The organism is Catalinimonas locisalis, assembly GCF_038039535.1.
Lineage (GTDB): Bacteria > Bacteroidota > Bacteroidia > Cytophagales > Cyclobacteriaceae > Catalinimonas.
Genome location: NZ_JBBPHP010000003.1, coordinates 288,357 through 346,027, shown reverse-complemented (window position 1 = coordinate 346,027; position 57,671 = coordinate 288,357). Strand labels below are relative to the sequence as shown.

Annotated in this window: 35 protein-coding genes and 1 pseudogene (2 of these 36 cut by a window edge); 23 read left to right on the top strand and 13 right to left on the bottom strand. The window is 37.7% G+C overall.

The genetic code is table 11. The annotated features are described in order from the left end of the window. The 3 genes from WJR50_RS07305 to WJR50_RS07295 form a co-directional block, all read left to right on the top strand. Positions 1-374, top strand: the final stretch of a protein-coding gene (locus WJR50_RS07305) for a glycosyltransferase family 2 protein (RefSeq protein WP_341292588.1). It extends 478 nt beyond the left edge of the window; the window shows 374 of its 852 coding nt (coding positions 479-852); the start codon falls outside the window, past its left edge; its stop codon occupies positions 372-374. A 42-nt stretch (positions 375-416) separates the two neighbouring features. Continuing rightward, positions 417-1,433: a sulfotransferase family protein gene (locus tag WJR50_RS07300; RefSeq protein WP_341292587.1), complete on the top strand. Its 1,017-nt coding sequence runs from the start codon at positions 417-419 to the stop codon at positions 1,431-1,433. Between the two features lie 231 nt (positions 1,434-1,664). Beyond that, on the top strand, positions 1,665-2,726 hold the full coding sequence (locus tag WJR50_RS07295; protein ID WP_341292586.1) for a glycosyltransferase family 4 protein: 1,062 nt from the start codon (positions 1,665-1,667) through the stop codon (positions 2,724-2,726). An 85-nt stretch (positions 2,727-2,811) separates the two neighbouring features. On the opposite strand, the gene WJR50_RS07290 is transcribed toward WJR50_RS07295, so the two are convergent. The 6 genes from WJR50_RS07290 to WJR50_RS07265 form a co-directional block, all read right to left on the bottom strand. Beyond that, positions 2,812-3,831 (bottom strand): sulfotransferase family protein, encoded by a 1,020-nt coding sequence (locus tag WJR50_RS07290; protein WP_341292585.1) that lies wholly within the window; start codon positions 3,829-3,831, stop codon positions 2,812-2,814. A 53-nt stretch (positions 3,832-3,884) separates the two neighbouring features. Next, positions 3,885-4,991: a hypothetical protein gene (locus WJR50_RS07285; protein ID WP_341292584.1), complete on the bottom strand. Its 1,107-nt coding sequence runs from the start codon at positions 4,989-4,991 to the stop codon at positions 3,885-3,887. A 449-nt stretch (positions 4,992-5,440) separates the two neighbouring features. Then, a complete protein-coding gene (locus tag WJR50_RS07280; RefSeq protein WP_341292583.1) occupies positions 5,441-5,665 on the bottom strand; it encodes a hypothetical protein in 225 nt (74 codons plus the stop codon). A 176-nt stretch (positions 5,666-5,841) separates the two neighbouring features. Continuing rightward, positions 5,842-6,636: a WecB/TagA/CpsF family glycosyltransferase gene (locus WJR50_RS07275; protein ID WP_341292582.1), complete on the bottom strand. Its 795-nt coding sequence runs from the start codon at positions 6,634-6,636 to the stop codon at positions 5,842-5,844. Between the two features lie 47 nt (positions 6,637-6,683). Further along, entirely contained in the window at positions 6,684-7,493 is an 810-nt protein-coding gene (locus WJR50_RS07270; RefSeq protein ID WP_341292581.1) for a nucleoside-diphosphate sugar epimerase/dehydratase, read from the bottom strand. A 972-nt stretch (positions 7,494-8,465) separates the two neighbouring features. Then, positions 8,466-8,846 carry a hypothetical protein gene (locus WJR50_RS07265; protein WP_341292580.1) on the bottom strand — a complete coding sequence of 127 codons (381 nt, stop codon included), beginning with the start codon at positions 8,844-8,846 and terminating at the stop codon, positions 8,466-8,468. A 366-nt stretch (positions 8,847-9,212) separates the two neighbouring features. On the opposite strand from WJR50_RS07265, the gene WJR50_RS07260 reads away from it, so the two are divergent. The 6 genes from WJR50_RS07260 to WJR50_RS07235 all read left to right on the top strand — a co-directional run bounded on the left by WJR50_RS07260 (position 9,213) and on the right by WJR50_RS07235 (position 31,391). Beyond that, complete coding sequence (locus WJR50_RS07260; protein WP_341292579.1) at positions 9,213-11,318, top strand: T9SS type B sorting domain-containing protein; 2,106 nt, start codon at positions 9,213-9,215, stop codon at positions 11,316-11,318. Between the two features lie 400 nt (positions 11,319-11,718). Then, the gene (locus WJR50_RS07255) at positions 11,719-13,062 is read left to right on the top strand and encodes a flippase (RefSeq protein ID WP_341292578.1); all 1,344 of its coding nucleotides are present in this window, start codon (positions 11,719-11,721) and stop codon (positions 13,060-13,062) included. A 48-nt stretch (positions 13,063-13,110) separates the two neighbouring features. Further along, entirely contained in the window at positions 13,111-13,965 is an 855-nt protein-coding gene (locus WJR50_RS07250) for a sulfotransferase family protein (RefSeq protein WP_341292577.1), read from the top strand. Between the two features lie 723 nt (positions 13,966-14,688). Further along, complete coding sequence (locus WJR50_RS07245; RefSeq protein WP_341292576.1) at positions 14,689-22,356, top strand: PKD domain-containing protein; 7,668 nt, start codon at positions 14,689-14,691, stop codon at positions 22,354-22,356. Positions 22,357-22,983: 627 nt separating this feature from the next. Beyond that, positions 22,984-26,265 (top strand): right-handed parallel beta-helix repeat-containing protein, encoded by a 3,282-nt coding sequence (locus WJR50_RS07240; RefSeq protein WP_341292575.1) that lies wholly within the window; start codon positions 22,984-22,986, stop codon positions 26,263-26,265. A 503-nt stretch (positions 26,266-26,768) separates the two neighbouring features. Beyond that, on the top strand, positions 26,769-31,391 hold the full coding sequence (locus WJR50_RS07235; RefSeq protein ID WP_341292574.1) for a right-handed parallel beta-helix repeat-containing protein: 4,623 nt from the start codon (positions 26,769-26,771) through the stop codon (positions 31,389-31,391). 159 nt (positions 31,392-31,550) lie between these two features. On the opposite strand, the gene WJR50_RS07230 is transcribed toward WJR50_RS07235, so the two are convergent. Together WJR50_RS07230 and WJR50_RS07225 are read right to left on the bottom strand one after the other, a co-directional pair. Continuing rightward, positions 31,551-32,528: a hypothetical protein gene (locus tag WJR50_RS07230; protein WP_341292573.1), complete on the bottom strand. Its 978-nt coding sequence runs from the start codon at positions 32,526-32,528 to the stop codon at positions 31,551-31,553. 65 nt (positions 32,529-32,593) lie between these two features. Continuing rightward, positions 32,594-33,523 carry a glycosyltransferase family 2 protein gene (locus tag WJR50_RS07225; protein WP_341292572.1) on the bottom strand — a complete coding sequence of 310 codons (930 nt, stop codon included), beginning with the start codon at positions 33,521-33,523 and terminating at the stop codon, positions 32,594-32,596. Between the two features lie 683 nt (positions 33,524-34,206). Between WJR50_RS07225 and WJR50_RS07220 the strand changes: the two genes are divergently transcribed. The 8 genes from WJR50_RS07220 to WJR50_RS07185 all read left to right on the top strand — a co-directional run bounded on the left by WJR50_RS07220 (position 34,207) and on the right by WJR50_RS07185 (position 44,791). Next, positions 34,207-36,564: a GumC family protein gene (locus WJR50_RS07220; RefSeq protein ID WP_341292571.1), complete on the top strand. Its 2,358-nt coding sequence runs from the start codon at positions 34,207-34,209 to the stop codon at positions 36,562-36,564. Beyond that, positions 36,561-37,949 carry a flippase gene (locus WJR50_RS07215; RefSeq protein ID WP_341292570.1) on the top strand — a complete coding sequence of 463 codons (1,389 nt, stop codon included), beginning with the start codon at positions 36,561-36,563 and terminating at the stop codon, positions 37,947-37,949. The genes WJR50_RS07220 and WJR50_RS07215 overlap by 4 nt, the downstream gene beginning before the upstream one ends. Positions 37,950-38,022: 73 nt before the next feature. Further along, on the top strand, positions 38,023-38,946 hold the full coding sequence (locus tag WJR50_RS07210) for a sulfotransferase domain-containing protein (protein WP_341292569.1): 924 nt from the start codon (positions 38,023-38,025) through the stop codon (positions 38,944-38,946). After that, positions 38,943-39,851 (top strand): glycosyltransferase family protein, encoded by a 909-nt coding sequence (locus WJR50_RS07205; protein WP_341292568.1) that lies wholly within the window; start codon positions 38,943-38,945, stop codon positions 39,849-39,851. Before WJR50_RS07210 ends, WJR50_RS07205 begins: the two co-directional genes overlap by 4 nt. Further along, on the top strand, positions 39,835-41,163 hold the full coding sequence (locus WJR50_RS07200; RefSeq protein WP_341292567.1) for an O-antigen ligase family protein: 1,329 nt from the start codon (positions 39,835-39,837) through the stop codon (positions 41,161-41,163). Before WJR50_RS07205 ends, WJR50_RS07200 begins: the two co-directional genes overlap by 17 nt. Beyond that, positions 41,123-42,406: a glycosyltransferase family 4 protein gene (locus WJR50_RS07195; RefSeq protein ID WP_341292566.1), complete on the top strand. Its 1,284-nt coding sequence runs from the start codon at positions 41,123-41,125 to the stop codon at positions 42,404-42,406. Before WJR50_RS07200 ends, WJR50_RS07195 begins: the two co-directional genes overlap by 41 nt. Next, positions 42,393-43,178, top strand: coding sequence for a glycosyltransferase family 2 protein (locus WJR50_RS07190; protein WP_341292565.1), 786 nt, complete (start codon positions 42,393-42,395; stop codon positions 43,176-43,178). Before WJR50_RS07195 ends, WJR50_RS07190 begins: the two co-directional genes overlap by 14 nt. A 350-nt stretch (positions 43,179-43,528) precedes the next feature. After that, complete coding sequence (locus tag WJR50_RS07185; protein WP_341292564.1) at positions 43,529-44,791, top strand: glycosyltransferase; 1,263 nt, start codon at positions 43,529-43,531, stop codon at positions 44,789-44,791. Here WJR50_RS07185 and WJR50_RS07180 read toward each other — a convergent pair. Together WJR50_RS07180 and WJR50_RS07175 are read right to left on the bottom strand one after the other, a co-directional pair. Beyond that, positions 44,783-46,024 carry a glycosyltransferase gene (locus WJR50_RS07180; RefSeq protein ID WP_341292563.1) on the bottom strand — a complete coding sequence of 414 codons (1,242 nt, stop codon included), beginning with the start codon at positions 46,022-46,024 and terminating at the stop codon, positions 44,783-44,785. The two genes, WJR50_RS07185 and WJR50_RS07180, sit on opposite strands and share 9 nt — an antisense overlap. Continuing rightward, positions 46,021-47,130, bottom strand: a complete 1,110-nt coding sequence (locus tag WJR50_RS07175) for a glycosyltransferase family 4 protein (protein ID WP_341292562.1) — start codon at positions 47,128-47,130, stop codon at positions 46,021-46,023. The genes WJR50_RS07180 and WJR50_RS07175 overlap by 4 nt, the downstream gene beginning before the upstream one ends. 868 nt (positions 47,131-47,998) lie before the next feature. Between WJR50_RS07175 and WJR50_RS07170 the strand changes: the two genes are divergently transcribed. Genes WJR50_RS07170 through WJR50_RS07160 form a run of 3 tightly spaced genes read left to right on the top strand, consistent with a single transcriptional unit; the run spans position 47,999 to position 51,270 of the window. Beyond that, positions 47,999-49,417 (top strand): exopolysaccharide biosynthesis polyprenyl glycosylphosphotransferase, encoded by a 1,419-nt coding sequence (locus WJR50_RS07170; protein WP_341292561.1) that lies wholly within the window; start codon positions 47,999-48,001, stop codon positions 49,415-49,417. Further along, on the top strand, positions 49,407-50,201 hold the full coding sequence (locus WJR50_RS07165; protein WP_341292560.1) for a WecB/TagA/CpsF family glycosyltransferase: 795 nt from the start codon (positions 49,407-49,409) through the stop codon (positions 50,199-50,201). Before WJR50_RS07170 ends, WJR50_RS07165 begins: the two co-directional genes overlap by 11 nt. 7 nt (positions 50,202-50,208) lie before the next feature. Beyond that, positions 50,209-51,270: an NAD-dependent epimerase/dehydratase family protein gene (locus WJR50_RS07160; protein ID WP_341292559.1), complete on the top strand. Its 1,062-nt coding sequence runs from the start codon at positions 50,209-50,211 to the stop codon at positions 51,268-51,270. A gap of 985 nt (positions 51,271-52,255) precedes the next feature. On the opposite strand, the gene WJR50_RS07155 is transcribed toward WJR50_RS07160, so the two are convergent. Continuing rightward, on the bottom strand, positions 52,256-53,029 hold the full coding sequence (locus WJR50_RS07155) for a polysaccharide biosynthesis/export family protein (RefSeq protein WP_341292558.1): 774 nt from the start codon (positions 53,027-53,029) through the stop codon (positions 52,256-52,258). Positions 53,030-53,408: 379 nt separating this feature from the next. Between WJR50_RS07155 and WJR50_RS07150 the strand changes: the two are divergent. Then, positions 53,409-54,173 (top strand): annotated as a pseudogene (locus tag WJR50_RS07150) (IS5 family transposase). Between the two features lie 170 nt (positions 54,174-54,343). Here the strand turns inward: WJR50_RS07150 and WJR50_RS07145 are convergent. Together WJR50_RS07145 and WJR50_RS07140 are read right to left on the bottom strand one after the other, a co-directional pair. After that, on the bottom strand, positions 54,344-55,354 hold the full coding sequence (locus WJR50_RS07145) for an SDR family oxidoreductase (RefSeq protein ID WP_341292557.1): 1,011 nt from the start codon (positions 55,352-55,354) through the stop codon (positions 54,344-54,346). 252 nt (positions 55,355-55,606) lie between these two features. After that, complete coding sequence (locus WJR50_RS07140) at positions 55,607-55,882, bottom strand: hypothetical protein (protein WP_341292556.1); 276 nt, start codon at positions 55,880-55,882, stop codon at positions 55,607-55,609. Between the two features lie 937 nt (positions 55,883-56,819). On the opposite strand from WJR50_RS07140, the gene WJR50_RS07135 reads away from it, so the two are divergent. Next, entirely contained in the window at positions 56,820-57,620 is an 801-nt protein-coding gene (locus WJR50_RS07135) for an RraA family protein (RefSeq protein WP_341292555.1), read from the top strand. Positions 57,621-57,660: 40 nt separating this feature from the next. Next, a protein-coding gene (locus WJR50_RS07130) for an alpha/beta hydrolase (protein WP_341292554.1) crosses the window boundary here: on the top strand, positions 57,661-57,671 show its 5' end (the start). The gene runs 883 nt beyond the window's last position; 11 of the gene's 894 nt are visible here — the first part of the coding sequence; it begins with the start codon at positions 57,661-57,663; its stop codon lies off the right edge, out of view.

Below are 57,671 nucleotides of genomic sequence, written 5' to 3'. Positions count from 1 at the left end.
AACAGATCTCTTTCTTTCACGGAAGAGGTTTGTGGATACCAAAAGAAGTATTTCTCAAAATTGGTTTGTTTGACCAAAAGCGATTTCCCCATTATCTAGCTGACTTTGATTTTGTTTACAATGCCTATAAAGAGGGTTTTGAGGTATTCTGCAACCTAGATGCAGTAATATATTCCTTTCCAGAGGCCTGCGGCAGCTATATGAATAAAGAGCAAAAGAGTTTAGGAAATTATTACAATCATTTATTTAGTATGAGCGGTGGAGGAAACTTAACAGATTTTACACGATTTACATTTAAGAATTGCCCCCCATATGCAATACCAACTCGCCTGGTTATGGGTTATTTGAGACGCATATTCGGTTATTGGGTATAAACAACTAGCAGCCTGCCCTAATTTTTTTAAATTTCTTTATATATGCTTAAGGTCAACAAGTCACCAGTTTTCATAGTGAGTTCAGGTAGATCTGGTACAACCCTACTGAGATCTTTTTTAAATGGAACTGAGAATATTTATGTTCCCCATGAATCTGATTTTCTAGTTAGAGGGTTTCCGTTTTACTCGAGAAAAGAAGCTTATACTGAAGATGATCTATGGATTATCACTCACCTTTTTATTAGGAGTTCACAAGACGAAGGTTGGGGAATGGATTGTAACTATATCTATAATTATCTTAGGGAAAATAGGCCTAGTACCTTCGCTCAGATTAATAATAGTATTTACTATAGCTATTTAGATCAAATTGGTAAATCAGATATTCCGTGGGGCGTAAAAGCTCCAGTACTGATTGCTCATCTTGATCGGATATTTTCCATTTTTCCAAATGCTAAAATAATTCACATAGTTCGTGATGGTCGAGATGTCTGCCTCTCATATCAAGACATTCATAAAAAGATAACAAAACGGAAGAGGTTTGGTCCAAATACTATATTAGCAAATGCACTATACTGGATTGATGGATTGAGGAGAATAGAAAAGAGTAATAATAATCAAGTGTATGAACTTCGTTACGAAGATTTAATAATGAAGACTGATGAGACATTAAAGAACATTTTTACCTTTTTGAATTTTTCATATAGCCCGGCTGCGGCCTCTGGTATGAAAAGAGAAAAAAGCGTTTTGGAAGAACATAGACTTGGTATCCATAAAAATATTAGTAAACCATTGCTCAAAAGTAATATTCTAAAGTACAAAGTAAGCATGCCTTCCTGGAAAAGATTTTTTTACGAACTTATTGCTTGCCCTTATTTGCAAAAGTATAGTTATGAAATTGAGTATGAAATTACGAAAAATACACTCTTCAATATTATTAGAGTACCTTTATATATAATCGCAAATAAATTTAACAGTTTTAGGTATAACCGAAGAGATATTAAGTTTTACCAAGAAGCAAAGCAAAGAGCGGCATTGTCATCAGTTTCTCGTGGTGAATGATTACTCAATTATGAAGTTAAAATGCAGGAAAAAACATAATAGTTATTCTCTTTAAAGTATAAAAATTTGAAAATACTACTTGCCGCTTATGAATGCGACCCTTTTCGTGGTAGTGAATATGGGAGAAGTTGGTCATGGTTAAGGGCATATGCTACCTCTGAGAATGAAGTGTGGTGTCTTACCTCTATAAGAGGGAAAAAGGGCATTAGTAAATTTCTCAGGGAAGAACCTATGAAAAATGTTCATTTTGTATTTATAAAACTTCCAATGTTTTTAGAAAAAAAGTATGGGCATGGAGCAATATGGGTATATGCTCATTACTGGCTTTGGTTACATTATGTTTTCTTAAAGGCAAAAGAGTTAATTAAAGAAATCAAATTTGATTTTGCACATCATGTATCATGGGGTAGTATTCAGCAGGGTACCACTTTATGGCGATTGGGAATACCTCTCGTTTTTGGACCCACTGGTGGTGGACAGTTTGCTCCGGATTTATTAAAGCCTTATTTTCTAGAAGGATGGAGAACAGAACAAAAACGAAAACTTATTAGTAATCTTCTTTTAATCTTTAATAGGAATACGAAGAAGACATTACAGAAATCCAGCCTGATTTTAGTGGACAATCAAGATACTAAAATTCTGGTGGATAAGTATGATGCCCAACAAGCAGTGCTTATCAATGACCCTAACCTTAGCAATAAGGATCTTCCTGAAACCTTTCCCCATCGAAGTCCTGGTGGTGCTCTGCGTTTAATTTGGGTAGGGAGGCTACTTTTCAGAAAAGGCTTGCCCCTAGTACTGGAGGCATTAGCCCAGGTATCTTCTGACATACCAATTATACTCTCTGTATATGGAGATGGCCCCGTAGGCAAATATTTACCTGAAATGATCAAGAAGCTTAGGCTTGAAGAAAGAGTAGTCTGGAAAGGACAGGTTCCACATAGTGAAGTCAAAGAAGCTTACTTGCAAAATGATGCTTTCATTTTTTGTCCTTTGCGGGAAACATTAGGTGAACAGTTCTTTGAGGCTATGGCCTATGGACTTCCTATCATTACCCTTGATTTGCACGGAGCAAAAACGGCAGTGCCCGACGAAGGAGGAAGAAAAGTACCTGTTCTGAACGAAAACGATATGGTTAATGAATTAGCCGATTCTATCGTTTTCTTTTATAAACATCCAGCAAAAAGAGAGGCTATGGGTAAGTTTAACTTCAGCTACATCAAGGAAATAGCAACAAATAATAAAGCTAAATTAGTCAGGGAGCAGTTGCAACTGACTGGGAATTTACTATGAGCATATGTATTTTTTCTTTTGACCATTTTACCTATATTGTAGAGTAACCTGCATTGTTTGCTGCCAAAAGTATTCGTTAGGTCTTTTAGTGATGACGGTTCATAGCCTCTTTAAAAATTCGTTTGTCTTTGTTCCTGTTTTTATAGTTATTGAAAATTTGAGCAGTATAATACATTGGGGTTCTAATAACATCCCAAATCATCCAACTTGAAAACTTAAACTCTATGTTATAACCGTACTTTTTCAAGAAAGGATTAGCTATTAATTCATAGAATAACCTATCTCTTTTGGACATTTGTTTTTTGTATTTATAGATATTTGTCCTCAAGAGAGGTTTTCCAATGTTTTGATGAATGGAGGTGTTATGTTTTTTTAAAAAAAACTTATCATTATCATTATCAACAGAAAGCAAAGAGAGATCAAAAGGGATATGCAAAAAATCCAAGAGCTGAGTTATTGTTTGCTCTGGGGCAGTCACCACGTCCTCGTAACGGAGCTCGAAGATCCGATTATGCTTTTTCTTATATGTTTTTATTCTGCGTAATCCATCTATCCAATAAAGAGCATTAGCAAGAATGCTATTAGGACCGAATTTCTCAGCACCTGACCTGATTTTATGAACATTCCTGAAAGAAATGCAAACATCGCGTCCATCACGGACCAAGTGTACAATTCGTGCGTTAGGAAATGTCTTCAGTATTCTATCAATATTCTCTATCAATACAGGAGTTTTTATAGCCCAAGTTTTCTCTTCAATCTCATTATGATACAGATAAAAGGAATATATAATATGATTTACCTGGGCAAATGAAGTTGGGTGATTTTGCTTTAGCACTTCCAACAAATCTTCCCGGTCTAATTCCCACCCATCCCCTAACGCAGATCTAATAAACAAATCTGTAGTCTGTGTGAGCGTTTGATCGTCAAAATTTTTCACATGTCCAAAATAAGGATAACCCCGGGCAATAAAGTCAGACTCAAACGGTATGTATATTTGCTTTGTTCGATTGAGAATAGACCTAAGTAAGGTAGTTCCTGACCTTCCAGAACTTACTATGAATAGTGGAGAATTAGGGATTTTTTTATCTGCTAGAAGTCGAGTCATAATAAGTTAGCTGTGAGTTTTATCTTTAGTGATTTCAAAAGGTAATGCAAAAACTAAGTAAAAATACTACTTCCACCTGTGGTTTCAGAACGAGAGACGATTTTAAGAAACCTTTTTGCTGTTGCCTCCGGCCCATAATTCTCAAGACTCCATTGCCTGCCATTTTCTGCTATCTCACATAATTTATTATTAGTTAAAGCTTTCAACTTCTCAGAAAAGTTTTCAAGTTGATTTGCATCTTCAATCCCCAGGTAATGGACACCATTTTGAGGCATAATAGGCATTATACAACCGTACTCCTTAAGGTCCAGGTGTATAGGTACTGTAGAGGAACAAAAACCTTCCCATAAACGCCAACTGTCAAACTGGTTGAGATAGACCAAGTATTTACTTTTAATTTGCAACATATTTAGTACTTTTCTTTTTAAGCGATGGCCCAATCTGTGAGGAGGACCATAGAAGCTTGATATTAGAGGTTTAGGCTGAAAATCGCCTCCAAAAACATAAGTGTACCTGCTGCTGTTGATGAGTTGAAAATACTTTTCGTCGTGTCGCCTACCAGTTTGTGCCCAGTAGGAATGAGGATCAACGTTGCCTGCAGAGTTTGTGATTATCTCTCTTATATCATAATATTTGCTTAACCTTGGATTAAGGTGGTCAATCATATATTTTCTAAGAGAATGATCTACGCGAAAGTTTTGCAGTATGTCAATGGTTTTTTCCAGATGTGTATAGGCGCTACTTGAATTGATCATACGCTTAGTAAGGCCGAAAGCCCAGGGCAGCACATTGTCAGGGTAGTAGAAATGTCTATTATAATGGGTACGGAGAATATAATTAAACCTCTTAAATGCCGGGTCTTGAGCAGGAGTAAATATACCATCGCTGGCATCGAGTAAAACATTAATTTTATCGTCCTGGAAAAAAAAACTGCTATTGCTACGAAAGTATAGAGTTGAATAAACATGAATATCTGCCTCAAAATTTTCTGGCGCTGATTTTATCAAATATTCATTACTGTCTAGGCAGAACCAATAGTCAATGTTTCCATAAAATTGTATTTGAAGGTCTTTTAAACCTTCAGCAAGTGCGACTGCCAAGTGTTGGTAATTTGCTTTTTCTGGTGTTTCGTAGGGGGTTAAAAAAAATTTAGTTTTCATTTGTTGTTTTGAGAAAGTGCTTTCACAAAAATTTAATGGTTTGACTTTCTTCCTAAGCAGTCATAAAACGATTTTTTTGGATTAAAATCCATATTAAAATAATCAAATATATTTTTTACTTCTTCAGTAGTATTCAGTTTGTCTACAGAAGTGTAATAAAACTTTACATTAGGGAATTCTTATCTAAATTTTTCCAATTGAGAAAAGGTTTCATTTTATATACCATCCAAACCATTCATCTTCAGCCTCTTCAAAATATTTTGGCTTTTTTATTAAAGAAATGTTTTTTAAGTATTTGCTGTTAAAAACCAACATACAAAATAGAAATATTCTGTATTTTAATTTGTTTACTTTACTCAATTTATTGGTTGGTTTTTTCATTAAAGCGGTAAAAAACCAGTCTCGTCCACAACGAGTAAGTGGGGAACAATTAATTCTATTGTAACTATCTATAATTTTTTTTTATCCCTTTCTATAAAAATCACTCCTATTTCTTCCTGGGGAATCAATGAGCATATATACCATCCAAACCCTTTTATAAAGGTATGATTTGTTTCTACATACACTGGAAAATTTCCCTTTGCATTATTTATAGCAGAAATTTTATCTTCGATCAAATTTTTCATTAAGATTTCATTCCCTATTAAAAATTCAATCATCGGTATCCCATTCATTTTAGGTTCAGGTTCATGAAATGACACTATTCCATCTACTTCTGATAATAGCTGAGCTAAATATTTAGAACCTGACCTGCCAGTACTTATAGAAAATACCTATTTTACCATTTGGATGCTTATTTACTTAAAATAAATGCATTAGAAGTATATTGCTAAAATGACTACAAATTTCATCAAATTGGCAACAATTCTTTTTTTCTAAGTTTTCTAAAATACAATCTACTTACAAGATACAAAAAGACAGCATTGGTATAAATATATCTTCTGGCCAGCCGCTTAGGTTCACGATACAAACGATAAGCCCATTCCAGACAATTTTTCTGTGCCCATTCAGGGGCTCTTTCCTCCAAGCCTGCATAGATGGTAAATGCTTGTCCAACGCCCAGCATGCAGGATTTAATTTTGTCTTTATGCCTATGCATCCAATTTTCCTGCTTAGGGCATCCCAGGCACACAAATACAAAATCAGGATTAACGTTATTAATTTTCTCTACTATTTGTTTATCTTCTTCTCTGGTTAACGGTCTATAAGGGGGAGCATAAGCACCGGCAATGTTAAGTTGAGGAAGTTCCTCTCTGGCTCTTTCTACCATCATATGTAGCATGAAATCTGAACCTCCATAAAAGTAAACGGATTTATTTTCCATGGCTGCCCTTTTCATAATTTCTGGCATAGTATCCGGCCCGGCCACTCTGTCCTGATGGGTGTTTTCAAAGATACCAATGTACTTGGTAAGAGGAAGACCATCCGGTAAAGCCAGATCAGCCTGATTGATCACTTCCTGAAAATAATGATCCTTGAAGGCCTCAACAATCATATGGACATTGGCAAAGCAGACAAATGAAGAGGACTTATGTTCAGCCAGATAAAATATGTGGTCTACCGCCTCCTGAAAAGAAAGGGTCGCAATATTACTATTGATTACTTTTTTATTAGAAATGGCTTGGTCTGTAGTAGTTTGAGTCATGGTAAGGTAGATAGTTTAAAGGTTTAAGCAATTGCTGGTCTGTAATTTTAAGTACTGCCTAAAGTCTGTAGCTTTACATGCGCTTTTCTTCTCTTCCACTGTATTTCCCTTCGGGGGCTACAGCTCAGGAGATTCAATGAAGGGTGGTGATCATAAGCCCATTGCCATCTAAAGTCTCTGCTGGGGTTATGCGCCAGTACATAATGAAAATATATATAGTGTTTATTTGCCATTTGGTATAAGGATGAAGCCAGGGGGTTAGCCCCATCCCCGCTAAAGTATATGGTATGTACCTTATCTCTCAGGCTCAAAGCAGCAATACTGTTTAAATCGCTCTTATTATAAGGCTCCTCTACTATACCGCAGTAGTAGTAGTAATCGCCGTATTGTTGTTTGAGATACTTACGCAACGCAGAAGCTTGTGCGTTATGGCCAACGATAAGGTATCGTTTGCGGGCTACGCTTTGTCTTCGGAGCAGCAAATAGGCAGTATACAAAGCATATTTAAGCAAAAGGGAACAGCCCCAGAATGTAAACATACAAGCAAGTTGGGAGCTAGTATAGCTAATAGAAGAGGTCAAAACAATACTAAGCATCAGACAGACTACAGTATGGCCAGCTACTGTTAGTAAGTGATAGTAGCTAATGCTACGAAGGTGCATATACTTCTTACCATCGTAACCGTGGAACAGGTAGGCAACGATTACCCAAAGGAGAAAACTGATGTAAAGGGTATTATTTATTTTTTGGGCATATACCAATAAAGCCATATTTGCTGCTGCTATATCCATGCTGGCAAGCAATAGTAGCAGGCTTCTGGAGTATGTAGACGTGCTAGGTAGAGTCAAGCTACTCATGTTCCAAGTGTGTTAATATGCTGAGGCTCTGACAGATTGAGCAGATTGTATTTCAAGTACAAAAGATAAAAATATTACTCTAGGTTTTGTAAGTAATTTGATAGTGTATGCATATTACTATGCATTTGGTGACACTAGAAAAAGTGTTTGCTCACTACATTTACGATGTAATTCATCTCCAAAATGGGGAAATATTTTACAAATAATAAATTAATCAATAAAAAAAACTGTAAACAAGCAAAAATTAGGCATATTCCATTGACAGATGAGTAGTTTTAACCTAAGTAATTATCAGCTAAGGGGTGACATAATTTACTAGTTTACATTTTTTTTTTTTTTGGAATTATTTTTAAAGAAACTATTAATATATGATAGGAGTCATGTCAAAGCTATGTTGAGGGCTTTGCGCTCTGAAGGTATCAATAAATAACAGTCTTATCGGGACACTCATCTGTAATTTGAAAGCTTAATCCAAATGGTTTTTATTTTGTACTTAAATAAGATATGCAAAGAATATTATCAAAAAGACAGTATGTCATATTCGTAATTCTATACTGAAAGAGGTATTGAGTTTTAGGGGAAAGTTCAAAAATACACTCTATGCAAACACGATAAGTATTTCATTGTAAAACAAGGGTAAACTCATTATACGTACTAACAATTGTACTCAAATAATATAAGGGTTCATCATGTTATGTTGATTATAAGTTTTTCTATGCCCGTATTTCGTGAATCTATACTATGCTATCGCTATTCAATGGATAAGCATTTCTCTTATAGATACGATGAAAAAGCAATTTTAGTCTTTCCAATAGGAAAGTATACATAACAGTTTAGGTAGCATGATTCAATTTGAGTATATTTCACTATTTTTGCTAAGTATATTCACATTATACATACTATCCCTTTATAATTTTTCGTAGCAAGAAAATATTTTGTTGAAAAGTAAGTTCGCTTATGGATGGGATTACATTAGCTACTCTGGCAATGTGCATCTGTTACCTGCTGCTGTCGTTTGTGCTCTATATCAGTTGATGCCTGATACTGGAGCGGGCACGCCCCCGCATTTTTAAGCACTTCTGCATGCGCTATATTACTTTTTTCTACTTTGTGTTCTGGAGCAGGTATTTGAGAAGATAACAGATATTCGTCATGCTTTTTTGAAGTATCGAGCAGCATTACTCCGGCTATTTGCACAAAATCTGGTCCAATACTCAGTTGAGAAGTGGGCTTTGAAAATTTGTTTCTACGAGAGATAAGAGTACCTAATGTAAAAGGTCTTTCCTGCCCCGAATGCTCCAGGATGACAATGAGGGGTCGGCCTGCTAAAGACTTACGAAACTGGATAGGCAAAGCAAAAGGTGTAAGGGTGATATTGCTGCTCTGGAGAATGCCTTCCGTCTACTGTGAGAGAATGCAGTATGCGCTTAGCTCAAATCAGTCGCCAGGCATTTGATATTCAGCGGACTTTATTTATATTCAAATCTGGGGATTTGCGGAGCAATGCACTGTGCTGTTGTAGAAGGCAATCGGCTTATTGTCAGAAACTTAAGAAGAAAGTTGTATGTACATGGGCGCTTCCAAAGTTGATGACAGTCAATATGATAAGCGTAAGTGCTGACCTTTTTTACTGGCTGATGTTGACCAATATGTGTTGCATCATAAGTTACCAGATTTTTTTACTGAAGATATTAATCCTACTATCGCCTAAAACTAAAGGTGTTTACATTTAAATACGTACTATGTTTTACCATCCTAAGCCTACTGGCTGCACCTGTACTGGCCCAGGAGAATACTACTATAAGCTGTGCCGATGGGGTGGATAATGATGGCGACGGGCTCATTGACTGTGAGGATGATGACTGTCAGACGCTTCCCCATGATGGTTGTAGTACTTGTGGGGAAGGTATTACCTTTGCCGATGAAGTGCTGGAGTATAGTCCGGGGGGTAATCCTTTTAGTTCAAACCATTCTGCCGCGCTGGGGGTCAGTAACTGGACAGGCGCTTTTCCGAGTATGAATGAGTATGTTTCCCTGGGGGAGAGTGGAAATATCAAACTGGCTTTTACCAATAACCTGCTTACCAACTCCGGAGATGCCAGTGATGATCTGTGGATTTTTGAAGCCGGCTCTGCGGAATTAAGCCGGCTGGCGCTGAGGCCTGCCAATGCCTTTACCGAAGCGCAATTACAAATGTTGGGCATCACGGACAGTAATATGGATGGCTTTTATGATGTGGGAAATGTCCTGGGAACTGATGGGTTCGACATAGATATTGTTTTGCCGGGCTATGCCGCAGGGACCTTATTGTTTGATGCCATTTCCATTACTGATGGAAGAGGAGGGCTTCCTGACTCAAGTCCGGGGCCTGATATTGATGCTGTCTGCGCCATCTCCTCAGTAGACCTGGATTGCGCTGGTGTAGTGAACGGCACTTCGGTGCTGGACGATTGCGGAGAATGTCTGGCCCCTGATGATCCGGCTTTCAACCAAAGTTGTACCGACTGTGCGGGTGTAGTGAACGGTACTTCCGTACTGGATGACTGTGGAGAATGTCTGGCTCCTGATGACCCAGCGTTTAACCAGAGTTGTACCGACTGTGCGGGTGTAGTGAACGGTACTTCCGTACTGGACGATTGCGGAGAATGTCTGGCCCCAGATGACCCGGCTTTCAACCAGAGCTGTACGGATTGCGCTGGTGTAGTCAATGGTACTTCGGTGCTGGATGATTGTGGAGAATGCCTGGCCACTGATGATCCGGCTTTCAACCAAAGTTGTACCGATTGTGCCGGGGTAGTGAATGGTAGTTCAGTGCTGGATGACTGTGGAGAGTGTCTGGCCCCTGATGATCCTGCCTTTAACCAGAGCTGTACGGATTGTGCCGGGGTAGTGAACGGTACTTCAGTACTGGATGATTGTGGAGAATGTCTGGCCCCTGATGATCCGGCTTTCAACCAAAGTTGTACCGACTGTGCCGGGGTAGTCAATGGTACTTCTGTACTGGACGACTGTGGAGAATGTCTGGCCCCTGATGACCCAGCGTTTAATCAGAGTTGTACCGATTGCGCTGGTGTAGTGAATGGTACTTCCGTACTGGATGACTGTGGAGAGTGTCTGGCCCCTGATGATCCGGCTTTTAACCAGAGCTGTACCGATTGTGCCGGGGTAGTGAATGGTAGTTCAGTGCTGGACGACTGTGGAGAATGTCTGGCCCCTGACGATCCTGCTTTTAACCAGAGCTGTACCGACTGTGCCGGGGTAGTAAAAGGTACTTCGGTGCTGGATGATTGTGGAGAGTGTCTAGCCCCCGATGACCTTGAGTTTAATCAGAGCTGTACCGACTGTGCCGGGGTAGTCAATGGCACTTTAGTGCTGGATGACTGTGGAGAATGTCTGGCTCCTGATGATCCTGCCTTTAACCAGAGCTGTACCGATTGTGCCGGGGTAGTGAATGGTACTTCGGTGCTGGATGATTGCGGAGAGTGCTTAGCCCCTGATGATCCGGCCTTCAATCAGTCATGTGCTGGAAACGTAATCTATATGCCTAACGCTTTTAGCCCTAATGGAGATGGGTTGAATGATAGATTTGAGCTATTTGGTAGAACTGCCTTAGTAAGACAGGTCAGACAATATATGATTTACAACCGCTGGGGGGAACTGGTATACTATGCTTCCAATTTTGACATGAACGCACAGGACCACTGGTGGGATGGCAGCCTCAATGGCAAAGTTCTTCCTCCTGCTACCTTTGTCTATAAGATAGAAGTCGAGTTTATGGATGGAGAAGTAAGAAGTTATCAGGGTAGCATAAGCCTGATACGGTAAGAGGTATAATAGCTGCGATACTCATGCCTAATAAACGAGCCAATAGTGGAGTTATCCTATACTTTTTTCCTTACCCTTTTGACCGCATTCGGTATCTAAGTCAGCATAAAAACCATATACTTTAGGTGGATAAAATGCTAGTCAGGAAAATGAGTAAGCCCTTTCGGCATTTCTACAACCCAATAAAAGTCAACACTCCTGTCTTGTTGCTTAATCATTTTATGTTTGTGGCTTACCCACTAAGAGGGAATAAAATTAAGGTGTTAAGTCTTAGGCAGTCTTCACAAGATTCACGGAATAATAATATTTAACGATTATTCTGATCATTATTTAGGAATAATGTCTTAGTATTGTCAAATTCGTGATTGTATAAGATGATATTACGATAATTAATAGCGGATTGAGTAAAACAGATAAGAAACCCCCTGTCTATGCTGTCTTACTGGAGAAAGGCTTACGAAAGCTAAAGCTGGGAGGAGGAGCCAAAAAGTATGTATATAACTTTTCCTGGCTTTATTTGCAGAATGTAGTGAGGATGGGGATGGGCTTTTGGGTATCGGTCTGGGTAATCCGTTACCTGGGTCCTGACCGCTTCGGTATCCTGAGCTATGTACAGAGCCTGGTGGCACTGGTTGCAGCCGTTGCTTCCCTGGGCATAGACCAGATTGTGATTCGTGAGCTGGTAAAGCAACCCGACAGGCGCGCCAGCCTCCTGGGTACCTCCTTGGTGATTAAGCTAAGTGGGGCCAGCCTGGCCATAGTGCTGCTGATGTCCGGTGTAAGTCTTTCCGAAGAAGATGCAGTGACCCGATTGCTGACCCTGATCATTGCTGCCGGCATGATCTTCAAAAGTGTCAACGTCATAGACTTTCTTTTTCAGGCTGATGTCAGGTCCAAGTACATGGTGCTGGCCAATCTGGTAGGTTTTGGAGTGATGACCCTCCTGAAAATAGTGATGATCCTGACAAACGCGCCTCTGCTGGCCTTTGGAGGAGTAATACTGCTGGATTCGGTTTTCAATGCCATACGACTCTTCTTTTACTATAAGAAAGAATACTTCAGCATCGGGCAGTGGTCTTTTGATAAAGTACTGGCCAAAAAAATTCTCAAAGAGAGCTACCCGCTCATCCTTTCAGGCATCTCTATTTCTATCGGAATGAGAATTGACCAGGTCATGTTGAAAAGCTATCTGGATGCAGAGAGTGTGGGAGTCTATGCGGCAGGCGTTCGCCTGGCGGAAGTTTTTAACTTTATTCCTATGATTGTGGGGCAGTCTATTTACCCCAAACTAATCCACCTGAATCTGGAGGCAGATAAAGAAAAGGCCACCGTGGTCCGCATCATAAGAGGGGTATTTTTTGCCCTTACAGGCCTGGCAGTAGGGATTAACCTCATCTCCTACTATGCGGTGAGCTTGCTGTATGGCGAAGCCTATATCCAAAGCTATCAGGTGCTGAACATACTGATCTGGACCATACCGCTGATCTACCTGGGCATCATTACCAACAAGCTATTACTCATCAATAATAATAATTTCACAATTTTTGTAAGACAGGCTTTGGTTGCATTATGCAATATTGGCCTGAACCTGATTATGATTCCCTACTATGGGATAGTAGGTTCTGCCGTAGCAACTTTGGCAGCAATATTTATCGTTTTATGCCTGGAATTCTTTATTCCTAAGCTTCGGTGGATTTTTGTGCTAAAAATGAAGGCCCTGTTTACTTTCAGAGCAGAAAATTAGAATCTCTGCTCATAGTCAAGATATATAATTGTCTTGGAGACTTTAGTTATGAAAAAAATATTTATCGTAGGAGCACCCAGGTCGGGAACTACGCTTACCCAGTCAATCCTGGCGGCTCATCCTCAGGTCTTCTCTACTCGTGAAACGCACTTTATTCATCGTATGAGGAGGCAAACCCCCAGCCTGAGGTTTCTGGATCATTTTTTCCTTCACAATAGAAGCAGGCAGGTTGCGCTGGATAAACTTGCCGATCAGTTTCCGGATTTGTACCAGCAATACCAAAAGGATAGGGGAGCCTGCAGTAGGCTGGCTGACACGGTAAAGCTTCTGGATAAGCTTTTTACAGCGGCTGCCCACTCTAATCAAAAGACTCACTGGGTAGAAAAATCACCCGAGCATGTAGGTTATATTAGGTTGATTCACAGGAATATAGAGGAATCAGTATTTATTCATACCATCCGGGATCCCCGTGATAATATTGCTTCGCTTTATGATGCGGGCAACAAATACGCAGACCGTTGGGTGAGGCAAAAAACCGTGCAGCAGTGCATCGACAGGTATAAGTATTTTCTCTCCAAAAGCCTGTTTTATCTCAATAAAAAAGGACACTTTTTCCTGCTTTACGAAAACCTGATCACCCAGCCACTTGAGCAGGTAGAAGCTTTGTATGCTTTTACTGAGCTCAATGGCTATGCGCTTAATGTTCAAAAGATTGACTCCGGAAATGCGAAAATAACCAGCGATCATGAGCCCTGGAAAAAAGAGCTGGGCAAGGGGCTACAGGATACCCGCCTTTTGAAGTACAATCAACTCTTTGATGATGCGCAGAAGCAGCTCATTCAATCGCAAACTGAGCAGGAATATCAGGAGCTTCTCCAGAGAATAGAAAAACAGTGCGTATAGTTGCTTACTTTCCTCTGAATACCTGCAAAAAAGCATTTCCTCCCTCTGAGACTACCCTAGTGGAACTACCCTAGTGGAACTACCCTAGTGGGCTACCCTGAAAAAGATGAGTAGGTATGATAAACATTTCTGAAAGCTTTATTGAGATTTAGCAATAGGCTAAGAGTATCAAGTGCTGCTAAAATCATAACATTCTCAGTCAAATACACTAGAAGTAAAGAAGTTAGGTAAAGGGGGCACTAGGATAAAATCAAGAAAAACTTTGTGCCAACCAAGCACCCTTTAGGTACAAATCAAGAGTACATATTAGTAAAGTATAAGCCTGAAAAATAATCTGTCCATTTGATGTTACAAAGAGGGCGTATAATCAGGTGTAAGGATGTACTTTTTGGTAATAAAAACACATCTTTAGGTGTACCAAAAAAGACGTATTAGGAAAATACAATACCTCTTTTTTTGTACGCTTTTGATATTTCCTATTCGTTTTGCATTTTATAAATATTGACACATAAAATTTTTAAAATACTTGATAAATAATCTAATAAAAGCTAAAATTGTTGGCTAATACGCAATGTAAGTAATTGTTAATTTTTTAAAGTTTGGTCTGTATTATAAATCCTCAAAAAAGACCCAACATATCTTTATAAGCCATTTAAGTACTTGAATAACACTATGAAGGCAACATTTACATTTTTATTTACTTTTTGCTGGGCACTACTCAGTATGCATTTACTCTTTGCACAAACCAATGAGTTTAATGTTAAGGTTAATTTTCAGGACCAGACCACAAACGCTCCTGTAGATTATGTGGCTGATTTTGGTCAGCCCTACCAGTCCAAATCCAACGGTTTTACCTATGGCTGGCTTAGTGTGGCCACCCAATCCCCCATTGATCTTACGACTCCTGGAAATGGAGTGGGGCGTAACCGGAATGTGGCAGGAGTTTCTTTGATTCATAATACCCTGGTGCACATGCAGGGCAATGATATTGAAGGGTGGACAGGTAACCGGGCTACCGAATCCTTCTGGGAAATAGAGGTGCCCAACGGGTTTTATAAGGTCAGTGTGAGTGTGGGGGATCCGGTAGTGGAAGGTAATGCTAATAATCTGTCAGTGCATCATGTCAACGTGGAAGGGGTAGTGGCTATCAATGACTTTGAGGTAAATAATAGCTTGCCGGCGGGAGATCCGGGACGCTTTCAGGCCGCTACTGTTACAGTAGAGGTAAATGACGGGCGTCTTACCATAGATCCGGTAAGTAGTCTTTCTAAAAATACTAAAATCAATTCAGTAGAGGTATTGCCTGCCAGTACCAGTGGAGACGAAGTACTGGAATTTTCGGATCCAAGCCTGGCGGTAGTGTTATATGAGAATGCCGGGTCGGTAAACGAAAGTAACTTTATTTCTGCGACCAATTTTATCCCTTCTCCGGTAGACATCAGCCTGACAGCAGATGCCGGAGGGAACACTCCCGGCTGGATTAAAGTAGGAGGACAACTACTGGATGGTACCGTCGTCCATAATACTGCTGAGGCAGAGATCATATTTGAGTTTGACCCGACAGGACTTAGTGCGGGGCAATATCAGGCTACAGTTACTGCTAGTGGACCAAATCAAACTACTGCCAGCTTTACTGCTGAGCTTACCATTAATGCTCCTATACCTGTGACTTTTCCGGTTCAAATCAATTACCAGGATGCGCAGACCGTCTCTCCCGCTGGCTGGGAAACTGATTTTGGAGAAGCCTATGGTGTGAAGCCAAACGGTTATACTTATGGCTGGTTGAGTATTGAGGGGAGCAAGACTCCTTTAAGCCTGGTGGGAAACGGCCGTAACCGTAATGTATCGGGCTTTAGCGTGCTACAGAATACGCTAATGCATATGCAGTATGATGATGTAGGAGGAAGTGGCGTAAATGCAGAGGGTATGTGGGAAATAGAAATCCCTAATGGTGACTATAAAGTTACTGTAGTGGCAGGAGACCTGTCCCCTGAGAGCCTGAGTGGTACTCGGCATCATATTAATGTGGAAGGAAAAAATGTGCTCTCTTACCCGGCAAACACAGGGCAACTCAATCTGCAGACCCGCATGGATATTATTAAAGTAGATGATGGTAAGCTTAGCCTGGATGCCATAGGCGGATTTAATACGAAGCTCATCTCGCTTATTGTTGAAGAGTCTGAAAATAGTACACAACCCCAGGTATTGGGTACCAGTATCCCTGACGGAGCTATGGATGTAGAGCTTTTACCTACCATCAATAGTCTCAATCTATATCTTCCTAATTCCGGTATTAATCCTGCTACGCTTAATAATACCAATGTAAAACTGTACGAAGTATTGGAAGATCCGGAAATTCAGGGCGGTGAAATTCTTACTAATATAGTATCTACTATCGGTACTTCCGGTGGTTTTGACGTAATCAGTCTTACCCCCAACGAGGTCTTAAAGCCCAATACCAGGTATAAATTTGAAGTAACTGCAAACCTTACTGATCAGTCCGAGATTCCATTTGTTCCCTATACTTCATACTTCACCACTGGTAATGGAACTTCCACTTATAATGGTCCTATAGAGTTTGTGGGACGCACTACGGTAGCTACCGGAGGAAATGGCTATACTTCTCTGGTCATTGGCCCGGACGATAAACTCTACGGTATTACTTCTGATGGCTATATCAAAAGGTGGGACATAGACCGCTCCACAGGCTTGTTGAACAACGAGGAGTTGATCACTACTTTGAGAGATGCTGAAGGAGGAAACAGGCTGGCAGTAGGGATGACTTTTGACCCTAATGCTACTGCACAAAACTTACAGCTTTGGGTTTCTCATACAAAATATGGTTTTTCGGATCAGCCTAACTTCCAGGGTAAAATCAGTAAGCTGGAAGGTAGTAACCTGCAAACGATCACAGATTATGTGATTCACTTGCCCCGCTCAAAAAAAGACCACGTTACCAACAGTATAGAGTTTGGACCAGATGGTGCGCTGTATATTTTACAGGGATCTTTATCAGCCATGGGAGCGCTTGACAATGCATGGAACCGTCATGAAACCCTCCTCTCAGCCAGTCTGCTCAGATTGGATGTAGCCCAGATCAGTAGCCAGAGTATTAGTCTTCCTATAGATGCACAAACTGAAGAAGGAGGTACTTACAATCCCTATGCTACCAATGCTCCCTTAACCATTTACGCGGATGGTATACGCAATGCATACGATATGTACTGGCATAGTAATGGACAGCTTTATGTGCCTACCAATGGTTCGGCAGGGCTGGCCAATGCACCAGGATCAGATCCGGCAAGTACTGACTATCTTGCACCTCAGTATCTGACTTACAGTGGACCACTTGTCCCTTATGTTTCAGGAATCACTACCCAAAATGATTATTTGTTCAGGGTGGAAGAAGGTGGGTACTATGGTCACCCTAATCCCAGAAGGGCAGAGTATGTACTGAACGGGGGTAACCCTGGTATAAATTCACCCTGGCCGGAGGCAGTGGTTTCCCAATATCCGGAAGGCACTCAGCCCGATGCAAGCTATCGGGGATACTCAGCAAACCTGGGCACAAATAAATCTCCTAATGGTATCATAGAGTATCAGAGTGATGCCTTCAACGGGCAATTGGCAGGGAAACTGATCAATGTGTGGTACACTCCTGGAAAGCTGGTAGTGATGGAGCCGGGAGCCGGCCCTGATCATGATATTGAGAATATCATAGAAGATATTCCCAGTTTGAATGCCTTTAACAAACCATTAGATATTATTGAAGATGTGGTTACCGGAAATTTGTATATTTCCGAATATCAGGATATACAAGGAGGGGTAGGGAAAATTACTCTTATCAGGCCTTCTATACCTCCTTCTAATGTAACTCCTATTACCAATATCCAGGTTAATTTTCAGGATGAAGCCAGTACTACCCCTGCAGAGTGGCTGAAAGACTTCGGTGAAGCCTATGGCTTACGAAACTTAACATCACAGGGTGGGGGGCAACTCAGCTATGGGTGGTTTAGAACAGACATGAGTACACCATTAAACCTGAGTGATCCGGGAAATGGCCGTGCCCGCACAAGTGCGAGCGACCCTCTCCTGAATACCTTTATGCATATGCAGGGTGATGATCTCTCTAACTGGAACGACGGCACATCAGAAGAAGGTGTATGGGGGGTAACCGTTAACAATGGTTTTTATGAAATTACTGTTTCGGTAGGCGACGCGGACGAAACCGGAAGCACTCATCATATCAATGCTGAAGGTGTCAATGTGATTGACAGGTTTCAGCCTTCCGGCGCAAATGGATCAGCTTCCCGCTTTAGTACGGCTACCGCAGCGGTACATGTTACAGACGGGGTCTTGAATCTGGATGCAATGGAAGGAGGTTTCAACACTAAAATTAATAGCGTAAGCATAGTACCGCTGGACTCCGCATTAGCTCCTCCGGCATTGCAGGTAAATCTGGCAGGTGACAATTTCCAGCAAACCTATTTAAATAGTGTAGCAGTATCTTTTAGCAGTGCTGCCAATGCTAGCGGAGCATCCCAGGTAAACTTATCTTATACTTTGTTTGATCAGTCTGGAAATCCATTGCAGTCAGGAAGCAGTAGTGATCCATTTACTGTAGATGAGGTTGGCACATATACGCTGGTAGTCATAGGTACAGATAATTCTCCTAACCAGAACCAGGCTAAAGTAGTACGACAGTTTAACGTAGAGGAGGCGAGTGGGGCATTGATCAGCTTGGAAAACCTTACCAAAATTCCCGATACCAATATTGGATTTCCCGCGGACAGCATTTACTCCTTCCACCATATTCGTGATCCTATCAATTCAGATGGAGTTGAAATACGCTTACATAACACCAATACCATGCGTATTCATAATCCTGGCGTAAATCCTCTGCAAATTAATGATATGAGCATCACAGATGAGACTGAATTTGTCATCAATACAATTGGAGGTACTGCAGCAGCAAATGTGACTTTTCCAATAAGTATAGCGGTAGGAGGGTTTTTAGATGTAGAAATGCAGTTTGTGGAAAATGGAGGAGGAAAAGGGGACAGAGCCCAACAGCTGATTATTAACTCCAATGCCGATAATGGCTCTACGTATACCGTACAGTTGTTAGGCAATTATATGGGCTTACCTGAAAGTGGCAATGAGTCAAATTCCATACAGCTTTTTCGCGCATTAGGATTTAAAACCTCAATGAATGGGGATCCGCGTCCCAGTTCAGCGCCTCCACTCCCAGAGGATGTAAATAGCGGTGTGCATGGTGACCTGATTTTAGCTTCAGTATTTGAGCAGGCGGATCCGAACCAACCGGTTAGGTCCTTTCAACTGGCTGCCTTCAGAGGACCTGGAAACGCCAACACCCGCCTGATTGAAGTTAATTCTGATACGCCTATCGTAGATGAAGCAGGTAACCAGTTCTCATATACCTATGGTACTTTATGGCATCAAAGCTTATTACCTAAGACCAATAATAATACATCCAATAAGAAAATAGCTGGTGATTTCTCCAACAGGATTACCCAGCCTTTTAGGATACAGGTAGCCCTTTACAGAAGCAGTGGTGGTAATCCAAGTGGAAATTTAGTAGATCAAGTATCAGGAATCAGGATATATAAGGTCTTAAACTATGCAGGGAAAGTGGTTCCTAACCATTATATCGTTATCCAGGATTATGTCAATGATGGCTGCGAAGGAGGTAGTGCCAATTGTGACTGGAATGACAACCTGCAGTATTTTATGAATATTAAGCCGGTATATGATCCGTTTGTAGCTTCAGCACTGAGTGATATCACAGCTACCGGGGGTGATAATTTTATTTACAATGCCTCTACGGCTTTTGATCAGGGTTATCCGGGCAACCAATTTACTTATTCCGCCCAACTGACGAATGGTAACCCTCTGCCTACATGGCTAACCATTGATAAAAATACCGGAGAAGTACGCGGAACGGTACCTTTGGGAGCTACTGGTAATATAGACATACAGGTAACGGCCACTGATTTGAATGGCATTGTAGTGACCGATGCAGACCTTACATCCTTTAAAATCAATATTGATGAGGCGATCGTAGGCTCAAATGATATCTGGCTGGAGGCGGAATGTGGTGTGATAGGCGCAAACTGGAACTTGTTGAATTTGGCAGAAGCCTCAGCAGGAAGCTATGTTACAATTAGTACAGGCTTGAACAGCTATGGTTCAGCCCCTGGCTCCAGTGCAGACCATGTGAGCCATACCTTTACCGTGAATGAAGCAGGTAGTTATCAGTTATATGCTCGGGTACGTGCTCCCTCAGGTAGTGATGACTCATTCTGGGTGCGGATAGATGGAGGTAGCTGGGTACAGTGGAATGTTACTCCTCGTACCGGAAACTTTATCTGGAGCGAGGTAGGAGTGTTGAGCTTGAATTTTGCAGCAGGGAGTACCCATACGCTGGATATAGCTTACCGTGAAGATGGAGCAGATTTAGACAAGTTGTACCTGACTGCTAATGGAGCTATACCCACAGGTCTGGGAGATCCGGCAGGTAACTGTAGTAACGGTGGCAATCAGGCACCGCTGGCAGATGCAGGAGAAGACATAGAAGTGGTAGACATTGATGCCAATGGCGTAGAGAGTGTGGTACTGGATGGTAGTGCTTCCAGTGACGGAGATGGTACAATTGTGAGTTATAGCTGGAGTAATGGTAGTACAGTAGTAGGCACGGGAGTTAGTATCACAATAGATGCTCCCGTAGGCACTACAGCCTATACCCTTACAGTGACAGATGATGGAGGAGCAGAAGCTAGCGATGTTGTAGAAGTGACTGTAAACGACGCGAGCGTAGGTTCAAATGATATCTGGCTGGAAGCGGAATGTGGGGTGATAGGCGCAAACTGGAATGTGGTGAATCTGGCAGAGGCCTCAGCGGGAAGCTATGTTACGATTAGTACAGGCTTGAACAGCTATGGTTCAGCCCCTGGCTCCAGTGCAGATCATGTGAGCCATACCTTTACCGTGAATGAAGCAGGTAGTTATCAGTTATATGCTCGGGTACGTGCTACCTCAGGTAATGATGACTCATTCTGGGTGCGGATAGATGGAGGTAGCTGGATACAGTGGAATGTTACTCCTCGTACCGGAAACTTTGACTGGCGAGCGGTAGGGGTGTTGAGCTTAAATTTTGCAGCAGGGAGTACCCATACGCTGGATATAGCTTACCGTGAAGATGGAGCAGATTTAGACAAATTGTACCTTACTGCTAATGGTGTAGGGCCCACAGGTCTGGGAGATCCGGCAGGTAACTGTAGTAACGGTGGCAATCAGGCACCGCTGGCAGATGCAGGGGAAGACATAGAAGTGGTAGACAGTGATGCCAATGGCGTAGAAAGTGTGGTACTGGATGGTAGTGCTTCCAGTGACGGAGATGGTACGATTGTGAGTTATAGCTGGAGTAATGGTAGTACAGTAGTAGGCACGGGAGTTAGTATCACAATAGATGCTCCCGTAGGCACTACAGCCTATACCCTTACAGTGACAGATGATGGAGGAGCAGAAGCTAGCGATGTTGTAGAAGTGACTGTAAACGACGCGAGCGTAGGTTCAAATGATATCTGGCTGGAAGCGGAATGTGGGGTGATAGGCGCAAACTGGAATGTGGTGAATCTGGCAGAGGCCTCAGCGGGAAGCTATGTTACGATTAGTACAGGCTTGAACAGCTATGGTTCAGCCCCTGGCTCCAGTGCAGATCATGTGAGCCATACCTTTACCGTGAATGAAGCAGGTAGTTATCAGTTATATGCTCGGGTACGTGCTACCTCAGGTAATGATGACTCATTCTGGGTGCGGATAGATGGAGGTAGCTGGATACAGTGGAATGTTACTCCTCGTACCGGAAACTTTGACTGGCGAGCGGTAGGGGTGTTGAGCTTAAATTTTGCAGCAGGGAGTACCCATACGCTGGATATAGCTTACCGTGAAGATGGAGCAGATTTAGACAAATTGTACCTTACTGCTAATGGTGTAGGGCCCACAGGTCTGGGAGATCCGGCAGTTGATTGTGGAAGCTCACTTCGTGCTGCCCAAGGTGATAAAAATCTAAATGGAGCATCACTAACATCTTCTGACAGTTATTGTGATACTTGTATTGAAATCCTTGCCTATCCTAACCCTACACAAAATGGAGAGATTACGATCAGGTTAGTAAATGTGCATATATATGAGTCCCTTGAAGTAAGAGTAATAAATACCAAAGGACAAATATTGCAGCATAAATTTGTGAATGATACCGCTCTTACTACCCAGATGGCTCTTGACTTGGGAGAAGTTAGTAGTGGTATATATGTAATACAGGTCATTACTAAGGATCAAGTATATCAAAAAGAAATTATCAAATTATAAAAATGATAAATTGAACTTATCAAGACCACCTTCTACTTCAGGAGGTGGTTTTTTTATGATGTTGAGGGTTGCTATATCTTAAAGTTCTTGGCAGTAACGATGCTAGGCAAGGTATTTTTAGCCAGTATTTAAATAGAAGCCAAGAGAGTTACTTAATATATATTCTATGAGAATTTGCTCTGTGCTGGGTAAAATGACTCAGGTGTAAATGAATGGAAGTAAGTAAGCTGGTTTAAACCATATAAGTGTGGATTAATAAATATGGAAGCATATTGCAGTTAATGATTTATAGAAAATCTTCAAATAGATCAATCAAGATGCATCAATGGCACTTTGATGCGAAATTCCTTGTAAAAGGTACAATTGCCTGTTTTTCAATTTGATAAGCTACTTATCAATATAATAAGTACCCTAAGCTATATATGAATATCATTATTTCAACTACCGTAGAATAATTAGGAATTGACTAAGGAACAAAGGAGTAAATTATCGTAGAGGAAATAATTTATGCTTAGTTATTGCTTCTTTCCTACATATGGCGGATGCTAACAGGATGTTGGAGTACTTTTTGACGGTCCATCAAAAATGACCAAAGCTTTTAAGTAATCCTTCATATTAAATTTAGCTATGATTTTTCCTTTACAATCGAAAAACTACGAACTCATTATCATTGCCCTGTGTATGTGGTTGCCCATTTTGACAGTTTCGGCACAACCAGGCGGGAAATATGGTACAGTCAGTAAGAATTATAGTATTCCTGGTGGTGCCTATTTTGCCGCCCCTAATGGGAATGGGAGTGCTCCCTGTAGCGAAGGAAACCCTTGTTCGCTATCAACTGCCTTACAAAAAGCACCTCGTGGTACTACCATTGTGCTAAAAGGAGGTACCTATCGTACCAGTAAATATAGTACCACTATTAGGAGACGTTTAACCATCCAGCCTTACCCCGGAGCAGATGTAGTGCTCAAAGGTAGTGAAATAGAGAAAAACTGGACTGCTTCAGGGAATACCTGGCGAACAAACTGGGACGATCTATTTGGTAAGCCTAATAATGATGATGGTAGAGCCGTCACTTCCGAAAACCCTATGGCAGACCATCGTGATATGGTATATATAAACGGTCAGGCACAAAAACAAGTGGGTTCTAAAAGCCAGGTGAGCGCGGGTAAGTTTTATGTTGATTACTCTAACAAAGTTGTCTATATCGGTACTAATCCTTCAGGTAAGCAGGTAGAAATTAGTGCAGTATGGTGGGGTTTAAATACTTATGATCTCGCAGAGAGTGGAGTTACAATCAGGGGATTGAAAATTATGCATTATACGGATGCTGGTCTTTTCATAGGCTCACCGGGTACAGTTATAGAAAATTGTGAGGTAGTATGGAATGGTGCAGCAGGTATCAGAGTGCAACATGCTGATGATGTGGTATTAAAGAATAATTTGTTTGCCTATAATGCTTGTCAGGGAGGAGGTATTTCATATGCTGACCGTATTAAGGTAATTGACAACAGCTTCAAAGAAAACAATTATGAAAACTATAACAGAAATAGCTGGTCAGCTTCAGGAATAAAGGTGTTATGGTCTAGAAGTGCAGAAATACGTAACAACTCTTTTGTTGATAATGATGCTAACGGACTTTGGCTGGACGAAAGAAGTAACAATTCTGTTGTCGTTCATAATTTTGTCAAAAACAGCACTCGCAGTGGTATACATTGTGAAATATCAAATAATGTAATCATTGCAGGTAATGTGGTCCTTGAAAGCGGTAAGCATCAGAGTTTTTTGGGTAAGGGAATTTCCGTAGCAAATTCATCAGGAGTAAAAGTGTATAACAACACACTTTATAACAATGAATTAGCATTAGATGTCATAGAGAATGAGCGAGGAGATGAAAAAGATCCTAATGACCCTTATATTACCAGAAATACAGTAATAAAGAATAATATCTTATCAGAGGCATTTCTCAGCGAGTACCCATCTTCTTTGTATCATATGAAGAAGGAAAATTGTGGTGATGATGCTATAAGTGCACAGGATCATAATGCTTATTATCGTTCCACAGCAGGTGACCCAAATTTAGCGGTGAGATGGAAGATCAAAAATAATAATTGTAATGAAGAGCAGCGTTTTGAAACTATACAGGAATTCAAGAATAAGCTAGGGCTTGAAAAAAATGGTTTTGGGATACAAGGAGGTAATGAACCATTCTTTGTAGATGCTAACTCAGATAACTTTAACCTGAAATCTTCTTCAATGGCGATTAAGGCAGGATCTCCCTTACCGTCAGATGTAGCCCAGGCTATGGGCTGGGAGAGTGGCAAAGTAGTAGACATTGGAGCATTTCAAACAAATATCAGTGAGTCTCCTACTCCGGATACAGGGGGGCTTCCTTGGAAAGAGACATTTACCACCAGTGATGGGGCAACCAGTGATAATGGTTTAAGTGATGGAAGTGCCTGGAGCCTGAATAGAGGCAATATGTCAGACAACGCTGCATTTAATGTGCAAAATGGCCGTTTGCATGCTAGAGGTGCAGTAGGGGAAGGAAGCTGGCGTTCAGAACAAATTAATATTGAAGGGAAAGAAGTGAACCTATCGCTTATGTTGTATTCACAAGGTAATTTGGAAGATCCTTCAGATTATGTGAAAGTTTACACCCGTATTGATGGTTCGGAAAAACTAGTAAAAGAAGTAAATGGTAACTTAGGAAGTTCTGGGGTGCAGGTAAAAGCTTCTAATCTCAAAGGTAAAGTATTACAGCTCATCGTAAAATTTAAGAACAGTGATTATACTGAGTTTTACTTTCTGGATAATGTCAATGTCAACACCTCAACTACCACAACTGTACCTTCAGGTGGGATCATTGAAGGTATGTCAATAGTAGTAGAAAGTACAGGAGCAAAAGTTCCTGGTTACACTGACATTACAGAAGGAGAAAATGTTCATTTGGAAGATCTTCCATCCACAGGGCTTAATATCTATGCTAATTTATCCAAAACTGTGGGTAGTGTGGTATTTGATTACAATGGAACTTCTGCCTATCAAGTGGAAAACAATGCCCCTTATGCTTTAGAGGGAAATGGTGGCAGTTACAGCAACCTCAGTCTGCAAACAGGTTCTAATACAATAACCATAAAAGCTTATAGCGACTCAAATGGTAAAGGGACATTGTTAGACACTAAAAAGATCAACTTTAATGTAAAAGGTGAGGAAACTGCTAGTTCTAGTCCTAGCCCAAGTCCATCTCCATCTCCATCTCCATCCGGAGAAATAATAAATGGAATATCTGTAGTAAGGGAAAGCACAGGACAAAAGGTCAGCGGTTACACTTCAATTACTGAGGGTGAAACTATTCATTTGAGAGATCTTCCTTCTACTGAGCTTAATATGTATGCCAATATCTCAGGGGAAGTAGGTAGTATTGTTTTTGATTATAATGGTGTATCAAGGTATCAGGTAGAAAGTGTTGCTCCTTATTCATTAAATGGTGATGGTGATGGATACAGAACATTGTACTTCAAAGTAGGTTCGCATACGATTACTATGAAAGCATACAGCGAAGCAGGAGGCAAAGGTACTTTACTTGATCAAAAAACTATTAACTTCAATGTAAGAGACAATGCATCTCCTAGTAGTTATAGCGCTATGCTTGATACCAATCCTTTAGAAGTTAGCATATCTCCTAATCCTTTCATTAATGATATTACTATCAATATTAAAGGCGCAATGAATAATCAGGTGAATCTACAAATTACCGATTATGTAGGCAATGAAGTATTTAGAAAAGATCAAGTAAGCAGTGAAGGAAGCATTTATCTTGATTTGTCTTTCCTGCCTTCTAATATATATATATTGAGAGTAGCAGACGGGGCAGGTAATATCCGAAGTATACGCCTGCAGAAAGATTAGCCATAAAAATGATCGATATTTTATATAGAAGCCAGCTTAAAGAGCTGGCTTTTTTATTGGAAAAATGCAATTTTTTTAAGTAGTGATTGATCTCTGATATTGTAAAAATCCAATTTGTGTTTATTTAATGTTATTTGAAACCTTAAATAATTGATTCAGCCTATTGTAAGATATTGCGTATTCGTAATGTTTTATTTTTCAGATTAATTTTTACAGGAAGACTGTAAAAGAATAAAATTTTGCTATTATAAAAATAGTTAGTTGTTAAAAATAACATTATCAGTAAGCTGATCTGGGATATGTCCTAGATATTACATTTCAGATAATACTGGTAAAGTACAATAAAATAGTCCCAAAGTGGTCGCTCATTTGATACTTAGAAAAGTACAAATAAATGAGTGATTATGAATAGGAACTTTACTTTCAAAGATTGGATACTTACTCAAAGATTTTGGGTAAGATCTACATGTTATTTGTTAATGTGCTATTGTACTACTCAACTAATGGCTCAGCCTAGTGGTAGTTATGGAACGGACGACGCATATTATAGTATACCCAGCGGAGCATACTTTGTGTCGCCAAACGGTACAGGAAGTGCACCTTGTGGAGAGAATAACCCCTGTGCACTATCTACAGCCTTGCAAAAAGCACCCCGGGGTACAACTATTGTATTCAAAGAGGGAACTTATCGTACTAGTAAATATAGTACAACTATTCCTCGCAGGATGACCCTTCAACCTTATCCAGGGGCAAATGTGATTTTGAAAGGTAGTGAGGTGAAAAGAGATTGGGTAGCTTCAGGGAATGTATGGAAAGGAAACTGGTTAGATCTGTATGGTAAACCTAATAATGATGATGGCAGAGCAGTGGGGATAGAGAATCCAATGGCCGATCATCGTGATATGGTGTACGTTAATGGACAATCTCAAAAGCAGGTAAGCTCATTGAGCGAGGTAGGCCCAGGAGAATTTTATGTAGACTACACAAGTAAGGTAGTTTATATAGGCACTGACCCCTCAAGTAAGCAAGTGGAAATTAGTGCCGAGTGGTGGGGATTAAATACTTATGGTGTATCCGAGGATGGTATCAACATTCGTGGTCTAAAACTGATGCATTATACAGATGCGGGTATTTTTATAGGCTCGCCAGGTGCAATTATTGAAAATTGTGAGGTAGTATGGAACGGCGCAGCTGGTATCCGAGTACAGCATGCTGATGATGTCGTTTTAAAAAATAGCTTATTTGCTTATAATGCTTGCCAAGGAGGAGGTATAGCGTATTCTGACCGGGTCAAGTTGGTTGGGAACAGTTTTAATAACAACAATTTAGAAAAATACAATAGAAACAGCTGGTCCCCTGCTGGAGTGAAAATTCTGTGGTCGAAAGAAGTAGAGGTACGCAATAATTCATTTGTAGATAATGATGCCAATGGCCTTTGGCTTGATGAAAAATGCAATGGATCTATATTGGTTAATAATTTTGCTAAGAATAATGCTCGTAATGGAATACACTGCGAGATCACTGATGATGTGATTATCGCTGGGAATGTTGTGCTAGAAAGTGGTAAGAATGAAAGGTTTTTGGGAGCAGGTATCTCAGTGGCAAACTCTTCAGATGTAAAAGTGTATAATAACACTTTATATAATAATGAGATAGCATTAGATGTATTTGAGAGTACTCGGGGCGATGAGAAAGATCCTAACGACCCCTATATTACCAGAAATACAGTCATAAAGAACAATATACTATCCGAAGCTTTTATTAGCCAATACCCGTCTGCATTATATCATATGAAGAAAAAAGAGTGTGATGATTATGCTATAGATGAACAGGATTATAATGCGTATTATCGTTCTACTGCTGGAAAACCAAGTTTGGCCGTTAGGTGGAAAATCAATAATAATGTGTGTAATGTGGAGGAAAGGCTGGAGACAATTCAGGAATTCAGAACCAAATTAGGATATGAGCAGCATGGATTTGGAATACAAGGAGGTGATGACCCTTTCTTTATAGATGCCGCTTCAGGTAATTTTAATCTGAAATCTACTTCAATGGCAATCAAGTCGGGTGCTCCACTGCCTGAAGATATAGCCCAGGCAATGGGTTGGGAAAGTGGAGTAGTTGTGGACATGGGAGCTTTTCAAACAGATATCAGCCATTCTCCCACTCCCGAGACAGGAATTTTACCTTGGGTAGAGACTTTTACAACCAGTGATGGAGCTACTGATGATAATGGGTTCAGTGACGGAAGCTCCTGGAATCTGGATAGAGGAAGCATGTCCAGTAACGCAGCTTTTAAAGTAATGGACAGCCGTTTGCAAGCAAGAGGAACTGTTGGAGAAGGAAGCTGGCGATCAGAACAAGTTAATATTGAGGGCCAAATAGTTGATCTATCTTTAATGTTATATTCCCAGGGTGATTTAGAAGATAAGTATAATCCCGATTACATAAAAGTATATTATAAAGTAGATGGAGTAGATTATCTTTTAAAAGAAGTAAAGGGTGGAATAGGAAGTGCAGGAATCAAGGTAAGTATCTCAGAAATTATTGGTAAGCAATTAGAATTAATAGTAAAATTCAAAAACAGTGACTATACAGAATTTTACTTTCTAGATAATATAGAAGTAATCAGCACCGGTAATACTGAACCTAAAGCCGAGATTACAGACATTAACTTGATAGACAAAGAAAATGCAAATACCCTTGAAGAGTATGATTTAGAAACCAACACTGTAGAACTGGATAAATCTGAACTGGTGTTAGATGATCTGGATATACATGTAGAGGTTGAAGGAGATGTAGGCAGTGTAGTTTTTGATTTTAATGATATTGAAAACTATAGTATTGATAATACAGCACCTTATTCACTGCATGAAGAAGAATCTGCATCTTTACCAATTGGAGAAAATACGATTAAGGTGAGGGTTTACAGTGAGGCAGAAGGTAAAGGTATACTGTTAAGTGAAAAGGTATTCTCCTTTCTTGTCAAAGAAACCCTTAGCAACGAGGCAGTGGAGCGGTGGTACGAAGATTTTTCACTTCCTATGAAAACCAGAAATGATTTTGGCAGTACAGCATGGAACTTAGATGCATCCACAGTAACGCCAAGCAAAGCCGTATTTCAGGTAGAAAACGATATGCTAAGATTATCTGAAACCTCCTCTATAAATGATGCAGGTTATGTGACATGGGTATCAGAAACCATCAATATTTCAGGTCAGCCTGCTGCTAAAATTAATTTTGAGGCCAAATATGTTGGAATCATGGAAGATGACATAGCTACTGGAGACTTCATCAATGTTTTTTATAAAGTTGACGAACAACCTTTGCAGGCAATTCTTAAAAAGTACGGAGGGTTTGAGCATGAGAATCAATGGTATCAGTTTGAACAAAATAATATTAAAGGAAAGAAACTTCAGATCATTATTCAGGCACGTACTACTACAGACTCCGAAAGTTATTTTGTAGATAATATGAAGGTTAGTGAGGATCAGGTTGAACGCCCTGTACAATCTTTGCCGTGGCAGGAAGACTTTGCTGGAGCAAATGATTTATTAGAACAACAGGATGCGACTGCATGGTTTTTTAGCCAGGTACCACATGAAAAGGATGAAATGTTCGGAGTAAGAGAAGAAAGCTTGTATTTCTCTCAGCATGCAAGTGTCACCAAATGGTCAAGTTATCCAATTAATATTACAGGAGCACAAAGTGTAAAGATAGGCTTTGACATAAAAGAAGTTGGAAAGATGGAAGCTGAAGGCCCACAACATGATTTTATCAAAGTTTATTACCGGTTAGATAAAGGTGAAATGCAGCCTCTCTTAATTCAGGATGGAAACCTTAATGTTCAAAATGAGTGGGTACATATTGAAAAATCAGGCCTTGCAGGGGATACTTTAGAGATTTTTATAGAAGGAAAAACCTCTGCCAATTCAGAGTTCTATTTTGTTGATAATATTACTATAGAAGATGAACACGAGGAAAGTAGTGTGCAAGCGTTGCCTTGGTACGAAAGTTTTGAAGGTGCTAATGGTGTATTGAGTCAAACAGATAATACTGCCTGGTTCTTCAGTAGTAGTGGAGATGATCAAAATGGAATTTTTGGTATAAAAGAAGAAAGTATATACATATCAATGAATTCTAATACTGTAGAATGGTCAACTGAGCCCATCAATATTACTACAGCAGAAAGTGTAAAGGTAAGTTTAGATATTAAAGAAATTGGAGATATGGAGACCTCAGGTACCGCTAGAGACTTTCTTAATATCTATTACCGGGTTAATGGAGGAAGCATGCAGCCTATATTAGAACACAATGGCAATTTGGAAAAAGACGGTCAGTGGATTCATATAGAAGCTGGAGGTATTCAAGGTGAAACATTGGAGATTGTAATAGAAAGTAGAACCTCTGCCTTTTTGGAAACCTTTTATATTGACAACATCTCTGTGCAAGCAGAAGGAATAAAAGGAGAAGAAGCGCCTGAAGAAGAGATAATCAGTACATTGACTATTTATGCAGCAGGTAAGTCTGGCTATGAAACCATGGAGTTAAGGATAGATGGTCAAGCAGTAATGAGTTGGGATTACATTGGAGGAAATGTATATGACCCTATCTTTGAGGAATATGTATATGAGCATAGAGGGGCTAAGCTAATGCCTTCTCAGGTGCAGCTTGTATATGTAAGTGATGGTGAATATCAGCCTTATGCAGGAATAAGAGTAGATAAAATCAATATTGATGGAGAGGTATTTGAGACAGAGGCTTCTACAACTTATGGCGTAGGAATATATGTAGATGGAGATTGTCAGGAAGGGTATTTACAGGATGAGAGCTTACAGTGCGGAGGTTATTTTAGATTTATGGCAACTGAAATTGAGAATTACTTTCTGGAAGTTAATGCTTATCCTAACCCCACGCAGGGTGATCAGACAGTTGAGTTTACTACCAACTTAGATCAGGTTACGGTAAGGATTATTGACATGCAAGGCAATGAATTAGTAAAATATCCTCAGGTCAATACTTCTAATACTTTGCAGCTTGATTTAAGTTTACTAAAGGCAGGAATATACATCCTTCATGTATCTTCAGAGAGTAAATATGCAGAGATGCGTATTTATAAAGAATAAAGTGAAATAATAAAAATAGATTTTGTTAATAAAGGTAGGCAATCCCATGACTGTCTACCTTTTTTTTATATGCCGATATTAAATGAAAAAGTGCACCTTTATTGTAGACACAAAAGCTTTATCTAAAACAGACACTTTAAATAAAGAATATAATGTTGGTTACTTTACAATTGATCTAATTTTGTTAAGAGCAATCTTCCCAACTTTAGACAGGGTGCTTACACTATATACTTGGCTTCTAATGGCTTTAAATGAATAATTTTCAAGCTCCTTAAAAATTTTCTCATGAAACTTTTCATAGCCCTGATTGGCATAGGCAGCTGAAATTTCATGATGTTCCTGTAGGGTACTAAATAGCCAAGCTAATATATAATCCCTGGAAGTATACTCAAGCCCGGAAAGCTCATTTAAAAAAGCCATTTCGGCCCATCCTGGTACTCTTTTTAAACCATGTTTAGCAAATTTTTTGGATATCTGGTTTTTAAAGGTATGATCAAATGTTGTCTTTGTAATTCTAAAAGGTCCCTTAACATCCAGAGAAAGAAGGAAGAAGTCTTTATCCTTCATGTAATTTAATACATCGACTACTTTGTCTTCTTGCTTATAAGCATCTATTAAACCGGGCTCAAACTCTAGCATAATTGCCCTATTTTGCATTTGGGTGCTTAAAGAGCTGAATAACCTCAGGTCAATTCCTTGTGCATCGGTTTTAAACCAATCTATATAATCAAGTCCTATTTCTTCAACTACTTTTTTGAGTTCGACAATTTTTAATTTTATCTTTTTAGTGACTTCAAAATAGTCAGCATAATGATAAGGCTGAAGTTTAGCTAAGTTAGGTTCTAAAAGGCTTGAGCAGTAAGGGCTTTTAGTAAGATAAAAATCCATTTCATTGTACTCAGCCTTATCTACAACAATTTTATTGAAAACATATAGCTTTTTAAAAAGCTTATCTTCTTTTTCAATGAACTCGAAATCACGATCATCGGCATCAAAAGCTAAGCCGATCGAGAAGGATGCGATTTTTTTCCATACTGGATTAATATCATTAGATGCTCCAATATCTACAAGTACAGGCGGCTTAGCTATTATGTCTTCTCTAGAGGATATTTTATCGATAATCTTATTTAGGTTCATTTTAAAAGGTCAAGGGTGAAACATTTCAGTTATTAAATATATCATTTTCTTATTTTCGTTAAGGCTTACAGTTTTTTTACCCTGAGTTTAATCCACTCTGTTATTTTAGAAAAAGTTTTTACATAATGAATTGAAAAAAGCAGGAAGAAGAGTTGAACACGTTGATAAAAAGAAATTTTTAAGTTTGGATTTGCTGATCTTAACTTTCTGTAAGCTTGAGATAAAGGAATATAAACAGCGATAAGCTCATAAATATACTTAAACAATTGCTTAGAAGAGGGTAGAGAAGGGTAGTATTTACTATTATAATTTCTGTTGACACGATAGCTCTTGGAAATTATCGCTTTAATACTGTTTCTGGATGGATGCCTTACGATAGCCTCAGGGGCATATAGTAGTTCCAGTCCAAACTTAAAAACCTTTTGTCCCCATTCAAAATCTCCCCCTGATGCCATATTTGGGTTAAAAAGGCCTACTTTATTGAATGTGTTTTTTGTGGTTAACATATTTGCTGTAGCAGCAAAGTGGTTTTCATGTACGTAATGATGCTGAGGAAATGCAAAAGCAAGGTCAAAAATATCGCCTAATGTTTTTTTATTTTTGGTAGCAAAAACCTGAATTTTACCTCCGACTAGGCCTATATTAGGATTATCCATTAATCTCTTAATACCATTTTCTAACCAGTAGGGATCAGGAATGCAATCTGAGTCAGTAAAAGCCAAATATTTTCCTTTAGCTTCTCTTATTCCTTTGTTTCTGGCAGCATATGACCCCTGCTTTTTTTCATGAAGATACTGTACGTGGTATTGAACACAAACATTTTTTACATCTTCTGTTGAATTATTATCGATTACAATTACTTCATACTTTAAGTCAAAGCGCTTATTTCTTTGACTTTGTAGAGCCTCCAGACATAGCGCTAAACGTTTGGTGTCGTTGTAAACAGGTACAATAACCGAAACAAAAATAGGTTCTTCTGTAACGCTGCTCTTCATTTTTTTAGGCTTGAAAACGATATAAAAAAATTTTTACTTCTGAGTTACTCAAAAGATTTTGCCACTTTTGATGATTGACTAAATGAATATTAAGAAATAATATAAAGGTAAGGTTTTTGTGATAAAAAGTACTCATTTATAGCTAAACGTACTCATTAAGTTTTAAGGGTTTGTTCTAAAATTAAAAGCTATTAATTATAAAATTATTAACATAATTCTGATTTTCTTAATATTATTTTCGTTAATTTTGAATTTGTCTATTTATTTGTAATTCAAGTATAAGGAATAAGGAGTAAGTTTAAGAGCAAGGTAAGCATGTAAGGTATTATTTATTTGACAAGTTTTTTATTTGCTTTTAAGACAATTCAAAATAGAAAAAATACTAAATTAAATTTTGTCTATTTAAATTGGAAGATGTATTCATGAGCAAATTTATACTCAAAAAGGAGAAAGTATAAGGTAGGGTTAATTAAATAAAAGAGGTTAGGAAAGTTAACTACAGTTTGTTTCAAAATTATATCTCATCATAGTATAAAAATTTATTCATATAGTAAATAATATTTAGATCTTCACAATTTAAGTTCAAAAAAATATCCTGCCTTCTATATGGTTTTGATAAAATTTATTGAGGGTAAAAATAGAGGATTGTGTTACGTCAACATTCAATTCAAAATCAAAAAATAATGAAAACAAGCTTTTTAGAAGATAACCTTAACTTCAAGCTCATTATTCAAAAATGTGTGCAAAAGTGGTATTATTTTGTTGCAGGCTTGGTACTGGCACTAAGTATTGCATTGGTTTATCTCAAAACTACTACCAAATTATATGAGGTAAAAGCTACCGTGAAATTAAATGATCGGAAGTCTAAACCACAAGTGGACTCTGAGACTGTAGCTTTGGCAAGCTTAGGGGGCAGTTCAGAAATTGACGATGAAATTGGAATGCTTTCATCTTTTTTCATGGTTGACAAAGCCATTAGCCAACTAGACTTTTCCACTACCTATTATCACGATAAACATTTCTTAGGTATTCAGCATTCTGAGGAGCTATACAATAAACTAAAAGTAAATTTTGACCTAGCGAGCCTACAGCCTATTGGAATCCCAGTTCACCTGAGTTTAATAGAGGAAGACAGACTTCTTGTGAAAGTAGAGGCAGAGGAGGTTTACCTTTATGATATATTGGGTGAGAGTGTAAGTGAAGAGCCTCTTGAGCAGTTTGAAATAGAAAAGGAAATATCTGTAAGTGATACTTTAAGAAGTCCGCATTTAAGTTTTTGGTTAGATAAAAGTAGTCTTGATCATATGGAAATAGGAGAAGATTATGTTTTTATTCTTCACTCCAAGAATAGTGTGGTAAAAAAATACCATGAAAAGCTTAGCATAATCAAGCTTACTGAAGACTCAAATATTATTGAGGTAAGTACTAATGGAGCCGTTATTGAAAAAGAAGAAGATTTCATCAATACCTTAATTAATGCATACATTGATTTTGATTTGGCAACAAAGAACCAGTATGGAGTAAAGACTATTCAGTTTATTGATAATCAGCTATCTGTTGTATCCGATTCACTCAAAAATGCTGAGAGTACGCTGCAAGACTTTCGTACGAGTAATAATGTGGTTGACATTGGAATGCAGTCTGAAAGGCTAGCCAAAAGACTTAGCGAACTTGAGGTACAAGAAGAAAAACTGAGAATTCAATACGAATATTATAAGAACATGGCTCAATATCTTGGGCAGGATACAGATTTTGACAATGTAGTAGCTCCTGCCTCGGTGGGAATTGATGACCCTCTTCTTAGCAGTCTAATTATTGAGCTTTCAAAGTTAAATAGCGAAAAGGTGTCTATAGGTTATAGCTCCAATGAAAATAATCCCGTACTGAAGGTAATTAACAGAAAGATTGAGAATGCACGAGAGGCTTTAAGAGAAAATGTTGATAATCAAATCAAGTCTACGCAATTAGGACTAAGTGAAGTTAGAAGAAATATACAATCTGTAGAAAGACAACTAAATCGCCTTCCCCAAAATGAACGTAATCTTGTAGACATTCAGAGAAAATTTATATTGAATGATAATATCTACAACTATTTGCTTCAAAAAAAGGCAGAAGCAGGTATTGCAATTGCCTCTAGTGTTAGTGATAAAATGATGATTGACGAAGCTAGAGTGATAGATGACAGTCCCATTTATCCTAATCCCGTTAAGGTGTTATTTATAGCTATTTTTGCAGGGATGTTTTTTCCTTTAGGGTTGATTCTTGTAAAGGATATGTTTAATGAAAACATAAATAGTCTTGAGGATATTCAAAGAGTAGCAGAAGTTCCTGTTTTAGAGACTGTCCGTTTAGACAGAAAAAATATAAAGAAAACCACCCTCTCTAAGGATCCTGTGGTGAGTGAGAGCTTTAAGTTTGCTCGACTTCATTTGAACCGACTGTATGGTGAAGGGGCAGGGCAAATAATTGGTGTAACTTCATCAATTGAGGGAGAAGGCAAAACATTTTGTACTGCTCACCTAGGTGTTTCCTTTGCTCTTTCCGGACGTAGAACCATTCTTATTTCAGGTGACTTGCACCGCCCCAAATTGAATGGGTATTTTAATGCTCATCAGGCACCAGGCGTTTCTGACTATATAACTGATAAATCTTCTTTTCATGAAATTGTCCAGCAGACTAATGTAGGGCATTTGGACCTAATAAGTGCAGGTAGTAGTCATTTCAAAGACTCTTCTAGCTTGCTTGAAAGTAAAAAGTTTCAAGACTTAATAACAAAGCTAAAGTCAAGCTATCAATATATCATTGTAGATACACCACCCATAGGTTATGTGGCTGACTATTTATTTATGGAGCCACTTTTTGATATCAATTTATTAATTACGAGGCAAGGTCTAACCACTACTCCAATTTTTAGAACTACTGTGGAAATGCTTTCTAAAAGAAAAGTGAATAACCTACATGTAATCTATAATGGTGTTAGTAGCGTAGCAGATAATGATTACGGTTACAGAAAAAACATCATTTCCTATCATAAGGTATGATAGCATTTTTAAGCAAAATTAGACGTGTTGGTAAGCAACTGATGAAAAGTGAGATGCTTAAGAAAGTGTCTGCTAATATGTCATGGTTATTTATTGAGCGTATGATTATGTTGGCAGTTACCCTAGCAGTAGGAGTATACGTAGCCCGATATCTAGGCCCTAAATATTATGGTATTCTCAATTTTGCTATAAGCTTTATCGCTCTCTTTATAGCCATAGCTAACTTAGGCTTACAAAATGTATTAGTAAAAGAATTAGTTGAGCATGAAGATGAGCATAATACTTTTATGGGAAGTGCATTTCTCATGAAATTGGGAGGAAGTATAATATTGCTTGGTATTGTCTTCTTTTCAAGCCAAATGATGGACCTGGACGCTACTACTAGAACTATTGTCTTTATTATCGGTGCAGGACTTTTATTTAAGTCACTAGATACCATTGGTTTTTTCTTTCAATCTAAGGTCCAGTCAAAGTTTGAAGCGGTTGCCAGAACTACATCATTATTGAGCATATCAGCGGTTAAAGTTATACTGATATTACTAAAGGCACCCTTAATTTATTTTGCTTTGGTATATATGCTAGAGCATGTAATTACTTCTACTGTGCTCATGATATTTTATAAGCGGCAAGGAAGAAGTATCGTCAATTGGCGTTTCAGTAAGAAAGCTGTTGTCTATTTATTCAATGAATGTTGGCCAATTATCATTTCGGGATTGGTAGTATCAGTCCATCTCAAAGTGGATCAGGTAATGATCAATCAGATGCTAGGTGATGAGGAGGTAGGGTATTATGCAGCTGCAGCAAAAATATCAGATGTATGGTATTTTATCCCTACAATTATTATGAGCTCAGTATTTCCTGTAATTGTAAAAACTAAAAGTAAATCAAAGAAGCTATTTGATGAGCAATTACATATGTTATATGACTCTATGGTCATATTATCTTTATCGGTAGCAATTCCTTTAACATTTTTGTCAGATTGGTTGATTAATCTTCTTTATGGAGTTGAGTACTCCTTAACAGGAAAAGTACTTTCTATCCATATATGGTCTGCAGTTTTTGGATTCATGAACGTGGTCAGAGGTAAATGGGCTGTAATAGAAAAGCAACAAAGGTTTGGAGTATTTATACAAGGGAGTGGAGCATTAGTGAATATTGCGCTCAACTTCTTCATGATTCCTGCATATGGAATTATTGGGGCAGCTATGGCAACATTAATTACAGTTGCTTCTAATGTTATCATTGCTCCTTTATTTATTAATGCTAATTACAGGGGACAAGTTAAAATGATAGTAAGCTCACTGAATCTTTTTAGTCTTATACCTAGAGTAATCAAGCAAATCAAATCTGTTCTTGGGGGAAAAGAATATCAAGTAGTAAAGTGAAAATAAGCTTATTCATTAAATGAAGTCTCAAATATGGAAAGTGAATGTTCATAGGTGTATTAAATACTAAAAGATGAAGATTAAGTTTGCTGTTATTGGAGGTCAAAAATCAGGTTCTACGTATATTCAAAGTGTATTATCTGCACATCCACAAGTTTTTATGCCAGAAGATGAAGTTCCTTATTTTGAAGACCCTGATTTTCAAGAGGGTGGAATGCAAAAGTTAGAAGCACTCTTTGAAAACGTTAGCAATGAGCTAGTATGGGGGATTAAGCGTCCAAATTTATTGGGAAGTTCACAATATGCGTCTCGTCTAAAGCAAAACTTAGGGCAAATTAAACTTATCGTGATACTTAGAGACCCTGTTATCCGTGCTGTATCCGCTTACTATCATTATATGAAGGATGGGTTTTTGCCTCCTCTAACCCTTTCAGAAGGGATGAATAATATTTTGGAAGGTAAGATGGAAGGTTATGGTAGACACTCTGAAATCATAGAATTTGGATTATATTATAAACACCTAAAGCATTATCATAAATATTTTTCTCAGGATCAGATACTCATACTTTTGTATGATGAATTAAAAAAGAACAAAAAAGAAGTAATAAAAAAGCTATATCGCTTCATTGGAGTAGATGAAGGCTATAACCCTGAGCAGGTTATTGATAAAACTCCTCAAAAAGTAATTTATTCTATTCCTCGACAAAGTTTTATCAGTTTAAGTAACCAATTTAAGTACTCCTATAATGCTGACAAAACACGCTGTTTTAAAAAAAAACAACACCTTGGAGATTTTCTTGCCTGTAAACTTATCCGAGGAGTAGACAAACTTATAATGGCACGGATATTTAGCAACAAAAAACCTCCGATAAGTAAGGAGCTACATTCATCTTTGTATGCTCAATTTCGTGAAGACATTGAACACCTTGAGATATTTTTGCAAAGAGACTTAAGCAGTTGGAAGTTTCAGTTACCTAAAACGGCGGAGTTTTCATGAAAGCACCGATTGTACTTTTTGTTTATAATAGGCCTAGTCATACCCGTAAAGTGATTAAAGCCTTGCAGCGATGTAAAGGAGCTCAGGATAGTGAATTGTATATTTTCTCAGACGCCGCTCAGAACCAGGAAGAGGAAATAAAGGTAAATGACTTAAGAAGTTATCTAGACACAATTACTGGTTTCAAGGAAGTACATATTATTAAAAGAGCTTGTAACTGTGGGTTAGCCTATAATATAATTAATGGAGTTTCTGAAGTCATCAATAAATACCAAAAAGCTATAGTATTGGAAGATGACATCATTTGTGCGCCACAATTCTTATGGTATATGAATGAAGCATTGGAAAAATATAAAAATGATAAAGATATTTTTTCCATTAGTGGTTATCATCCTTATGTTGATTGTTCAAATCAATATAATATTGCCGTTTATAAAAACTACAGAAGTTCTTCATGGGGATGGGCTACCTGGGCAGATCGCTGGAATAAAGTTGACTGGGAAGTTAAAGGACATAAGAAATTTTTTGGAAGTATACCTCAACGTAGAGCTTTTGATAAAGGAGGAGAAGATCTCAGCTTGATGCTGTGGAAGCAAATACATGGCTTGCTTGACTCTTGGGCTATTCGCTTTTGCTATGCTCAATATAAGCATAACGCTTATACTATATATCCAGTTAAATCTTTAGTATCCAACATAGGGTTTGATGGGAGTGGAAGACATAGTGGAGCAGGTTCAAGGTTTTCTGTAAAACTTAATAAAGAAGGTACAAAGTTCAATTTACCAGATCACCCAGAAGTAAATCAACATCTAATAAAGGAATTTAGAAAATATTATAGATTACCTTTTAAAAAAAAGGTTAAGAAGGTACTGCTAATGGATATTTTGAATGGATGGAATAGATAACAAGAGTAGTTATAGTTTTAATATAGCCTACAAACTATTGTTAATAGTTTTACTGGCAAGGTTTTTCTTCCCTCTTGTACAATTAAGTACTCTGGGTAGTGTAAGCTCAGAAGTGGGAGCAGAAGGATATATAAGAGTATTAGCTCTAAGTATATTGATTGTCTTTTTGTTACAGATGCTCAGCAAGTACTCCTTTATATTTGCCTATGAACGAGCTCTTACTATGACAATGATATTCTTTGTGATATTAGTGGTGGGACAGTTTTTCCTCTTGGACAATAAGATGTTCAATATTCAGGGCTCTATTAAGAACTTCTTCTATTTCTCTTTTATTGCTGTTTCCCTATTTAGTGCTATTGTCTATTCCGAGAAAACTATCCAAATTATCTTAAATGTATGTTTATTATTATTTATTCTGGTATTGATATTTTATCCCTATCTAATTGCAACTTCAGGGATCGACCCATTCACAGCATTAATGTATAATGAGCATCGTCTACATTTTTTATTACACGCCTCAAACGAAGATGCTCATTTTATGACTACCCTTTTTATTTTGGTGATGATAAGGTTACGTAAACACAAGGGATGGCTATTCTTCGTAGCGGGTTCATATTATCTAGCCCTAATCTACAACGGGACACGCTCGGCTTTCTTGATTGCTCTTATATTGCCAATTCTATTTTTCATATTATATAAAAAGAGATTTATTTCTTCATTTGTAATTATAGGTATCATATTCATTACTAGTTTTTCCTACATTTCAGACTATGTGCAGGTAAAATTTGAAAAAGATCTTAAAGTATTTGAACAAACTGATACAGTGCTAGCCGGACAAGAAGTAGGAGGGTCATTTTCGTATAGGATCGCCCACTTGTGGGTGCCTATGATTTCCTATACAAACAGAGAATCCCCTATCATTGGTAATGGAAGTAATGGATGGGATATCATTGCTGTAAAGTTATTAAATAATAAGAAAGTGGAATCCCCTCATAATACTTTTGTTTGGGCTTATGTAAATTGGGGTATAATAGGTGTGTTTTGTATGCTCATGCTATTTTGTATCCCTTTATTCAGCATTATAAAAGTATACATCTCAAAACCAAACAGTAAATATCAACTGCTCATTGTAGGCTTAATCTGTACATGGTTTGAGTTTTTTGTATGGTCTATGATTGCCAATGCATATACAGTACATGGCTGGGTAGTACTTTCATTACTAATCGTTTTATCAGTAGCAGTAAAATATGCTGTTTACAAGTCTTCTGATCATGAAAAAGAAACCCAGAATATTAATTATAAGCACGCGTGATAAGCAAGGAGGAGCGGCTAGAGCAGCTTATCGTTTACATCAAAGCTTGCTAGGTATAGGAATAGATTCTTATATGCTGGTTTTGTCAAAAATCAGTAATGATAAAAGAGTAATCGCTCCGGAGACAAAAAAGGATATGATACTGGCTAAATTGATGCCTAGTATAAATAACTTATTTATTGAAATTATTAGTGGAAAAAAAGATAGGAGAGTATTTTCTGCTTCTTATTCTATGTACTCTGTATATAGTAAAATAGAAAAGATAGCTCCGGATATAGTAAATCTACACTGGGTAGGAGATGGCTTCCTTTCCATGAAAGAGTTAAAAAAAATTAACGTCCCCATTGTGTGGACTTTACATGACATGTGGGCCTTTACAGGAGGCTGTCATTATGTAATGGAATGTAAGAATTATATGGCAAAATGTGGGTACTGTGAAGCGCTTGAGTCAAATAAGGAAAAAGACTTAAGCAGAAGGCTATTCATGGATAAGCAAAAAACTTATGCTAATAGTAATATTACAGTAGTGCCACTAAGCCAATGGTTAGCGAAATGTGCTAAGCAAAGCTCTCTTTTTTTTGATAAAGAAATAAGGGTAATTCCTAATCCTATTGATCAAACAGTATATAAACCGTTAGAAAAACTAGCTGCACGGAGATTACTTAACCTGCCAATTGAAAAAAAATTGGTCTTTTTTGGAGCTATGAAGCAAAGTAGTCCAATAAAAGGCTTTAAGAAGTTAGAACAGGCGATATGCAAATTACCAGCTGACAAATTTGAACTAGTTATATTAGGAGCTTCAGAACCTCAAACAGCATTTGAAGAAAGACACAAAGTACACTATTTAGGTCAATTATCAGATGATATTTCTCTCGTTGCTGCATATTCAGCTGCAGATGTTATGGTAGTACCGTCATTATATGAGAATCTTTCAAATGTAATTATGGAATCATTAGCCTGTGGCACTCCAGTTACAGCTTTTGATATTGGAGGAAACAGTGATATGATTATCCATAGAGAAAATGGTTACTTGGCTTATCCTTATGACACCGATGACCTTGCTTTTGGAATTAATTGGGTGACAGAGGACAAGTGTCGGCATGATAAATTAAGACAAACAGCACGCGAAAGTGTAATAAAGAAATACAGTCCTAAAATAGTTGCAGAATCCTATTTATCATTGTTTGAGGAAAAGCTCAACCTACATAGAAAAATTAGTTTAGCTGAAGATGGAATTCATTAAAATATCAATAGTCACTCCTTCTTTCAATCAAGCTGCATTTATCGAGGAAGCTATAAAGAGTGTAACAGCTCAAAATTATCCCAATTTTGAGCATATTATTGTAGATAATTGCTCAACAGATGGTACGTTAGAAATAATAAAAAAATATCCTCATTTAAAATTCATTTCAGAGCCAGATAAGGGACAAAGTGATGCCTTAAACAAAGGCTTTAAAAAAGCAACAGGTGATGTAATTGGATGGCTCAATGCTGATGATTATTACTATCCAGATACCTTTATTAAGGTAAATAAACAATTTATTAGTGATAAAGTAGATGCTATTTATGCTAATGTAAGATTCATAAATGCACAAGGAAAATTAATTAGAAATTTAAGATCTCATGTTCCGGTGAAGTGGATGGGATACTTTTTAACCTTTATACAGTCCACTTCTTTCTTCTTTAGAAGAAAAATTGTTGAGGATAATAATCTCCTTGATGAAAGTTTGTATCAATGTATGGATAGAGACTTCTTTGTAAGGTTATTATATAAAGGTTATAAGTTCAAGTTTGTGAATAAATATTTTGCTGCTTTTCGCTGGCATGAAACAAGTAAATCTTCATCTCAAAAATATCGAGAAACAAGTATCAAAGAACACTTTTATATTATTAATAAAAATACTTCATACAATATTAAAAGCTCACTTATCAATAAGTTACTTTATAAAGTAATTGTTCTTTGTTTTGTAAAACCTGTAAGGAGGATATTAAAAGTTATAAGCATTTTCAAATAGATAAATTTTTGTTTTCCAAACCATTTTGAGAAAACTATCGCTTTAATTTTTAGTTAAAAATTGTATTATAATCATAAAACTATAATGATAAGTAAGAATCGCAGGGTTTTTGTGGTAGCGAGGTTACTAAATAAAATTAAATTAATACTTTTAGAGTTAATTTAATTTAAGACGTGTTCTTAAAAATATCATATTGTTAGCTGTTCATTTTTAGAAGTGAGTGAACAGTGATATTTTACTATTTTGAGTTTATTATAAGATTTAGATAATATCATAAAATGAAAGAAGCAAAAGAAAAGAGAACATATGATTGTAATTCCTTACAAGTTTTTTAAGCTATCCCTCATAAAATGAAAATTCTTTTATCTGCATACTCATGCGCTCCTGACGCTGGAAGTGAACCAAGTTGTGGTTGGAACTGGGCAGTTCAACTTGCTAACTTAGGAAATCAGGTGTGGTGTTTTACCGCAGAAAGCAATAAGCAGGTTATACTCAATAAGCTTAAGAAATATCCGGTAGAAAACCTTCATTTTGTTTTTATTTGCTTGCCTTCATGGTTAGAAAAGATAAAAATTAAATTATCACACTTTTTTCCCCTGGCATATATATATTATCTAATATGGCAACATTATGCTTTTAAAGTAGCTAAAACAAAACATGATTCAATTGATTTTGATATTGTTCATCATGTAACATTTGGTTCTATTCAGCTTGGCTCATATATGTGGAAACTTCCAATTCCCTTTATTTTTGGTCCAGTAGGAGGAGGGGAAAAAGTCCCTGATTCTTTAATTAAATATTCCTCTTCGGGGGTACTTAGAGATGGCTTGAGGAAGCTTACAAGTTTTATAATCATGAAGGTATTTAAAAGTACTTATGCTACATCACAAGCCTCACTTGTGCTAGCTACCAGCTGTGATACTGCAGATGTAGCTAAAAGCTTGGAAGCAAAAAATGTAAAGCTCTTTTTAGACTGTGGCGTTTCATCAGATTTCATGCCGAAGGTAATCCCAAAACGAGAGGCTAAACATTCTATTAACGTATTATGGGTGGGTAGACTACTTCCTCAAAAAGGTTTAAAGTTGGTATTAGAAGTTTTTAAGCGTCTAGGAAAAGCGCATAATATTAAGCTTACAATTGTAGGAGAAGGTCCGATGGGAAGAAAGTATAAAAGTTTTGTCAAGAAAAATAACCTACAAGATGTTGTTAACTTTGCAGGAACACTTCAGTATGAAGAGTTAAAAGATTATTATTTAAGCCATGATATATTAATGTTTTGCCCATTGCGAAATGCATTTGGTATACAAATATTGGAAGCTATGGCTTGTGGTTTACCAGTAATCACTTTAGATCAACATGGTGCTGGTACCTTGATTCCTGAAGGAGTATGTATTAAAGTAAATCCTGAAGATGAAAATTTAATTGACAGGCTGAAGGAAGCTTTAGTAAAGTTGGCAGGTAATAGAGAATATAGAAAGAGACTTTCAGAAAGTGGACTTAAATACGCTAATAAGAATAGTTGGCCTAAAAAGGGAGAGAGAATAATGCGCGAATATCAAGTATTGCTAGAAAGTCAAATGAAAAAAACTAAAGAAAGACTTCGCTTATACTAGTTTAATACTTTGTTTCATCTTTATTTGAAGTATTGGATGATCATATATTCGGCTAACAATATTTTCTAACATAAAATGTTTTGCATGTAATTGAGCCTTTGCGCTAAGTTGGTTTAATGCTTCTCTGTCACCATCCATATTTTTAATTGCCTCTGAAATCTCCATAATTATTTTTTGCTTATTCTTATTTTTTGTTGAAATGACTATGCCACATTGTTCTATGATATGTTCTCCTGGGCCTCCCAACTGGAGGCACATTACGGGTAATTTATGAGCAATGGCTTCAATGACTACATTTCCACCAGCCTCTCTTAAGCTCGGAAAAACCATAAGGTCATAATGTTGATACATCTTAAACAACTGGTCTTGTGGCATTCTATCAACCCAACTGATTTTGTGATTAATATTGAGTTCTATAGCCTTATTTTTAAGCCATTTTTTATCCTTTCCACTGCCAACAACAGTGAGCCGGTGATTTGAATTTTTATGTATTGAAAAGGCTTCCAAAACAAGGTGAAGCCCTTTCCAATACACTAAACGTCCTACATAAAGTAACTTCAAGCCCTCTTTACACTTTTGTAGTTTCTGTAAACTTTTGGGAAGTTTACGAAGACCTATTTCAGTGTTAACTATACATTGATTATGATATTTGGAAGGAATGTGCTTTAGAGTTTCGTGGTTTTTACAGGCAATTAAGATACTATTTTTATAGGTAAGCCTCAGAAGTGGATTATAGATAGATAACTTATTTGCGAAATCACGAAACAACTCAATTAAGATATGACGTTTTTTAAAACTTTTTTTTAGATAAAAAGGATAGTGTTCTCCCCCACCTAATGGGCCAAAAATAAAAGGTCTATCTAAAAAGGCGAGAAATGAGGGAATACGAAAAACACCATAGGTAATATGGTGTATCAAATCAATTTTGTAGGTAACTATCCACTTTTTCGCTTTAAAAAAGACACCTATTTGCCACAAAAAATAGTAGATATAGATCAAAAAGGAGTTGGGTGATCTGAAGCCTATAAATTTTGATATGTCATAATAGAGAAATGTGATATTCTTATTATTAAGATTATTTCCCTGATACTGCATGATATGCTCTCGGTTCTCAGAGCGTGTGATGACATATACATGATGCCTTTTTGCAAGCTCAATCGCAAAATTCCAGCCTACACCAGGCTCGCTACCAAAATTAGGTCGGCAAGCAAATGCTGAGAGAAGAACATTCATGGAAGTGTCTCATTTATAAGAATTTGATAAATATTGGTATGAAATTGTTCAAGGCGAAACTTTTCAAGATACCTTTTTCGACCTGCATTTCCCATAGTTTTTCTAAGAGCTGCATCTCTTATTAATACTAATAATTTATCAGCGATTGCAGCAGCATCTTTGATAGGGACCAGATATCCAGTAGTACCTTCATCAACAATATCCGGAATCCCCCGCCATTGGGTAGCTATTACAGGAAGGTTAAACATCATTGCTTCCACCACGACATTTCCAAATGATTCCGATTCATAAAAACTGGGAAAACAAAAAATATCAGCATGAAGATATTGCTGCCATTTTTCTCTTCCTTGCAATACCCCTTCCCATTGAACTATATTATTCAACTCTTGTTGTTCGCAAAATAATTTTATTTGTTGTTCAAACTCAATAGATGTAAACCCACCCACTATATGGAGTTTAATTTTTTCCTTCTTTAGTAAGTCGATTGCTTTTATTAATACTTTTATTCCTTTACTTTCACTGAGCATACCTACGAATAATATATCTATTGTATCTTTTTTTAAAGAAATCCTTTTGTTAGAAAGCATATCTTTTGCTTTGTCCTCTAAGCCATTAGGTAATATGTAGGTATGTTTGGCACCAAAGTATTTCCCATCTGCTGGATTTAATGAAGATAATTGAATCGCTGCCTTTGGAGAGTGGTAAACCCAACAGGCAATGTGACGGAGCCAGGAGGATTGAGCTTTGAGAAAATCAGATACTCCGGCAGCTCTGAAATGGAATATCAGAGCTGGAAAAAATATTCTAAGTATACCGAGTATCCCTATATCTCTTAGGACTGGTGTTTTGTTAGGACCAGCAGGCATATAATATAAGGTCTTCACATTATAACGAAAACGTATGTAAATCCCCGTGATAATTACTTCAAGCATGTGAAACACTTTTTTTATGCCTGCTTTACCAATATGATGAATATCTTTAGAAAAAGATAATCTAATAAAATGGATTTTGATCCCTGGTAAGTTTGCTTTTATTAATCTTTCTGTCATTAAAGCCTGTCCGTGGTAAGGAGGAGGAGTTTGGCCAATTACTAAAAGTTTTTTCATATACCCTCGTCTGTTGCTTGCAAATAACGATAAAAGATAAAAGCCTGCAAGTTTAGAAAAGAGTAGTAAGGAATAGGCAAGACGTGTTTCATGAAGCTTAGGAAATAGTTTCTAAAATATAATGTTATTAAGAAGCAGTCTAGGTACACAAAAATTATTATTTATTGAAATCTCTTGTATAAAGCTTTTGCAGAGAAGATATGTATGTAATATTTAAGAGTAATAATTGAAAAATGACCTAAGATAATTAATATAAAATACTTGTTTAAAAATGAATTTCTTATGATAAACTATTTTTCCTTAAATGAATAAGGGGTTTTAATTGGTTTTTTTAAAAAATTTTTAATATATATGTGTTTGAAAAAAAATGTTAAGATAGTAATATTGTAAAAATAAATTAAACTTTTTGAAAACATAAGTTAACGGTACTGTTTTGTACTATTAATATATACTCTTAAAGCATATTTATATTGAAGTGCATTAAGTTTTTAGGTAGTTTTATTTTGTTAATGAGATAATTTTCATTTTGTGAAAATCAATTTGATTATTCATTAGTTTAACTAGTGAATAAGTTAATGATTTTTTAGAATACAGATTTAAAAAAAAAGCAGAATTATGAGCTATAATTCATCTCTGTAATCACTATTCCTTAGGCAAATTTATTATGTAGAAGTTTCATTTATACATATTTATTGAATGTCAACAGAAGCTTTTTTATTGATTTATAACTTTGGTTTAGAGTGAATAAAGGTGTCGGGTCAGTGATAAAGCTGATAGTTACTTTTATTATAAATCAGGAACATTCTTTCATATACGAGATCAATAACATTTTTTCTTAGCTCAAATACTAACCGAATCAAGCATAAAAATGCAAAATTATTATCGTAGCCTAAAAAAATTTCAATATTCTACTGCGCTACCTATATTTTTGATGATAACTGATGCTTTTATTATTTTTTATGTAATAAAAGTCTCCTTTCATTATAATTGGTTGACTATGGTGGATAGTGAGCCAACCATACTTGGGTTTGTTACTGCATTTTTAATACTGAGCTGGATAATATCTGGTTTGATAGCTTCTACTTATCAAGTAGAAAACCTAGGTACACATGAAAAGATATTGTTTCACTCTGGTAACACAAGTGTATTATATGTAGCCTTTCTTATTGGTTTAAAGTTAAGCTCTGTTTTACCAGGTTTTTCTTGGTTAAACCTTTTTCTCATCTTTTGTTGCACGGTAATCGCTGTCATTTTGGTTCGTAGTATTATGTTGAAACTTTATAGATATTACCGTAAACTACCATTCAATCAAAAACCTTGCATAGTTATTGGAACTAATCAAAGTGCCTTAAATCTCTTTAATTATTTTCAAAATACTCCTTCGTTAACCCAACGATTCATGGGTTTCTTTGACCAAGAACGGCCCTTATTACGTGAGTTGCAATCTTGGTATTTAGGTGGTCTGGCTGAAGTACAATCATATTGTTTGGAAAATGGAATTAAAGAAATTTATTATACCAAGCCAAATGATAAGTTGTATCTAAACGATTTACAAGATTTTGCGGAAAGACACTTTATTTACCTTGGAATAGTACCTGATTTGGATAGTGATGAGAAAAGAAAAATTGATGCTCAATTATTTGATGATGGTAAAATTCCAGTAATTTCTTTTAGAAATACTCCTCTTCGTTTGATAGTAAATGCGCAAATTAAACGTTTATTTGATATTCTTTTTTCAGGACTAGTGCTATTAGTGCTTTCAGTGAGCTTATTTCCTATTATAGCATTACTAATCAAAATAGACTCTTCAGGGCCTGTTTTATTTCGTCAGTTAAGGCCGGGTAGAAATAATCGTTTGTTCTGGTGCTACAAGTTTCGTACTATGAAAGTAAATGATCAGCTTGAGGTTCAAGCTTCTAAAAACGATACACGAATTACACGAATTGGAGCATTTCTTCGTAAAACCAGTTTAGATGAACTCCCTCAGTTTTTTAATGTCTTGATTGGAGATATGTCAGTAGTAGGTCCCAGACCTAACATGCAGAATCAGTTGCTTTACTATTCCAAACATATTCCTGAATACCCTATTCGTCATACTATCACTCCAGGTATTACTGGTTACGCTCAGGTAAGTGGGTTCCGTGGTGAAACAAAGGAGCTTTATCTAATGAAAAAAAGAGTGGAGTATGATTTAGAATATATGCAAAACTGGAGCTTAAGTTTTGACATAAAAATCATCTGGCTTACGATACTGAATATGATAAAAGGCGAAGAAAATGCATATTGAAAAGAGTGGCAAATTATACTCTCCCATAAAAAAAAATCTATTTTCAGTTTACTACTCATTAGTCGATTATGAGTTTGCTTCAGATGTCCTTATTGAGCAGGCAATTCAAAACAATAGTTACGGACTCTCAGCTTTGGCTGTTCATGGCCTTGTTGAGTCAGTTTGGAGTAAAGAGCTTAATGAAAAAGTGAATAAGATTGATATGGTTGTGCCAGATGGCCAACCAGTAAGATGGGCTTTGAATTATTTTTATAAGGCCAATCTGCCAGACCGTGTATATGGTCCCACCTTAACTTTGCACGTACTTGCAAAAGCATCGGACAAGAAATTAAGAGTTTTTTTATATGGTAGTAAGAAAAATACATTGGATAAGTTTGAAGCCTTTATAAGGAGCAAGTATCCAGGTGTTCAAATCTGCGGTGTACATGAAGATAGGTTTCGTGATGCTACTAAAGAGGAAGATTTAGAAGACATTCAAAAAATTAATAATTCTGGTGCACATATTGTATTAGTGGGTCGTGGTTGCCCTCGCCAAGAAAAATGGGTTGCTGATCATTTAGGAAAAGTAAATTCAGTAATGATGGCAGTAGGAGCCGCGTTTGATTTTCATGCAGGAAATGTAAGCCAGGCACCCTCTTGGATGCAGGATATGGGTTTAGAGTGGCTTTACCGCTTGGTGAAAGAGCCTAGAAGATTATGGCGTAGATATCTTTATACTAATACATATTTCATCTATTTGTTTGTTAAGCACACTTTAAAACCATTATTAATTAGAACAAAATAATTCAAATATGAAGACAATGTTAGTGACTGGGTCCAGCGGTCTTATTGGTAGCGAAGTTGTAAAAAAATTCTGTGAAGCAAATTGGAATGTAATTGGCGTAGATAATAATATGAGGTCAGATTTTTTTGGTGAAGGTGGAGATACACGCTGGAATCAAAGACGTCTAGAAGATACATATACCAATTTTAAACATACTGAACTGGATATTAGAAATCGTAAAGATGTATTAAGTTTTATGGAGGGTATCACTCCCGATGCTATTGTTCATACTGCAGCCCAACCTAGTCATGATTTAGCAGCAAGCAGGCCTTTTGATGATTTTGATACTAATGCAGTAGGAACGCTTAACCTGCTAGAGTCAACTCGTAGGTTTTTTCCTGAAACGGTTTTTGTTCACCTTTCTACAAATAAAGTATATGGTGATGCTCCAAACTATCTAAACCTCAAAGAAGAAGAGACTCGTTGGGAATACGCAGATGAAACTTATCGTAATGGTATAAAAGAAAGTTTTACAATTGATCAGTCAAAACATTCTTTATTTGGTGCTTCAAAAGTAGCTGCGGATGTAATGGTTCAAGAATATGGCCGTTATTTTAATATCCCCACCTGCTGTCTTCGTGGAGGTTGCCTTACAGGACCTAATCACTCTGGCGTAGAACTACATGGATTTTTAAGCTATTTAATTAAGTGTAATTTGGAAGGTAAACTCTACAAAATATTTGGTTATAAAGGAAAACAGGTTAGAGATAATATTCACTCATATGATGTTACTCGCTTCATTGAGGAATTTATCAAATCTCCCCGGGTTGCAGAGGTTTATAATATCGGAGGAGGTAGAGATAACTCAATATCAATTCTGGAAGCTTTTAAATTAATCGAAAGCATTTCAGGAAAATCTATGCAGTACGAATATGTGGATAAAAATCGTGAGGGAGATCATATGTGTTATATTTCCGATTTATCTAAAATTAGAGAGCATTATCCTAATTGGGATATCACTAAGAATCTACAGACGACTTTTGAAGAAATATATCAATCCTGGGAAAGCAGGTTTTCTTTAGCTAAATGAAATCAAGTCTGGTAAGTAAGTTATCAAAGGTCATACCTTTAAACATGAGTCATCCCATATTTTATAGTAGAGGATGACAAAAAGAAAAACCTCCTGTTTAGAGAAAAGGAACAGATCTAAACAAGGAGGTTTTTATGTATAATAGTTTAAAGATACTTCTTTTCCTTGGACAGGCTGCAACGGCTGTATTTTTTCTCGTCGGCTAGAGCAGTTTCTTTAACCTGTTCTCCAAAAACTGATCAACATATTGATAAACAGCTAGTCAGAAGCTTTGCTGGTCTGTACCAAAGTGTCTTGCGCCTACGCTCCCGTAGCAGCGGCTTTTTACTGAGTGAGTTGGGCTGTTATCTGTTAGGTTTTGCTCATGCAGCAGCCGGAATGAAGCGTTTATCTGACCTTTGAAGAAATTGAGTCAGACAAAAAAGCCCAAGAGATGGTCTTTGCATATGCTAAAAATATGGGACATCGAGCCGGGAACTGGGCGCAGTGTTTTCGTTTCAACAAATCCGAATTAGCCATACATAGAAAGTTGCAGGCTCTGGTTTTGGTGGACGCCACCTTTAGGTTAGTAGCATATTAAAATTCTAAGAAAGTAGTTTTTGCTACTATGTTGTGAATATGTGGTTAACTCGATAGAGTTATCCATATATTCACAACCAATTCATTAGCGCAAGTGAACTAGGGTCGCCGCCAGGTAAGACCTATGCAGCGATTCGCAGCATAACAGGGTGAAACTACTCTACACTATTATTTTAATCTATATATTTCCCCTTTTACTCTTGAATAAAAAGTTTGCTCAGCAAAAACAAAAACTACTCAGACTATGCTGTCATAGAACAGGAAAGCGGAGCAGGAAGACACCTATACCACTTTATCGTATCAGAGTAGCTATTGCTAACCTTTATAACTTGTACCTCAATCCCGAAACTCAAAATTTGAGATGACTCGAAGAATAAAAATAAAATATTGTGACTATACTATTCTGTTAGTCATTTAAGTATCTAAGCAACAATATGGTACTCGAAATAGCTCCAAAAAGCACACTGAGAATTGTAAAAGTACTTAAGTTACTACGAGTATTCTTGGCCTTAAGCGGTTGGACGTAAATAACATCATTAGGCTGGAGAAAATAGTATTTGGAAGATAAGATATCCGGATCTTTTAGATTAATCAATACTACTTCAGAGCCATTATCAGTCTGACGAATAAGGGTTATATTTTCTCGGTTACCAAATTCAGTGAGGTCACTGGCCAAACCTAAGCCTTCTAACAAGTTTGCCTGGTCATTATAAACATAATAATAGCCTGGACTGTTTACTTCTCCCAGTACAGTGATTTTAAAGCTTGTCAATTTTACGATAACCGTAGCTGTACTTAAATATTCACTAATTTCGTTAGCAATTAGAGTCTGAGCTTCATTAAGGGTTAAATCAACTACTTTGACAGGCCCAACTTCAGGTAATGTAATATTCCCTTCTTCATTTATAGAATACCCGTTAAGATAAAAACCGGCAGGGTTAAGATTCATAAAACCTGTGTTAGGTTGAATATTGAAATAAGCTTCGGACTCTGAGTCCAATGTAAGTATTCTCACCGATAGTACATCACGCGGCTGTAGCCGATATGTTTGTCTTGGATTAAGTATTTCAGTAGATACTTCAGTATTAAATTCAGGGTCAGGAAAATAGACTACTTGCTTATTAGGAATGCAGGAAACAACCACAAATACTAATAGTAGAAAAGGATATAATGATTTCATTTTTTAATGAAATAAATTTATAGAGTTTTATGTAAACCTTACAAAGTTATGATTTTGATAGCACTTATGGTAAGGATTTATAATAAAAAGGTAATTCTAAAAAATACACTTTTTCAATATCAGAGTTTTGAATTACTGCAAAAATTAAACAAGCCGAATGCTTATCAAAATGAGTGGATTGAGCTACAAACTTTTCTTAGCTCGGAAAATTATGAAAGAATCTCTCATGTACAAAGAGAAATGTTATTTTATTCTGAAATGCTCTCTAATACGCTAACTAAAAATAATTGACTGGGGAGGGGATTTAAAAAAATTAAATTGTTCAACTAGGTCGTGTTGACATCTAATATCAAAGTTACAAACTTTGTTCAAAAAGGGTATGCGAAGGTATGAGTTACGTGAAGATCAATGGTTAAAGATTGCTCCCCTATTACCGGGGAAAGAAACTGATCCTGGCAGAACGGCTGATAACCGTTTGTTTGTTCATGCAGTGCTATGGATTGCTCGAAGCGGGGCTCCTTGGCGGGATTTGCCCGGGCGTTTCGGAGAGTGGAACAGCGTCTATGTGCGTTTTAATCGTTGGGCTAAGAAGGGAGTATAAAAGCAAGTGTTTGAGGGACTACAAGAGTCTGATTTAGAATGGATTATGACTGATAGCACCATAGTGCGTGCCCATCAGCATTCAGCAGGTCAAAAAAAGTTGCCGACAAGGGGATGAAGCAATAGGAAAGAGTAGAGGGGGTAAAAGCACAAAAGTGCACGCTAGCGTAGATGCTTTAGGCAATCCTCGCCGCCTCATTTTAACTCCCGGACAGGATCACGATGTACGTACCGGTCCTGCTTTGGTTAAAGTCGCCGTGACGCGGGGGAAATTACGGAGGCAGTGATTGCCGATAAAGCTTATGACAGTGACGAGTTTCTGATTTTAATTGCTCAAATGGGGGCTGTAGCCGTTATTCCTCCAAAAACTAACCGAGTAGAGCAGCGTGATTATGACAAAAATTTATATGCTGACAGAAATAAGGTGGAGCGATTCTATAATAAAGCAAAGCAGTACCGAAGATTGGCAACTCGTTATGAAAAAACAGCTCGCAACTACTTGGCCTTCTGGCATATAGCTAGCTGCGTCATCCTAACTCTATAATCGTATGTCAACACGGCCTAGATGAGGTTATAGACTTCTTAGCAAAAACTTCTAGAAAAGAAAACAGATATGTTTTTAAAGTTGTAAACCAGGGTATGCAAAGACCTTTGAGTACCTCCTTTTAGTTAAGCTGTTTTTAAAGTATTAGATCAGGCCTTTGCAAAGTTAAGTTAATTTTCTTTCCTCAGCCAATACAATAATCCCGCACTCAACAAACCAGCAGCTAGTACAGCTAAGGTAGTATTTTTTTGCGTAGTAGTAGCCTGTAATTCAAGGCTGTGATCTGTGGCCTGGCTGTCAAAGCTACCATGCGAACCGCGATCTTCAGGAATGGGCTCCCATAAGTTGTGCGGACGACCTGGCTCCTCTGCTTCATCTGTTTGTTGACCAGAGTAACCCACCTTCGCGAGGTAATGATCTAATAATCCCGGAAAAAACTTGTTGCCTAATATCGTTTGTGCAGTGGCTGAACCTACATAAATGCTTCTTCGCTGATGATGTGCTGCATAATAAATGGCACGAGCAGCTACTTCCGGCTGGTAAATCTTTCCCATAGGCTTACCTTTCATAGGGAGTCTTGACTTGACCCAGCCAAACTGGGTGGTGTTCATAGCGGGAAGCTGCACCATAGACACATTGATATTGCTATCGTCGTGAATGAGCTCTGAGCGAAAAGAATCAAAAAAGCCCTGTATGGCATGCTTGGAAGCGCAATATGCAGACTGTAAAGGGATTCCTCTGTAGGCCAGAGCCGAACCTACTAATATTATTGAGCCGCTGTTCCGTTTACGCATGCGCTCATACGCAGCCAGCGTTCCATACACCTGGCCAAGGTAAGTAACATCAGTAACTCGCTTATATTCCTCCGCTTTCATCTCTTTGACGGGAGAAAAAACCGAGTTCATGGCATTGTTGACCCATATGCTAATAGGGCCCAGTTCTTTTTCAATGCGCTCAGCAGCAGCTTCCACTTCTTCTGCTTTCGCCAGGTCAAGCTGTATGGCCAAGGCTTTACCTCCTAAAGCTTCCACATCCTTACTGGCTCCTTCTAGTCCTTCTTTACCCCGCGCTAGCAGGGCAACTTTATAACCTTTGCGAGCAAACTCCCGTGCGGTAGCTCTTCCTACACCTCCCGATGCTCCGGTAATTACTACAACATTGCTCAAGTGAATAATAGACATTTTTGGTTTGGATTATAGATTAAAAAATGCTTATAGTTTGCATGCTTGCCATAATTCGTAATGTAAACAGGCAAGTACACAATCTTTAACATCACTTAATATACTTTGTTTTTATATTCTAAGGCAGAAAAAGTAATTGACAAATGCAATGATACATCCAGAAGTGAGCGGTAATAAAGAAAAGGTATTGTTGGACAGAACTTCATCAATTCACTGATAACGAAAGCATTTGCCAAACCAGTAATAGTGGTATTAACTATGTAAGCTACCCCGGGATAATAATGCTTTTATATCAATACGATTGAGATAAGGAGTGAGATGAGAACTCTTCTTAAAGGTATGGACATTGATGATGTTTCTCCAGGGGAGTAACCAACAACTCCATATTTCTATATAAAAATCCTGAATAGCAAAGAGGCGGATCGTGCATCCAAATGCCTGACGGCTTTCTATAAAAATCCCGTGCTTGGCAACAATCTTAATTTTAGTTTTGAAGCCTGTCTTTTTAAAACTTTGATACGCTGACATATAACCAAAAAGTTAAAGTAAGAGAAAATTAATATACGTGACAAAGCAGATAGGCCCCCCAATACTCCCACTCTTCTTTCGTGTATATGCTTTTATCCGTGCATGTATATAAGTAGAATCAAGCTATAAAAGTTATGGAGCTTAGCCCTTGCCTAAAAAAAATAGTAAGATATACTCAGTAAAAAGAGAGTTGGCTTAAATCTCATAAAAGTTTAGCTACAGAAATTCTTAGCTGCCCTGTTGAAGAACAAAATCTTCCACGAATAGCAAAATAAAGTCAATTAAAAGTAGGCTTAACAAGACTGAATTTAACCCAAAATGTGTGTTTTAATATACTAAGATCGCCTTTTCAAAGCATAAATAAGTACACGCATAATTAAATATTATAATATAAAATTGTAATATTTAAAGTAATTTATTACATTTGTATTGTTGGTTTGATTTAAATGTAAAAGTATGAGTTGGATTGGTTTACTAATTATTGTGCTGGCATTTTCTCTGGAATTAATACCTACCAAATAATTGATCAGCAGTTGGCATTTACCGGGGAGCAAATTTTTGTTCCCCTGTTTTGTTTTTAGTACATAGCTTAGATTATCCATTTTTTTGTCACTCACCAGTGACGATTGTATCAATTCTTAAACCTTACTGTTGTGTTATACTCCTCACAATCCTGGGTAGGTCAACTGAGAAATTTACTTTTTTAAAAAATAGCGATAGACCCTAAAGGTTTTCTACTGACTGCATTTATGTACTTGAGAGAAAGTAGTCAGTCAACAAGGGTAGCAAAATTGCTGCTGCATGAAGGTAAAATGTAATTGTTGATTAGTAAATTTATCTATAAGTTGTAAAACTGTGCCCTTATATGATGAAGGCGCTACTTGTATTACACAGGCTTAATAAGTTCAGTTATTTTTAATTTAAACTACAACAACCTATGAGAACCTTAATATGTACTTTGTTTCTGTTTACTTTTTTTTGTGTAGGTAGTTTACATGCCCAGCAACAGGAAGTAACCAATGAGCAACTGATCGGACTCTATGAAGGATTAAGAGTAGCCGATGTGTCCGACGGCATGGACATGGTCGGATTGATGGACGTAGGACTGATGGACCCTAAAATTTCACCTCTCTGGAAAGATATTGAGAACTTTGAGCACCAAATGGTGGGCATTGCCTTTACAGTACGCTATGTGCCTACCAACCGTATGCCCTCTTTGGGAGATGTGTCTCGTGAAGAATACAAAAATTTTCGAGATCAGTGGTATACCAATCTTTCCGCAGAGCCTTTCATTGAAGATATCAGGCCCGGAGATGTTGTAGTCATTGACAATGCAGACGATGGTGACACCGGTACTACCGGCTCCAATAACAGTATGATATGGAAAAGCAAAGGTGCAGTGGGTATTGTATCAGCCGGGGGAGTAAGGGATACCGATGAGATCATCAAGCAGGGTATTCCGGTGTACATGGATTATTTCAAGCGAGGCAGAGGAATACGTCCCGGTCGTAATGAACTGGAATCCTACAATGAACCTGTGGTGGTAGGAGGCGTATACATTCGCCCGGGTGATGTTATCATAGCCGATGGCGATGGCGTGATCGTGGTCCCCCGTGAACGTGCGCTGGAAGTAGCCGATGCTGCTCGTGAAGAAAAAAACATTGACATGGCGGCCCGTAAGAAGCTATATCAGGAACTGGGACTACCTATTGATTTTACAGTAGAAGAAGAAAACTAATAATGCAATACTAATATCAAACCTACTACAAATTCAAAACATGCACTCACA

What these genes read in the sequence shown, in the direction of transcription:
- WJR50_RS07300 (WP_341292587.1), top strand. Translation starts at nt 417, where the DNA reads ATGCTTAAGGTCAACAAGTCACCAGTTTTCATAGTGAGTTCAGGTAGA.
- WJR50_RS07295 (WP_341292586.1), top strand. Translation starts at nt 1,665, where the DNA reads ATGAAAAATGTTCATTTTGTATTTATAAAACTTCCAATGTTTTTAGAA.
- WJR50_RS07290 (WP_341292585.1), bottom strand. Translation starts at nt 3,831, where the DNA reads ATGACTCGACTTCTAGCAGATAAAAAAATCCCTAATTCTCCACTATTC.
- WJR50_RS07285 (WP_341292584.1), bottom strand. Translation starts at nt 4,991, where the DNA reads ATGAAAACTAAATTTTTTTTAACCCCCTACGAAACACCAGAAAAAGCA.
- WJR50_RS07280 (WP_341292583.1), bottom strand. Translation starts at nt 5,665, where the DNA reads ATGAATGGGATACCGATGATTGAATTTTTAATAGGGAATGAAATCTTA.
- WJR50_RS07275 (WP_341292582.1), bottom strand. Translation starts at nt 6,636, where the DNA reads ATGACTCAAACTACTACAGACCAAGCCATTTCTAATAAAAAAGTAATC.
- WJR50_RS07270 (WP_341292581.1), bottom strand. Translation starts at nt 7,493, where the DNA reads ATGAGTAGCTTGACTCTACCTAGCACGTCTACATACTCCAGAAGCCTG.
- WJR50_RS07250 (WP_341292577.1), top strand. Translation starts at nt 13,111, where the DNA reads ATGAAAAAAATATTTATCGTAGGAGCACCCAGGTCGGGAACTACGCTT.
- WJR50_RS07245 (WP_341292576.1), top strand. Translation starts at nt 14,689, where the DNA reads ATGCATTTACTCTTTGCACAAACCAATGAGTTTAATGTTAAGGTTAAT.
- WJR50_RS07240 (WP_341292575.1), top strand. Translation starts at nt 22,984, where the DNA reads ATGATTTTTCCTTTACAATCGAAAAACTACGAACTCATTATCATTGCC.
- WJR50_RS07235 (WP_341292574.1), top strand. Translation starts at nt 26,769, where the DNA reads ATGGCTCAGCCTAGTGGTAGTTATGGAACGGACGACGCATATTATAGT.
- WJR50_RS07230 (WP_341292573.1), bottom strand. Translation starts at nt 32,528, where the DNA reads ATGAACCTAAATAAGATTATCGATAAAATATCCTCTAGAGAAGACATA.
- WJR50_RS07225 (WP_341292572.1), bottom strand. Translation starts at nt 33,523, where the DNA reads ATGAAGAGCAGCGTTACAGAAGAACCTATTTTTGTTTCGGTTATTGTA.
- WJR50_RS07220 (WP_341292571.1), top strand. Translation starts at nt 34,207, where the DNA reads ATGAAAACAAGCTTTTTAGAAGATAACCTTAACTTCAAGCTCATTATT.
- WJR50_RS07215 (WP_341292570.1), top strand. Translation starts at nt 36,561, where the DNA reads ATGATAGCATTTTTAAGCAAAATTAGACGTGTTGGTAAGCAACTGATG.
- WJR50_RS07210 (WP_341292569.1), top strand. Translation starts at nt 38,023, where the DNA reads ATGAAGATTAAGTTTGCTGTTATTGGAGGTCAAAAATCAGGTTCTACG.
- WJR50_RS07205 (WP_341292568.1), top strand. Translation starts at nt 38,943, where the DNA reads ATGAAAGCACCGATTGTACTTTTTGTTTATAATAGGCCTAGTCATACC.
- WJR50_RS07200 (WP_341292567.1), top strand. Translation starts at nt 39,835, where the DNA reads ATGGATGGAATAGATAACAAGAGTAGTTATAGTTTTAATATAGCCTAC.
- WJR50_RS07195 (WP_341292566.1), top strand. Translation starts at nt 41,123, where the DNA reads ATGAAAAAGAAACCCAGAATATTAATTATAAGCACGCGTGATAAGCAA.
- WJR50_RS07190 (WP_341292565.1), top strand. Translation starts at nt 42,393, where the DNA reads ATGGAATTCATTAAAATATCAATAGTCACTCCTTCTTTCAATCAAGCT.
- WJR50_RS07185 (WP_341292564.1), top strand. Translation starts at nt 43,529, where the DNA reads ATGAAAATTCTTTTATCTGCATACTCATGCGCTCCTGACGCTGGAAGT.
- WJR50_RS07180 (WP_341292563.1), bottom strand. Translation starts at nt 46,024, where the DNA reads ATGAATGTTCTTCTCTCAGCATTTGCTTGCCGACCTAATTTTGGTAGC.
- WJR50_RS07175 (WP_341292562.1), bottom strand. Translation starts at nt 47,130, where the DNA reads ATGAAAAAACTTTTAGTAATTGGCCAAACTCCTCCTCCTTACCACGGA.
- WJR50_RS07170 (WP_341292561.1), top strand. Translation starts at nt 47,999, where the DNA reads ATGCAAAATTATTATCGTAGCCTAAAAAAATTTCAATATTCTACTGCG.
- WJR50_RS07165 (WP_341292560.1), top strand. Translation starts at nt 49,407, where the DNA reads ATGCATATTGAAAAGAGTGGCAAATTATACTCTCCCATAAAAAAAAAT.
- WJR50_RS07160 (WP_341292559.1), top strand. Translation starts at nt 50,209, where the DNA reads ATGAAGACAATGTTAGTGACTGGGTCCAGCGGTCTTATTGGTAGCGAA.
- WJR50_RS07155 (WP_341292558.1), bottom strand. Translation starts at nt 53,029, where the DNA reads ATGAAATCATTATATCCTTTTCTACTATTAGTATTTGTGGTTGTTTCC.
- WJR50_RS07145 (WP_341292557.1), bottom strand. Translation starts at nt 55,354, where the DNA reads ATGTCTATTATTCACTTGAGCAATGTTGTAGTAATTACCGGAGCATCG.
- WJR50_RS07140 (WP_341292556.1), bottom strand. Translation starts at nt 55,882, where the DNA reads ATGTCAGCGTATCAAAGTTTTAAAAAGACAGGCTTCAAAACTAAAATT.
- WJR50_RS07135 (WP_341292555.1), top strand. Translation starts at nt 56,820, where the DNA reads ATGAGAACCTTAATATGTACTTTGTTTCTGTTTACTTTTTTTTGTGTA.